This window comes from Acinetobacter sp. YH12251 (assembly GCF_013417465.1).
In the GTDB taxonomy this organism is placed as follows: domain Bacteria; phylum Pseudomonadota; class Gammaproteobacteria; order Pseudomonadales; family Moraxellaceae; genus Acinetobacter; species Acinetobacter amyesii.
Genome location: NZ_VPDZ01000003.1, coordinates 228,107 through 285,777 on the forward strand (window position 1 = coordinate 228,107; position 57,671 = coordinate 285,777).

A 57,671-nucleotide genomic window follows, 5' to 3' on the forward strand; every position below is an offset into this window, starting at 1 on the left:
AGTACATGTATTAAATAATCGTACTTGGAATTTAAATAATCTTGACGGGCTGAGAAGGCATTACGCTGTGCCAGTAGCACATCAACCATGGTTTTCAGGCCTTCTTGGTACTGGGCTTGTGAGGCCAAAGACACTTGCGCGGAAGAATCCATCGCGGCTTTACGTGCCTGTAATTTACTTTGATCCGTTTCGACTTGCATATATGATTTTTTTACATCGGTTTGTGCTTTTCGAATTGCTGCATCCACCTGTGCTTGGCTTTTTTCAACATTGATCGCCGCTTGCTTAATGGATTTCTGTGTCCGTCCACCATTAAACACATTCCAGTTCATTTCAATCCCCACCTGATCAAATTGACCATCTTGCGACATGATGGATTGTGGACTTTGCTTGTTATACCCATAGGTACCTACCGCTTCAATCTGAGGATATAAGGCGGCTTTTTCGACACGTTTACCATCTTCCGCATATCGTTGTTGCATACGCGCTTGTAAAATACCTAGATTCTGCCCCTGAGCCAGTTCTTCCCACGCTTGTACATTGTTTGGAATCGGTTTTTCAAACTGAAAATCTTCACGTAACACCGCCAAATTTTCTCGATATGGCCCAATCAACTGTTGTAATTGTTCTTGTGCCAAAACCAATTGAACATTGGTCGCCATGCGGTTTGCTCGCGCATTTTGATATTGAGCATTGGCTTCACTGACATCACTTTTTGCCACCAAGCCCTCTTTTAATTTGCCATTCATCATACGCAGCTGTTCAGATAACGCCTGTTCTTCTTGTAAGTTGGCAACCGTCAATGCTTGCTGACGTAGGACATTAAAATAAGCTTCAGAGACATTTAAAATATGATCTTGTTTTTGAATCCGCAGATTAATTTCACTTAAGTTAATCGAGGTCTTGACTTGCTTCAGCCCTTCCCATGCATCCCAACGAAAAATGGGCTGACGAGCAGTAAGCGCAATTTGTCTTGTTGTGGTACTGTCCGGCATGATCAGCCCTGCTTGAGCACCGCTTTGGTTGGAATTTTGATTTTTTCGGGTCACATTTCCGGAGATTGTTACCGTTGGAAGTAAGTTCCCATTGGCAATCCCCAAATTCAATTTATCCGCTTCATATTGTAGTTTATTGGCTTGCCAATTGGGGTCTTCTTGTTTTGCACGTTCATAAGCTTGCACAAGATCTAGCGCACACGCCCATTGACTCGTGAAAAGCAAACAAAGACCCACCACAACTTTTTTGTTCATTTTTTTTGTAAATTCCTAATATTCAAATACCCGAGATTGAATATTCAAGCCTAAAACTAAGCAGATACTAATCATATCCTTGCAAATTTCCGTATGATTTTTATTAATTTTTTATATCAAATGCGACAAAACCGGATAATTTCAGTCGTTTTCAGACACTACTCACAACGCTATAACAAAGAACTGTACAATAGTACACATATTGCACGTGTTTCATCTATAAAATAGTCAACATTCCATCGGACAATACCACTTCTATAGCGCATCGAGTTCCTGTGTCAAAATTTTTTCAGCTGCCTGCAAAGTTTAGTGCAATGTTTTTATGTTTCAGTATGTTGAATGGATGCCAACAACAGCCTGAACCTCAACCTGCACCAGAGTTTCCCAACAATAAGACTGTTCAAAAAGAAGCAGTCGATTTGTCTTTGCTGTGCAAAAAACTTGAAAAAAATATGCTGGAAATAGACGATCAACGAACAACTTTCGCTTTAGAACAAATCAACCAAGATCTCAAAGTCTGCTTACCGCTATTAAAAGCGGACGAACAAAAAAAATTACTGCGTTTGTCCAATCAAATGTATCGCAACTTTTTACATGTTGAACGTACAGCTCAACAGCAAATGGCGTTCGAACAATTTGCCTTTGATATGGCTCAGCATCCCACCATTCAACAAAATCATTATGAGCAGCTCACTGCCCGAGATCAGTATTTACTGAAACATAAAGGCCAAGCTTATGTGGAGTTGTTCGATGCAGGTGAAGGACAATTACGCTATCGCCGCAGTCCTGAATATTTAGCCAAAATTTTTGCGCCTTATATGGAAGAATCTGAGCAGGTCTTCATTGAAAAACTGGCTGAACAAAATGCACAACCTGCCTTGCTGCAACAAAGTTTAGCCATTGAGCCACAAGAGATTGCGACACGTGCAATTTTTTGGGAAGACTATCTCAAACAATATCCAGATAGCCCCTACAAAAAAGATGCACAACAATTACTATATCAATATAGCCAGTTGTTATTTATTGGTTCGGCACATAGTCCAGTTTCCAATGACTTTTCAGACCGCCTCAGTATTCAAGCCAGTTCTTTAGAAGAAATTGAACGCTTGGCTCAATTAAAAAACTCCAAATTGGCAGATCAGGCGCGTTTATTTTTAAAATTATTAGATCAAAATACTGCTGCATCTAATCAGCGATCAGAAGCGCAGCTGTTGAATTTAATTGGTGTCCGCAATCCTGATCCGCATTATAAGAAAGACTGTTTTAGTGACGCCATCTGTGTAAATCAGTCCTCTACTTAGCCAATGCAAGTTCAATTGCACACAGGCCTAGCCAAAATTCTGCACTTGAAAATCGATGAAAAATAACACTGTTTAAAAACAGCCTTCATGCTAATATCCGCACAAAGCTTGACGGAGCGCAGGTAATTTCCTGCTGAGATCATCTAAATTTAGTTCGCTAAATTTAAGGATGAGTACCGTTGAACCTGATCAGGTTAATACCTGCGTAGGAATCAAGCCAGCTAAAAACTTAAGCCCTTCTTATCTCTTGGTTTTACGCCTTTATTTTCAGGTGAATCCATCAGATAAACTGCCACGTTTTTGGTCGTGCTTGATTCGTTGATGTCATTCATAAGGATCATTGCAATGAACCAATTAACGAATCTCACCGCTTCAGATCGCGCTGCTCAACATGAACAAGATGCTAAAGATCTCACTCGTATTCTCCCTGCGTCAAAGAAAGTCTATATCCAAGGCTCACGTCCTGATATTCGCGTACCAATGCGTGAGATCAGCCTTACAGATACGCCTACAGGTCTGGGTGGAGAAAAAAATCTACCCATTATGGTCTATGACACCTCTGGTGCTTATACCGACCCCAATATTCAAATTGACCTGAATCAAGGTCTACCTAATGTCCGTGAATCTTGGATTGAGTCTCGAAATGATACGGAAATACTCGATACCTTAACTTCAAAATTTGGACAAGAGCGTCTTCGAGATATTCGTACTGCAGAGATTCGTTTTGCGCATATTTCAAAACCCCGTCGCGCTCGTCGTGGACACAATGTCTCTCAAATGCATTATGCCAAACAAGGCATCATCACCCCTGAAATGGAATACATTGCGATTCGTGAAAATCAGCGCCAGCGTGAAGGTGTTGATATGCGCCAACATGCCAGTCAAAATTTTGGCGCACGCAATTTAACTGAAATCACCCCAGAATTTGTACGTCAAGAAGTGGCTGAAGGTCGTGCCATTATCCCTGCCAACATTAACCACCCTGAATGTGAACCGATGATTATTGGTCGTAACTTCTTGGTGAAAATCAATGCCAACATTGGTAACTCAGCACTTGGTTCAAGCATTGATGAAGAAGTGGCAAAAATGACTTGGGCAACTCGTTGGGGCGCTGACACCATCATGGATTTATCGACAGGTAAAAATATCCATGAAACCCGCGAATGGATTATTCGCAACTCCCCTGTACCGATTGGCACCGTGCCAATTTACCAAGCTTTAGAAAAAGTTGATGGTGTCGCAGAGGACTTAACCTGGGAAATTTTCAAAGACACACTGATTGAACAAGCCGAGCAAGGTGTCGATTACTTTACGATTCACGCAGGCGTGCTGCTTCGTTATGTTCCACTCACCGCCAACCGTTTAACTGGTATTGTGTCACGTGGCGGATCCATCATGGCGCAGTGGTGCTTAGCGCATCATGAAGAAAACTTCCTGTATACGCATTTTGATGAAATCTGCGAAATCATGAAAGCCTATGATGTGTCATTCAGTTTAGGTGATGGTTTACGTCCGGGATGTATTCAAGATGCCAACGATGAAGCCCAATTTAGTGAATTACGCACCTTAGGTGAATTGACTCACCGTGCATGGGAACATGATGTACAAGTCATGATTGAAGGCCCGGGCCATGTCCCAATGCATATGATCAAAGAAAATATGGATCTACAGCTCGAGGTATGCAAAGAAGCGCCTTTCTATACCCTTGGACCACTCACCACCGATATTGCCCCGGGCTATGACCACATTACCTCTGCGATAGGTGCAGCAATGATTGGTTGGTACGGCACCGCGATGCTGTGTTATGTGACCCCGAAAGAGCACCTTGGTCTACCAGATAAAAAAGACGTCAAAGATGGCATTATCACCTACAAAATTGCAGCCCATGCCGCAGACCTTGCCAAAGGTCATCCCGGTGCGCAGGCTCGTGATAATGCATTATCCAAAGCACGCTTTGAATTCCGCTGGGAAGACCAATTTAATCTGAGCTTAGACCCTGATACAGCACGTAGCATGCATGATGAAACTATGCCGAAAGAAGCACATAAATCAGCCCATTTTTGTTCGATGTGTGGACCTAAATTTTGCTCGATGAAAATCACACAAAATGTGAGAGATTATGCAAAAAATCAGCAAGATATGCAGCTTTCTTCAGAATCTAATCCTGAAATTGAGACAGGTTTACAAAGCATGAAAGCGGCCTATCATGAACATGGTCAAAAGTTGTACCATAAAGTGTAAAGCTTAAAAAAAATCTTTTGTATTCAACAAAATCTCGGTTAGGATGAAATGGAAGATTTCATCCTAATTAGCGCTTATGAATATTATTAAACAGGCCACATATAACAAAAAAGATTACTGCATTGAAGGGCGTGAACATCTTTATAAAGGCTTTATTCAAGTTGAAAAAGTTCAGCTTCGACACCGCTTATTCCATCAAGACAGCATGATTCCAACCATTCAGCGTGAATTGATTCATCGTCCTGAAGCAGCAGGTGTGCTGATCTATAGTCATCAACAACAAAAATTTGCCTTAATTGAACAATTCCGCATTGGGGCGATTGATGATGAAACTTCGCCATGGCAACTAGAGATTATTGCCGGCGTGCTCGATGGTGATGAATCTGCTGAAAGCTGCATCCGCCGTGAAAGTTTGGAAGAATCAGGCTGTGAATTAGATGCACTACAGCATTTATTTAGTTTTTATCCCTCTGCGGGTGCCTGCGCGGAATTATTCCACCTTTATAGTGCTGAAGCTGAACTTCCTGAACATGGCGGAGTCTTTGGCATGCCTGATGAAGGAGAAAATATTCAATTGCATATCTTAAACTATGCTGATATTCCTGAATTATTAACCAATGGTCGGCTAAAAAACGCACCTGTCATTATGGCCTTGCAATGGTTACAACAACAAATACATACTACAAGGAATGTCTAAGGGGAAGGACATGACTTTAAGGGATACACCACAATACGACTGGACACTGATCCAGATCTCGGACACACATTTAATGGATCAGGAAGATCTTGAATTTGTCCGCATGAATCCAGAGCAAAGTTTTCACGATGTGATTCAACAAATTCAGTTGAACCATCATCACATCGATACGCTTGTCCATACTGGCGATCTTGCACAAGTGCCGGTAGAGCGTACTTATGCGCGTTATCTCGAATATATGCAACAGCAGCCGTTTCCGTTTTATCAGATTCCGGGGAACCATGACGAAGCGTCTTGCTTCCCATTTCATCAACAGGAAGATCGTGCTCACTGCATCGCATTAGGCAATTGGTGTCTGATTTTACTGAACAGTGCGGTTAAAGGAAAAGTGGATGGTTGGGTATCACAACAGCAGTTGGAACAATTAGATCAGTTACTCACAGCACACCCACAGCAACACATCATTGTGGCATGCCACCACCACCCTTTTGCCATGCAATCGCATTGGATAGATCAGCATAAACTAAAGAACGCTGAACATCTGATGGATGTGCTTTCACGCCATGACAATGTCAAAATTGTACTGTGCGGACACGTACATCAAGACTCGTCTAATCAATGGCGCAATATTCAGTTTTTATCGACGCCTTCGACCAGTGTTCAGTTCAAACCGCATAGTGAAAATTTTGCCTTAGATGAAGCTTTACCAGGGTATCGTGCACTCTATCTGAATGATAATGGTGAATTTAAAACTGAAGTTGTTCGGGTCAAATTAAAACAACCTCAAATTAATGTTGAAATTTCAGGTTATTAACTTTTCAATTTGATTTTTTTGCTTTACTTTATGGCTTCTAAAGGAAAAGTGATAGTTAGAATCCAAACATCAAAGACTATCAATAAGCAGAAAAAGTCTATATGATGACGACCCCCACAGAAGGAAACTCTGTGTTGGGTGGATAAAAAACTTGCATATCACCATATTTTTTGCGTATAGATATATGCATATGATGAGGAATGCCCTACATGGCGAATGACAACCAAAATCAAGTCTTAGACGAACAAACTGATGTAGTAGACGAAAAGTCTACCAAACGCGTGCGCAAATCAAAGCCAAAGGCGACTGAAGGTGGTTCTACTGCAAGCTTATTTGGTATTGAACCTTATCAGCCTAAAAAGAATGAAGAATACATGTCTGAAGGGCAACTTGAGCATTTCCGCCACATCTTATTGGCGTGGAAAGCTGAGTTAATGTCAGAAGTAGACCGTACTTTGAATACCATGCAAGACGAAAATACTGCGCTTCCAGATGTGAACGACCGTGCAACGCAAGAAGAAGAATTTGCGATTGAACTTCGTACACGTGACCGTGAACGTAAACTGATCCGTAAAATTGAACAATCAATTGAAGCGATTAAAAATGATGACTACGGCTTCTGTGAAACGTGTGGTATCGAAATTGGCTTACGTCGCCTAGAAGCACGTCCAACAGCAACTTTATGTATCGACTGCAAAACACTTGCAGAGATCAAAGAGAAGCAAAATAACGGTTAATTCTGTGTTGAGTAATTCCTCTCTAGCCCTCCCTTTAAAAAAGGGGGGAAAAGTTACAGAGCATTACGTGGGTCGGTTTGCGCCATCGCCAACCGGCCCTTTGCATTTTGGCTCTTTAATTACAGCAGTCGCAAGCTACTGCGATGCCCGTGCCCATCAGGGGCAATGGATCGTTCGTATCGAAGATACCGACATTCCACGTATATTTCCCGGCAGCGAAGAACATATCTTACGTTGTATTGATGCATTTCAATTCGAACCAGATACCGAGATCATTTTCCAAAAAGACCGCCTCGAAATCTATGAGCAAGTCATTGCGCATTTGCATGCCCAAGACTTGGTCTATGCTTGTCAATGCACCCGAAAAATGCTCGGTTCGAATCATATCTATCAAGGTACATGTCGTAATCTTGGCCTTCCTCTTCAGGATCAGGCTATTCGAATCAAAGTCGATGCACAGAACATTTGTTTTACCGACCGCTTACAAGGGATGCATTGCTCCAATCTGCAGCAAGATTTAGGTGACTTTGTCTTAAAACGCCGTGATGGCATTATCAATTATCAACTTGCTGTCGTGGTGGATGACTACCTACAAGGGATGACCCATGTTGTACGTGGGGCTGATCTTTTGGACAATACCGAACGTCAAATTTGGCTCGGACAGGTTTTGGGTTATCCACGCCTTGAATACATGCACTTGCCATTGGCAATGAATGATCAGGGACAAAAACTGTCAAAACAGAATATGGCTCAAGCTCTTGATTTAAGCCAAGCGGCACCGTTATTACAACAAGCATTGCAGGCCCTACATCAACCGCCAGTCGACTTAGACACGCCACGTAATATGCTACTACAGGCGATTGCGCAGTGGGATATTCAACATATTCCCCATGGCACAGCATTGCCTCAAATCTATCAATAAACCCAAATGTTGATCTGAGTCAATCACTCGATATTCAATTGAATTATGCTTTAATAAAGTGATCAATCGACCATTGGAGAGCCTAATGTTTTTTATTTTTGGAGTTGGTCCGAAAACCAAAGTCATTGAAAAGAGCCAATTTACTTGCCCTGTCTGCCGCAGCAGAACTCAGTATGAGTTAAAACAGCAACGTAATTATTTTTCTTTATTTTTTATTCCATTAATTCCGCTTTCTAAAGCCAAGGCGAACTTGGTCAAATGTCTCCATTGTGGAACGGAGATGCCGGCCAGTGTACTCCACCACGCATCTCCCGATCCGCAACGAGATACGAATTTAGAAGCTTGACTCTTCTTTACTTGGGTTTACTTCTTTGGTCGTCGCATCGATTTTTAAGATCAGACTCACCATAACCGCACAGATAATCAGAGAAGACCCCCCATAACTAATAAACGGTAAGGTCAAACCCTTGGTTGGAAGCATGCCCATGTTCATGCCTGCATTCACCAAAATTTGCAGCAAGAAGATAATACTGATGCCATAAGCCAAGTAGCCTGCACGTAAGTATTGATGACGTAAAGCACGATGACCAATGCGAATACAGCAGACCAACATCACAAATGACAGTGTCAATACCGTCAAAATCCCAAAGAAGCCAAACTCTTCACCCAATACCGCCAACATGAAGTCGGTATGTGCCTCAGGTAGATAAGACATTTTTTGAATACTATGACCTAAGCCGACACCAAACCATTCACCGCGACCAAAAGCCATTAATGCATTCGACAATTGGTAGCCTGCACCTAGTGGATCATTCCATGGATTTGAGAACGACATCAAACGTTCTAAACGGTAAGGTTCAAATAAAATCAAGAACACAAAGGCCATGATGATCGCACCAAAGGCAATTGCGAACTGAATCAACGGTGCTCCTGCGAGGAAGAATACCCCTAGCATGGTTAAGGCAATCACCACCGTCGCCCCTAAATCGGGCTCTGCCATGACTAAACCGACAGTTGCAGCCATAATCACTGCCAATCGTACCAAGCCCTTAATGTTATTGCGGACTTCTTCAGCACGTCGTACCACATAGTCCGCGGTAAATATCGCCATCATGACTTTGGCTACTTCCGAAGCCTGTAAGGTGAAACCAGCAATACGAATCCAACGTTTAGAACCATTGACCTCTGTCCCGACAGCCAATACAGCAGCCAGTAAGATAATCGTGATAATCCATAAAAAGAAAGTGTTATTAAACCAAACATTTAACGGCACTTTATAGGCGATATAGGCGGCGGCGGCGGCGGCGGCAATCGAAATCCCATGTCGTGAAATGTAATGGAAGGCATTTTCATGCATGCGTTCTGCATAGGGCATAGATGCAGATGCCACCATGATCGAACCAATACACAACAATGCCAAAACACAGAACACCAAAACATTGCGCACGTTGACCTCGGCAGGTAACCGAGGAAGCCAACGCTCTACAACTTCATTTATTCTATTTATGGTCGTCTGAGCCAACCCAGCCATACAACTTTCCTTATCGTTCTTTTAAACGAGTGCATTCACACAATCAACAAATTGGTGTCCACGCTCACTGTAGCCTTTAAACATATCAAAACTTGCGCACGCTGGAGACAATAACACCACATCATTGGCTACCGCATTTTGTTGGCACAGCTCAACCGCTTGTTTCAAACTTTCAGCATGAATCAGCGTGGTTGTCCCTTCAATCGCTTTTTCAATAATTGGACGATCTTCACCAATCAACACCGCAACTTTGGCATATTTTGAAAGTGAATCACGCAGCGCAGTAAAGTCCTGCCCTTTGCCTTGACCACCTAAAATAATCGCCACTTTACCGCCTTTGGCTTCGATCGCGGCACCTAGACCATCAATCGCAGCTAAAGTCGCACCAATATTGGTGCCTTTAGAATCGTTATAATAACGAACACCATGCACTTCTTTGACAAATTCACAGCGGTGCTCTAAACCTTTAAAGGTTTTCAAAGTTTCCAACATGCCTTCGAGTGGCAAACCAATCGCCTCACCCAAAGCCAAACATGCCAAGGCATTTGCCACATTATGGGTCCCTTGGATATACATGTCTGCACTTTTCAGTAAACGCTCACGACCACGTGCCAACCAAATTGTGCCATCAGTATCGCGTAAAATACCGAACTGATTCATATCTGGTGCATTTAAGCCAAAGCTTTGCATTGGAGTAACATCTGGAACCAATGGACGTGTTAATGAGTCATCACGGTTATACACCACTTTTTTCACCGCTTGGAAAATACGATGCTTCGCAGTGTGATAGCCCATCATATCGCCATGTCGGTCCAAATGGTCTTCACTCATGTTCAACACCACAGCCACTTCTGCGGCCAAGTTCGACGTGGTTTCTAATTGGAAACTTGAAAGCTCTAAAACATAAAGCTCTGGATCATCTTTGGTGAGATCCAAAGCTGGACGACCCAAGTTGCCACCCACTGCCACTTTTTTGCCTGCATCTGCTGCCATAAGACCAAATAAAGTCGTTACGGTACTTTTCGCATTCGAACCTGTAATCGCGACAATCGGCTTATCTGTCGCACGACGTAAAATTTGAATTTCTGAAACCACAGGAATGTTGGCTGCAATGGCCGCCTGAATTTGCGGTAATTTTGGATCTAGCCCCGGGCTGATAATAATTTCTTCTGCTTGGAGTAATAAATCTTGGTCCAACTGACCGAAACTGGTTTGTACATCACTTGGAATTTGATCATGACCCGGTGGGACTGCTCGTGAATCGGTGACTGCAACGCGGTAGCCATGGCTATGTAAGAAATTCACTGCGGAAACACCAGAAATCCCTAATCCGGCAACAACCTTCAATCCACCACGCTGTATTAACATTTTCGCCCCATTTTTTGGTCGGTTTTTAAATCTGACAAAATGTTAGCACTTTGCTGTTTTGAATGCTTTTTATGTTTTCACTTTCTCGCAGTTTTTTTGTGTCCGCTCGTAAAAAAACCGCCCATCTCGGGCGGTTTCTTCAAGCAACGGGCGGCGAGCTTATTTCCATTTCACCGCTTGTACTTCAGCTTTTTTTGCAGATGGATTATCCGAAGCTGAACATCCACAACCGCCTGCACAGCCTGCTGCCATTTTTGGCTTTAACCATTTGGCTAGACTGTTCCAACCACGGTTTGCACAATGCTCAGATAAAGTTGTGAAGACTGAGTTCGATGTTTTCGGAAATACCTTCTTAAACACCACGACAGCACTCCAAATCACCAATACCGCAATAATTATTGATTCAAGCATGTCTCTCTCCTTTGTTCAGCTTTTGCCATTCACAATTCACGATCCAAAATAGCGTGTTGCAATTTGATACGTGATGAATGCCATTAAATAAGCCAAGCCAAATAAATAGATGGTCATGAAACTCACCGTTTTCAAGGAACCAGTTTCACGTTTAACAGTTGCCAGTGTCGCCAAGCAATGTGGCGCATAAATAAACCACACCAATAATGATAAACCGGTTGCCAATGACCAACCCAATGACCCATCACTACTAATTAAATTTGCCAGACCTTGAGACATGGCATCGTCATCTGTTGCAGACAAGGCATATACCGTGCCCAATGCCGCCACAACGACTTCACGTGCCGCCATCGCTGGAATTAAGGCAATACAGATCTGCCAGTTAAACCCTAATGGTGCAAAAATCGGTTGTAATACATGCCCAAGCATACCTGCCAATGAATAATCAATATCCGGCAAGGTTGCGCCTTCTGGCGGTTGCGGGAAAGTACACAAGAACCATAACAAAATCGATAAAGCGAAAATGATGCCACCGACACGTTTCAAGAAAATCTTGGCACGGTCCAGTAAACCAATCCAAACACTCTTAATATCTGGGAAACGGTAGCTTGGAAGTTCCATCAATAAGGCATGCTGTGATTTATCTTTTTGGAAGAATTTCAGGACTGTTGCCACAATTAAGGCACTCACAATCCCTGCTGCATATAATGCAAATAGTACCAAGCCTTGTAAGTTAAAGACGCCCCAGACTATTTGCTCTGGAATAAATGCCGAGATCAACAAAGCATAAACCGGTAAACGTGCCGAACACGTCATCAACGGCGCAACTAAAATCGTGACCAGACGATCTCGAGGATCTTGAATACTCCGAGTTGCCATAATGCCCGGTACAGCACAGGCAAAGCTCGATAACAGAGGAATAAAAGCACGACCACTCAGACCCGCTTTAAACATCAGCTTATCTAGTAAGAACGCTGCACGTGGTAAATAACCTGATTCTTCTAAAACCAAAATAAAGAAGAATAAAATTAAAATCTGCGGCAAGAACACCACCACACCACCTGCACCCGCAATGATCCCATCAACCACCAAGCTGTTCAGTAGTGGATGTGAAATGTGTTCACCAACCAATTCACCGAACCAACCGAAGAAGGTTTCAATACCATCCATAAACGGCGCAGCCCATGCAAACACCGCTTGGAAAATAATAAACATCATCACCGCTAAGGTAATTAAACCAAAGACTGGATGTAGAAAAATTTTATCGAGGAAGTCTGAGCGTTTATCTTCATGATCAACAAACACCACCACGTCTTTTAAAATTTGTTCAATTTTTTCGTGGTTAGTCCCAGAAAGATTGGTATCACTTAATGACGCATCAGGTTTTCTGAAACCTTCAGCATCTAACGCGCCCATTAAGTTTTCAATACCCGCATTACGCACAGCAACGGTTTCTACAACAGGCACACCCAAACGCTGAGACAGCTTTTGGGTATTAATTTGCATGCCACGACGGCGTGCTTCATCCATCATGTTGAGGACAAGTAAAATTGGACGACCCAAATCGATCATTTCCATGACCAAACCGAGGTGCAATTTTAAGTTTGTCGCATCAACTACACATAAAAAGACGTCTTGATGGCCTTCTTCTGCAATTTTACCTTGCACGACATCACGCGTAATGGCTTCATCAGGACTCGTCGCTTCTAAGCTATACGTCCCCGGCAAATCCAAAACTCGAACAGATTTACCCGATGGCAAAGTAAATTGACCAACTTTACGCTCAACCGTTACCCCAGCATAGTTCGCAACTTTCTGACGTGTACCCGTTAAATGATTGAATAATGAAGTTTTACCACAGTTTGGATTACCAACGAGGGCAATACGTAACGCATCACTCATGCTGATGCCCCTTCCATTGCTATTTCCACTTTTTCAGCTTCTACTTTTCGCAGTGCGAAACGAGTAAACCCAACTTGAATTAAAATCGGGTCACCACCAAAAATACCTTTGGTAATCACCTGTACTTTTGTTCCGGGAACAAAACCCAAAGTCTCTAAACGGCTAGCGACTAAATCAGCCGGAGCATTGTTGCCATTCTGGTTACGATGTACCTTATGAATGACTGCGCTTTGTTTCACTTTCAAATCAGATAATCGCACGCAACTAACCCTAAAAAATTTTGAACATTATACAAACAAATGAGAATAATTAACAAATCGGATTCGATTTCAATTCTCATTTAACAATCTAGCATCGACACGACTATTTTTTTAAATTACATTGCATTAAACCATTGTGATTTCTTGGTTTAATTTCGAAAATGAGCGGCACATGTTAAATAAAAAACCACGTATTCCAACCCCAGTCCAAATTCCAGAATCACTCAGTTTTTTACACGGATATCGTGATGATTTAATAGCTCAAACCGTCAGTCCACATACACGAAATGCATATTTATCTGATTTAATTCAATGCAGTGAATGTCATACGCATGTCATGACTGATTGGAGCAGTGACGACATTTCAGATGTCTTGCTCAGCCTGACTAAACAAGGAAAAAGCCCTCGCTCGATCGCCCGCTCACTTTCTGCACTGCGTTCATTTTTCAAGTTCTTGCGTGAACAAAAAATACGCAGTGACAATCCTGTTGCAATCCATAAAACACCCAAATTGGGTCGTGCCCTACCAAAGGATTTATCTGAAGCAGATGTTGAAGCCCTGATTAATGCCCCAGACCTCAACACCGCATTGGGTCTACGTGATCGTGCCATGCTCGAAGTGCTGTATGCCTGTGGTTTACGTGTCTCTGAGTTATTAAATTTAAGATTAGAACTGATCAATCTTAAACAAGGCTATTTACGAATTACCGGTAAAGGCAATAAAGAACGCTTAGTCCCTTTAGGACAAATGGCGGTGGAATGGATCGAGAAGTATTTAGCTGAAGCACGTCCCGTTTTATACAAAAGTGCAACCGATGCTTTATTTCTCACTCAACTTGGTGGAATGATGAGTCGCCAAAACTTTTGGTACGCGATTAAACGCTATGCGCTCATTGCAGGCATTCAAGCCGAATTATCACCACATACCTTACGCCACGCCTTTGCCACGCATTTGCTCAACCACGGTGCCGACTTACGTGTCGTGCAGATGCTGCTCGGCCACAGTGACTTATCCACCACACAAATTTATACCCATGTTGCGCAGGTTCGTATGCAAAAATTACATTCAGATTATCATCCGAGAGCTTAACGGCAGGAAATATCAGACCAAGAAGTTCTATTGTGCCCGATATTTTTTGCTATGCTTACTCACCTGTTTGATAAAGCTAAAAGAAAAGGGTTGTTTATGTTATTTACCCGTTCAAAAATTTTTCTCGCATCGACACTTGTTGCCAGTATGGCGTTAGTGGCTTGTTCTAATTCAAATAATGACGAAAAGAAAGATGCGACATTAACGGCAAGTACGCCAGCAACTGGTGAAGCTTCGAATTTATCTGAACGTAATGCTCAGCAGCGTTTAATTGATACTTTGCAATCTAATCTGCAAAAAGCCAATATCAATGCCAAAGTCACTGGGGTGAAAGCGACTGAAGTTCCTAATTTGTTTTGGGTAAGCTTTGAAGGCATGCCTGCGGTCTATGCTACAGCTGATGGTAAATACATTTTCCAAGGCGACGTGGTTCGTTTAGGTGAAAAACAACTCTTTAATGTAGGCGATACCCTACAAGCAGAGGCCAACAAAAAATTATTTGATCAATTAAAAACTGAAGACCTACTGATTTATAAAGCCAAAGGTAAAACCAAACACGTGGTTTATGTGTTTACCGATGTTAGCTGTCCTTATTGCCATAAATTACATGAACAAATGGATGATATTAATGCCCGTGGCATTGAAGTCCGTTATATCGCTTGGCCACGTGGTGAACAACACATGCCAATGATGGAAACTATCTGGTGTAGCAAAGACCGTCGTGCCGCATTTGATAAAGCCATTGCCGGTGAGCAAATCGAGCCAGCATCATGTAAAAACCCAGTGCGCAGCATGTATGAAATGGGTCTAAATATTGGTGTGAATGGTACGCCAGCGATCTATAACGCAGAAGGCAAACACATCGGTGCTTACATGTCGGCTTCCGAACTTGAAAGTGCGCTTAAATAACTAATTTTTATAGGCTAAATGAATGTTTTTTATGGGTGGGAATAAAGTGATTTCTACCCTAGAGTCCGAACGTTTTTTTAGCTATGATCTAAACTCACTTAAAGCAATGATGAAATAAATGGAGTGTGACGTGAAACCAGTTCGTCTGGCAATCCTCGGTCTTGGTACTGTGGGTGGTGGTGCCCTTAAACTACTAAAAGAAAATGCTGCTGAGATTAAACGTCGCACCGGTCGTGAAATTGAAATTACCCATGTGGGTACGCGTCGCCCTCGTCCTGATTTAGAACTGCCTGCTTCAGTGAAGCAAAGTGCTGATTTATTGGATATCGTCCGTCAACCCGATGTAGACGTTGTAGTTGAAGTTATGGGCGGCATTCACCCTGCGTATGAAGTGATTCGTGAAGCAATCGTTCATGGCAAACAAGTGGTCACAGCCAACAAAGCTTTATTAGCTGAACACGGTAATGAATTATTTAAATTGGCCGATGATCATCACGTTCAGATTGCTTATGAAGCAGCTGTCGCAGGTGGTATCCCAATTATTAAAGTCCTCCGTGAGGGTTTGGCAGCCAATAAAATTGACTGGCTTGCAGGTATCATTAACGGTACTGGTAACTTTATCCTGACTGAAATGCGTGAAAAAGGTCGTGCCTTTGCAGACGTTCTCAAAGAAGCGCAAGAACTCGGTTATGCAGAAGCAGATCCAACATTCGACGTCGAAGGAATCGATGCAGCGCACAAGTTAACATTGCTGGCTTCTATTGCTTTTGGTATCCCACTCCAATTTGACAAAGTCTTCACTGAAGGCATCAGCAAAGTTACTGCGCAAGATGTCAAATATGCTGAAGACCTTGGTTTCCGTATTAAACATTTAGGTATTGCACGTCGTGCTGCAACGGGCATTGAACTTCGTGTTCATCCAACGCTGATCCCTGAAGACCAACTGATTGCCAATGTAAATGGCGTTAAAAATGCCGTATTAGTTCAAGCCAATGCCGTTGGTCCAACGCTTTACTATGGCGCAGGTGCAGGTGCAGGCCCGACCGCATCAGCCGTGGTTGCCGACGTTGTCGATATTGTCCGTGACATCTCATATACCGAAGATGGCGCAGGTACAATTCCGCAGCTTGCTTTTGAAGCACTGACCGATTTACCAATTCTTCCGCGTGAAGAAATGACCACTGGATACTACATCCGTATTAATGCCGAAGATCAAACAGGCGTTCTTGCTGATGTCACTACGATTTTAAGCCGTGCAGGAATTAGCATCGATGCGATCATGCAACAGCCGCGCTTAAAAGACCTTATTCCTATCGTGATTCTGACTGATCCAGTCAAAGAATCTAAAATGGATGAAGCCCTTCAACAAATTCAAGCATTGCCTGTCATTCATGGCGAAATTGTACGAATTCGTTTAGAATCGCTTGATAATTAATCGGGTCGAGGGGAATATTTCAGTTCCTCTCGCCAAGCTCTACACACAATTGGAACATCATCATGTCTAATGCCAATCGTTATACTGGTTTAGTTGACCGCTATCGCGACCGTTTACCCGTATCTGCAACTACTCGCGCAATTTCTTTGGGCGAAGGTAATACGCCACTGATTAAGCTTGAGAATATTCCACGCATTATTGGCAAAAATGTTGAAATTTATGTGAAGTACGAGGGCTTAAACCCGACTGGTTCATTTAAAGACCGTGGTATGACCATGGCCGTAACAAAAGCAGTGGAAGCAGGCTCAAAAGCGATTATCTGTGCCTCTACAGGTAACACATCTGCTGCCGCAGCGGCTTATGCTGCACGTGCGGGTATTAAAGCCTTTGTGCTCATCCCAGAAGGCAAAATTGCCATGGGTAAAATGGCACAAGCGATGATGTATGGCGCGGTAACGATGCAAATCCATGGTAACTTCGATGACGGTATGCGTCTTGTAAAAGAAGTTGCGGATCAAGCACCAGTTACGATTGTAAACTCAATCAACCCATACCGTCTGCAAGGTCAAAAAACCATTGCTTACGAAATCGTTGACGAATTAGGTCGTGCACCAGACTACCACTGCCTACCTGTAGGTAATGCGGGTAACATCACAGCACATTGGATGGGTTATACCGAAGCTGTGGCGAATCAGCCTAAAGAAGAATTTGTACAAGTAGTTTATGATCCTGAAACTGATCAATTCACAGGTCCAAAACCTGCGGGTCTACCAACAATGGTGGGTTACCAAGCTGCTGGCGCGGCACCATTCCTACGCGGCGCACCTGTAGAAAACCCTGAAACCGTAGCAACTGCGATCCGTATTGGTAACCCACAAAGCTGGAATCATGCTAAAGCAGTAGTCCGCGACTCAGAAGGCTGGTTCGATGAACTTCAAGATGCTGAAATCTTAGAAGCACAGCGTCTACTGTCTATGTACGAAGGTGTATTCGTAGAACCTGCTTCTGCAGCGTCTATCGGTGGCGCGATTCGTGACATCAAAGCAGGTAAAATTGCTGAAGGTTCTGTGATCGTATGTACTGTAACAGGTAACGGTTTAAAAGATCCTGACACTGCCATCAAGCAATGCCAAGATGCCGTGATGTTGTCGATTGATGCAACTATGGATCAAGTTCGCGATTCAATTCTGTCAAATATGTAATTCATATGCTGACTAAATAAAAAAGCCCTGCTCTTGCAGGGCTTTTTATATCTTGCATTCACTTCAGCATTTAAACGTTGAGTAAATCCAAATACTGAAAGAATGAAAAATCTGAAATCTTATTAAATACGTTTTGGTAACTGGCTCGCCCAATTCATTAAACGAGTCGCATCATTGGTTCGTGCAACTGAAGAATCCGCACCCAATAACACCACCACCGCTGGACGGTTATTCAATGTGGTATGCATCACCACACAGCGTCCTGCTTCATTAATAAATCCAGTTTTTGAAATATTAATATTCCAACCACCATTACGCACTAAAGCATTGGTATTGTTTGATTTCAACACGCGGTAGCCCAAATTAAAATCATAACTTGGTGTGGTTGAAAATTGGCGGATCAAACCATACTGCGAAGCGGTATTCACCAAAATACCTAAGTCACGTGCCGAAGCAACATTGCCTGGATGCAAGCCAGTCGATTCCATATAATGAGTCGAGTTCATTCCTAATGAGCGTGCTTTCGCATTCATCGCTGAAATAAATGCAGAACGACCACCTGGATAAGTACGTGCTAATGCCGAAGCCGCTGGATTTTCAGACTTCATTAAAGCAAACAGCAATGCTTCTGCGCGGTTCATACTGTCGCCAGCACGAAGTGTTGAACTTGAGCTTTTACAACCTGAACATGAGAAATCAGACTGTTGTAAGATAATCTTTTCAGACATGTTTAATCGGGCATCTGAAATCACTACTGCTGTCATGAGTTTGGTAATTGATGCAATCGGTAAAGCGGTATTGCTATTTTTGCTATATAGCACTTCACCAGTTTGACCATCCATAACCAGTGCTGCACGCGCATTTACAGAGGGCTGTCCTGCGTATTGATTGGTATCAATAATACGGACCGTTTTCGATGGTGCTGTCTGTACCACACCGCCTGTACTACGTACAGAAGTAGTCACTTTCGTTGACCCTTGAGGAGATGGCTCTTCAGCGCTATAAGACACGTCACCGTTGAGTAACTGGTTTGCATCTTCAGATGACCAGCTAATATTTGACTGCTGATTTGCAGCACTATTCATCACAATTTCAGCAGAACTGAAACTGCTCATACTGAATAAAATTGACATGCCCAAAACGTGCATGAAGGATTTATTTAATTTTTTCACCATTGCTCACTCAACTCAGGATACTAAACATTTGCGCAAGACCAGCAATATGCCGTACATTGGTCACAACTACGAACATTTTTTGCTCACACATTGTGTATGAAGTTTTTCATTTCATATAAGAATAGGATTGCTAATTTTGTCGTTTCATTGCAAGCTTATTTTGCTTTATGTAACAAAAAAAACAGATTTTGATTTGAGGGAGAGTGTAGGTGATCACAGTTTTGGTGGTAGATGACCATGAATTAGTCCGTACTGGTATTTGCCGTATGCTCGAAGACCATGCAGATATCCAAGTCATTGGACAAGCCGAATCTGGTGAAGATGCGATTACACTTGTTCGCCAACACCATCCAAATGTTGTTTTATTAGATGTCAATATGCCGGGGATCGGGGGGGTAGAAACCACACGTCGCCTACTTCAAACAGCGCCAGATACAAAAGTCCTCGCCGTCAGTGGACTTGCTGAAGAACCCTACCCGTCTTTATTGTTAAAAGCAGGTGCCAAAGGCTATATCACCAAAGGTGCACCAGTTAATGAAATGGTCCGTGCGATTAATAAAGTGATGCAAGGCGGCAAATATTTCAGTGCAGACATTGCAGAACAACTGGCCAGCTCATATTTGTCTGATACACAACAATCACCTTTCGACGCCCTGTCTGAACGTGAAATGCAAGTTGCCATGATGGTGGTCAATTGTATAAGTGCACAAGAAATTTCCGATAAATTATTCGTTAGTGTTAAAACAGTGAATACCTACCGTTACCGCATTTTTGAAAAACTGAATATTGATAGTGATGTCAAACTAACTCACTTGGCAATTCGCTACGGGTTAATCAAACCTTAACACCACGTACATCCAGCTACTTATGACACAGCGTTCAATTCATAGTGAATTGAACCAGTATCATTTGGGCCTTTGGTACAGTGCTTATCGCTTTATCATCAGTGCCTGTCTGTTACTGGTCTTTTTACTGACCTACACTCAATTCACTTCAGATTATGAAAACCCACGTTTATACCTATATGTATTGACGATTTATTTGCTGTTTACCAGCATTCAATTCATGTCACTTGGACGTTTCAAAGTCCGTATTCCAAACCAGTTACTGCTGTTATTCATTGTAGATGTCATTTCGCTGAGCTTACTGACCTTAGCCATCGATGGACCCAATTTACATTTGAGTTTGCTGTTTGTGATTACGATTTTTGCAGCGTCCCTATTATTAGATGCCCAAAAAGCTTTGGTCATTACCCTCATCGCTGTGATCTGTGTGGTATATCAACTGTTTTTAGGTTCAATTCTTGAATTTACCTCACTTAAAAATTTAACCAACAGTGCGATTTTGGCTTTTTTATTTTGTGTAGTGTATGGCAGTGCGCAAATTGCCGTGAAACGTTTCCAGTTATTGGAAAATCTGAATTTTTCGCAATCCTTAGAGCTCCATCGGCTACAAAACATTAATCGCTATATTTTAGAGCAGATTGACACGGGCTATTTAGTATTGGATGAAAACTGTCATGTAGTGCTGAGTAATCCTGCTGCTTGCCATTTACTCGGCATGCCAAATTCTTATCATCATGACCAATATCCGCTGTATACCACGCAGCCCGATTTATTTGAATTACTCAAATTTGAAGATTTAAAAAGTGGTGAAAAATTCCAATTTGAATCCCAACAAAGCCAATACCACATTCAGGTACTGGTACAAAAACTCGTTGTGCCGCATCAAATGCTGACCTTGCTGATTTTACAAGATGCACAAAAACTCAATCAGCAGGTGCAACAACTAAAATTAGCCGCTTTAGGGCAACTCTCCGCCAGTATTGCACATGAAATTCGTAATCCTTTAGCGGCGATTGTGCATGCCAATGATTTATATCCGCAAAGTGATACCGAACAACAGCACATGTTGAATCATATGATTTCACGTCAAGCGGTGCGGATTGACCGAATTATTCAAGACACCCTAAATATGGTGCGTAATAAGGAAACCCATCCGACTCGTCTAAATCTAGAACAATTTTTACCGCTGTTCCTGCAAGAAGATCTGGCAGACATTCAACAGAACATACGGCTCAATGTGCAAGCCAAAACCTTGATCGATTTTGATGAGGCACAGTTCAGACAAATTTTAATCAACCTAATTCGTAATGCGATTCGCCATAACAATCCAGACATGTCGTATATCGAAGTGGTGGCGCGTACAGATCAGAAAAAAGTCCAGATCGATGTCCGAGATTTCGGTCATGGGGTTGCTTTACAAAACCGCGCACAGTTATTTCAACCATTTTTTAGTACCGAAATCACTGGAACTGGTTTAGGATTATATCTTGCTCATAGCTTCTGTGAAGCGAATCAAGCACAGCTTTCCTATGTAGAACAAAAACAGGGAGCTTGCTTTAGGATTGAGTGCTTACAAGCTGTTATTTAATTGTTTTTAGGGGAAAACTGTGGATTCACAACCACTGGTATTGTTAGTTGATGACGAAGAAGACTTATGTATGCTGATGCAAATGTCTTTATCAAGGATGGGGGTTAAAACGCATGTTGCACATCGCCTCGACGAAGCTAAAAAAGCCTTGTCTACCTATAGCTACGATGCCTGCCTAACCGATCTCAACTTACCCGATGGTAATGGTCTACAGCTCTTAGATTGGATGAATGAACACTGTCCTGCCCTTCCAGTTGCTGTGCTAACAGCCTATGGCAACATGGACATTGCCATTGCCGCATTAAAGGCGGGAGCTTTCGACTTTGTCAGCAAACCGATCAATCCAAAACATCTTGAACAACTGCTACAAAAAGCCCTGAATAAGCCTTTGGCTGAAGACATTACTTCGCAAGATGCTTTAGAACATAAAATGTTGATTGGTGAATCGCTCCCAATCCAGCAATTGCGTCGAACTCTAAAGAAAATTGCACGTTCACAAGCACCTGTTTTTATTACGGGTGAATCTGGTACGGGTAAAGAGGTCGTGGCCAATTTGGTTCACCGTTTAAGCAACCGTAATGAAGGACCCTTTATTGCCATTAACTGCGGGGCAATTCCCACAGAGTTAATGGAAAGTGAACTTTTTGGCCATAAAAAAGGCAGCTTTAGTGGTGCCACCCAAGACAAACAAGGTCTGATTCAATCTGCACATGGTGGTAGCTTATTTCTGGATGAAATTGCCGAATTACCTTTAGCCATGCAAGTTAAACTACTACGTGCGGTACAGGAAAAACGTATTCGCCCTGTAGGTTCAGACTGTGAAATTGACGTTGATTTCCGTGTGATCAGTGCCAGTCATCAGGACTTAGAAGCTCTTGTCCAACAAGGTCGATTCCGCCAAGATTTATTTTTCCGCATCCATGTGATGGATTTAGTGTTGCCTGCCTTACGTGAGCGTGGCGACGATATCCTCTTATTGGCGCAACATTTTATTCAAAAAATTAGCCATGAATGGGAAATTGCCACTAAGCCTCTGACTGAACGTGCGAAAAATTTCCTACTCAGCCAATATTATCCGGGTAATGTTCGTGAACTCCGCAATATTATCGAACGTGCTATGACCCTCTGCGATGATGATCAAATTGACCTTCAACATCTGCAAAGTGCGCCATTAAGACAGCCGAGTGCTCAGTTCAATTCCACTCCAACAACGAATGATTCTGCGCAGCTGGGTGCAAACAGCAACGAACAGAGTGTGGTCCCTCGCAAACTGCCTGAAGAAGGTTTAGAGCTCTTTTTAGAAAATATCGAAAAAGAAGTGCTCATGAATGCGTTGAATTTGACTCACTGGAACAGAACCCTTGCCGCAAAAAAATTAGGCATGTCATTCCGTTCATTGCGCTATCGTTTGAAAAAATTCGGTTTAGATACCGAAGACGAAGAGTAAAAGCTTTCCAGCGTATTGCTGTTTATTTTTGATTCAGCAATAACTCTGCAACATGATCGACATAGTGGTCTTCACGTGCATCATGTTGCAGCGGATAGTTATAGTCGGGCTGTACCCCAATTCCTTCAATCATTTTGCCATTCGGTGTCAGATATTGCGACACAGTCATTTGTAAAGCCGCACCATTACTCAATGGAAATAGTTTTTGAACCACACCTTTACCATAACTTTTCTCACCCGCCACCCATGCACGTTTATGCTCTTTTAATGCTGCGGTAAAGACCTCTGCGGCAGAAGCAGAACGATTGTTGATTAAGATGCCGACTTTCATATTTTGAAATTCAAAACTTGGTAAAGCCTGAAATTGTTGGTCACCCTCAGATCGGCTTCGAGTCGACACAATAATGCCCTGATTCAAAAATAAATCGGCAGACTCTACTGCTGCGGACAGTAACCCCCCAGGGTTATTTCTTAAATCAAACAATACCGCTTTGACACGCGAACCATGACTTTCAATCAAACGCTTTATTTCATTGGCTGTATCTTGTTGAAAAACTTTAACGTGTAAAACTAAAACCTGATTATTTAATAATTTAGATTCTATATCTGTTTCAACTTTAGTGTTTCTGACCAAATTGACCGGTTGACTTGCAGTTATCAATTGTAGATTCAGCGTTGAGCCTATACTGCCGGTGAGTAGGTGTCGCACTTGATCTTGATTGAGTTTTTTGAGTTCTTGATCATCAATTTTAAACACCGCCGCGCCATTTTTCAGACCTAGTTTTGCTGAATCGGCATCAGGCTTTAAATTGGTGATGACCCATTGCTGTAAACCTGCATCAAAGCGCAAATTGAAATCGACACTCGCAATATCCCCTTCGGTGTATTGCAAAAGCTGCTTATAGTCTTCAGGTGAAAGATATCGTGAATAACGGTCTAAACCACTGACCATGCCTTTGATGGCTTGTTGGAATAATGCATCGTCATTTTTTTCAACTACATAATTTTCTTTGACAATGCCGTAGATTTGAACAAATTGTTGGATCGATTCGACAGGTACTTCGGCATAACTTTGTTCATAGCTGCCATCAAACTCATCGAAAGCCGACTTTGCTTTGTCGACTCCCCCTGTCGAATGACTAGAACACAGCAGCAAGGCTGTAAGGCTTACAACTGACGTCCAGTGTGCTTTAGTCATTCACGCTTCCTTACATTTTAAGCTTCAAGAGTAATCAAGTTACGACCTTGCATTTCTGTTGGTACAGGAATGTGCATAAGCGTTAACATTGTCGGCGCTACGTCAGCCAAAACACCACCTTCTGCAATTGTTGCATTGGTCGGACCAACATAGATAAACGGCACAAGTTCAGTGGTATGTTGAGTATGCACCTGACCACTTTGGTAATCCTGCATTTGCTCTACGTTACCATGATCGGCGGTCACTAACATGTGACCTTTATTTGCCATCACAGCTTCATATACACGACCTAGGCACGTGTCTACAGCTTCAACTGCTTTGACTGCTGCATCAAATACACCAGTATGTCCGACCATATCACCATTGGCATAGTTCACCACCAGTAAGTCGTACTCACCTGAATTAATTGCGGCAACCAATTCATCAGTGACTTCATAAGCGCTCATTTCTGGTTTTAAATCATAAGTCGCAACGTTTGGTGATGGAATCAAAATACGTTTTTCACCCGGATATTCATCTTCACGTCCACCACTGAAGAAGAAGGTCACGTGTGCATATTTTTCAGTTTCAGCAATACGAAGTTGTGTTTTACCCAAATTAGACAGGTATTCACCAATCGAGTTATGCAACGCTTCTGGCATATAAGCCACAGGTGCATCAATTGTTGCTTGGTAACGTGTCAACATGACAAATTTTGATAAAGCAGGAACCACTTTACGTTCAAAACCTGCAAAATCTTTTTCCACAAAAGCTTTGGTAATTTCACGCGCACGGTCAGCACGGAAGTTCATAAAGACAACGCTATCACCATCTTGGATCGGTGCTAAATCACCAATACGCGTCGCTTTCACAAACTCATCTGATTCTTCAGCAGCATAAGCCTGCTCTAGACCTTCAACAGCAGTCGCTGCTGTACGCACTGCTTCACCTTCAGTTAAAAGACGATAGGCTTGCTCAACACGATCCCAACGGTTGTCACGATCCATTGCAAAGTAACGACCAATCATGGTGGCAATACGACCTTGACCCGGATACTGAGCAAACAGCGCATCTAATTTTTCAAGCGAAGGTTGTGCGCTTTTTGGTGGCGTATCACGACCATCAAGGAATGCATGAAGATAAACTTTTGCACCGCGTTTTAATGCCAATTCAGCCATCGCCACAATGTGATCTTCATGTGAATGCACGCCACCTTCAGACAATAAGCCCATGATGTGCACTGCACCATTGGCAGCTTTGGCTTTTTCAACCGCATCAACTAAAACATCATGTTCAAAGAATGCACCGGTACGAATATCTTTGGTAATACGAGTAAAGTCTTGATACAGCACACGTCCTGCACCAAGGTTCATGTGGCCCACTTCAGAGTTACCCATTTGTCCATCAGGTAAACCAACGTCTTCGCCAGAGCCTGAAATCAATCCATGCGGATGCTTTTCCTGCATTGCAGTCAAGTTTGGTCGTTTTGCTGCTAAAAAGGCATTGTCCTCGACCGCTTCGCGATGACCCACACCATCCATAATTACTAATACGTGTGGGATTTTGCCAGCAGTTGCATCCGTCATAATGAACACTCTTTCGTTTATAAATTAATCATACTATCTTACCGAATTTTCGGTGAAGACTCTATGTGACAACCATGGTTTATCTAGGTCATCAACATTGTTTTACTCAATCTTGCATGCACTTAACGTGCGCGGTGCAGCAGGTAACCACCCGCTACAAACATCAAAATAATCGGTATAAAGACGAACCATGCAGGCGATGGTGCGTACACCAAACTTGCATAACCTAAGAAATCTTGTAAGTAGTAAAAGCCCAGTCCAGCAAATAAGGCAATCACCAAGCGGAAACCCATCGACTGTTGACGTAAAGGTCCAAAAATAAATGAACACGCAATTACCACCAAGGCAATTAAAGCAAAGGGCGAACCAAACTTTTGCCAAAACGCCAATTGGTAAGTTTTCGGGACTTGGCTATATTCATGCATATAGCTCATAAAGCTCACCAATTGACTCGGTGATAAATCTTCAGGGTCAATGGTAACCATATGCACATATTTAGGTTGCAACGCCAATGAAAGCGGCTGTTCAGCATTTTGCTTCGCTACAGCATCACCCGTCGCTAATAGATCCACTTGGGTTGAATTTTGCAGCGACCAAGAACCATTTTGGACAAAATTCCCTTGCTCCGCATCCAAAGTGCCTCGCAAACGATATTTTTCATCAAAATCAACAACCTGAACATCTTTAATTTGACCTTGCGAATTGGCATAGTCAATATAAATAAAGCGCTGACCTTCACGCGACCAATAGCCTTTGACTTCACCCAACTCAGCCGCAGTGCGGTGACTTTTGACGCTTTTGGCTTGTTCATTGGTATAGGGAATGACCCATTCGCTTAATGCAAAGGATAAAACCACCAAAATGAGTGCCGAACGAATCACCCAGCCCACAATCCGCCAAAGGCTGATGCCGACCGAACGCATGACAATCAATTCACTGTTTGAAGCTAGAGTCCCTAAACCCAATACCGCGCCAATCAAGGCTGAAATCGGTAAAATTTCATATAAATAATTCGGTGAACTCCATAACACATACTGCAAAGCATTCCATGCGTTATAACCTTCTTTCAGCGAGCCCAATTCACCTAAATAAGTAAAAAGCACTTGTAAGCCAGCCAATACCGCGGTCGCACCAAGCATGGCTAAAGCAGTAGTTTTGGTCACATGTTTTGCAACTATACGACGTGCCAACATTTTAAGACCTCACTCGCTGAATTTGTTTCTTAATTTTGGGCGCTAATTTTTGTTTACGCGAGAACAATGCTGCTGCAATGCCGTAAATCACTAAGACCAGTGGATAAGCCCAGATACCCATTTCATCTTTACTGATCCGCGTTTTGATCGCCATTAAAGCCACGATTAAACTGGCAAAAATAAGTAAGGCGGGGAACAGTTTTAGGTAACGCCCTTGACGAGGACTGACCTCAGACAAAGCGGTGGCAAGCAATAACGCCACCAAAATAGCGAACGGCACAAAGATTCGCCAACCAAGTTCACTGGCAACCACAGGATCATGACGGTTATCCCATAACTTCGAGGTTGGTAAAGCTTCTACTTCAGTACTTTCAAATTTTGCTTCTTTATCATTTTCTAAACGTAAACGATAACTTTGGAATTCTGCTTGAGAATAACGCGGTTGCCCCGGATAAATTTCGTAACGGCGACCTTCAACTAGGTCAACCACATTGGCATTGTCATCGGGCACTTCAACACGCGTGGCTTCTTTCGCCAAAATAATGACATCGGGTTTACCCTCTTTTTCTGCACGTTGATAGAAGAAAATATCTTTTAAGTTTTTACGGTCTTCTGACAAGTCGCCTGCATAAATAGTATAGGGCCCAGAGGAAATAAACTCTTTTGGTCGAACCAAGTCAAAGCCTGTTCGTACAGCTTGTGAAGTCGTTAATGCTTCAAACTGACGGATGCCCCAAGGCGACGCCCACAGCATCAAAAATGCTTGAACAGCCATAAAAACCACGGTCATCGGCACCAATAAACGTGACAATTGATTGCGACTGACACCACTACCATTGAGCACAGCCATTTCATGATCGACATACAGACGACCAAAGACCAACATCAGACCAATAAAGAAACCGAGTGGAAGAATTAAAGTTAAAAACTCAGGCAAACGGTAGCCAATGATGCTAAATAAAATACTTGCATCTAAACGACCCTGCGCCGCCACACCAAAGTACTTGATCAAACGACCACCCATCATGATCAAGGTCAATAAGGCAATCACAACCAGTGATGTCGACACCACTTGCTTGACCAGATAACGCCGAATAATCAAATTAATTCTTCCAAAAATAGGGCCAATAAAAACTAGCGTTAGTTTACCCGAATGTAGAAAATATAAAACCTATACCCTTGTTGCTCATTGAAACTCTATTCATATAAATGTTTCAATGGTTTAATGGTTTATAAATTTAAAAAGGCATAAATACCGCACATGAAACTTTCTATTAATACGTCATTCCAAGCGAATGCGTCCAGCCAATATTTGTTGATATTAGTAGATTCTGAGCACGTTACAAATGCAGCTACTTCATATCAAATCAATGATTTAGATAATCTAATTGAAGCAACTCAATTTAAAGCAGCACTCAATGAAAGCCTGCCTTTGGTGGCGAACATTGCCGCTTGTCGCAATAGCGCTCTTTTAGGCCTTGGCAAAGTTGCTGAATTACAGGTCAATAAATTTGCAAAAATTGCACAAACCATTATTAAAGCGTCACAAAAAAAATTCAAACAGATCAGTGTCGATATCTCTGCTCTACCACAAGAACAACATTATTTATTTGCACTTAGCCTGACCCAAGCGGCTTATGCATTTGATGAATACAAGTCTAAGAAAAATGAATTTGTTTTGGAGCAGATCCATTTAATCGCTGCTGAAAGTCCATTAACCACTGCACAGCTTGAATTAATTTCTGCAGTGCAATCAGGTCAAAGTTTTACTCGTGACCTAGGTAACCGTCCGGGCAATATCTGCTTCCCTGAATATTTGGCCGAACAAGCTCAAGCGCTTGCAGCTGAATTTCCGGATCAACTCAAAGTGAATGTACTCGATGAACAGCAAATGGCTGATCTCGGTATGGGTGCTTTCCTTGCTGTGAGCAAAGGTTCTGACCGTCCAGGCCGTATTATTACCATCGAATACCTTTCAAATCGTGAAGAAGCACCTGTGGTGCTTGTTGGTAAAGGCGTGACTTTTGATACTGGTGGTATCTCACTTAAACCGGGTGCAGGCATGGACGAAATGAAATTCGACATGTGCGGTTCTGCATCAGTTTTGGGTACCATCCGTGCGCTGTGTGAAGCGAAATTACCGATTCATGTAGTCGGCGCAATTGCTGCTGCAGAAAACATGCCATCTGGTCATGCCACTCGCCCAGGTGATATCGTGACGACCATGAGCGGTCAAACCGTTGAAATTTTAAATACCGATGCCGAAGGTCGTTTGGTGCTGTGCGATACCTTGACCTATGTAAAACGATTTAACCCTGCACTGGTGATTGATATTGCAACCCTCACTGGTGCATGTGTCGTAGCACTGGGTTCAGTCCTCACCGGTATGTTCACTCCGGATGATGAACTTGCGGCTGAATTGACTGCTGCGGGTCAACACAGCTTTGACCGCGTATGGCGCATGCCAGTAATTGAAGATTATCAAGAACAACTTGATTCTCCATTTGCAGATATTGCCAACATTGGTGGTCCAAAAGCAGGCTCTGTGACCGCTGCATGCTTCCTTCAACGCTTTACGCGTGAATACCGTTGGGCGCATTTAGACATTGCTGGGACTGCATGGAACTCTGGTGCAAATAAAGGCGCAACAGGTCGTCCTGTGCCATTATTAATGCAATTCTTAGCGAATCGTGCTCAAGCGAATGGCTAAAGTTAGCTTTTATTTATTTGAAAAAAGTCCTGAACGACAAGTCGAAAGCACTTGTCGTTTATGCCGTAAGATCCTGCGTCAGCCTGTACGTATTTGGCTACATTGTGCTGACCCAGACTTACAGCAACAACTTGATGAACGCCTGTGGAGTTTCGATCACACAGGTTTCATTCCCCATGGTATCGATCAAGCCGAGGCAACGGTCTGTATTTCTGCCCAATTGCCTGAGCAAGCCGACTGGATTGTGTTTAATTTTAACGATCAAGCACTTGAACAGTTCGCAAGTTTTAGTCACATTATCGAAATTATTGAAAATAACGAACCCGCTAAAATTATCGGGCGTGAAAAATATAAACAATATCGACGTTTGGGCGTTCAACCGCAGACCCATAAACTTTAACGTGATATTGGTTTTACCCTATTTGCAAGGAGGTGCACCATGGCATTGAATGTCGGTCCAGACTTTAAACAGCGCTGGTTAAAAGTACCTGAAGCTATTCGTCAGACCTTTATTGATGACCTTGGTCGCGTTTGCGATGTACTCAATCCCAGTACAGACATTCAACACTGGCTGGTCAATGACCAACAGCAACAGCAAGTGTCTTTTGACAAAATTGAGTCTGCTTATGCAGATTTGAAAGCACAGCTGATTGAAGATGCTCGTATTCGCAAACAGTTGGCTTTAGAAAAAGCCTTAGAAGAAAAACGTGAAGCTGAACAAGCCTATGCAGAACAACTGAGACGCGACGAAGAGTTACGCTTTGCTGCACAAACGCAAGCGCTCACCATGATGCAGCATAATCTTGATCGTGAAGTACAACACTATGCCGCTCGCTATCATAAAAACCCTGAAACGGGTTTAGCGGGATTAAGCCAAAGCTTATCGGTGAGCGAAGGACAAATGTTGTCAGAACTTGAAAGTGTACGCGTGCGTTTGGAACTTGAGGCAGAAACGCAAATCGAAATGGCAGTCAGTGATTTTCGTGCAAAATTGAAAGCTGCCGCACAAGAAGAAATTGACTATATCTTAGAAAACTCCAATTTTTCGACAGAATCTACATCTTCCCAAGCATCTTAAGCCGTGCATCGAAATCTGGTCACTGTCATTAAACTGACATGTATTTGCAACATGATGTTCATATGGCTGAAGCATTGTCCCTCAAAACACAATGCTTCAGGCATCCTAAAGATATAATCATGCATCCAGATGGGAATTCAATATGGACATCATTCACCAGATTACCCAGAAAATATCCTCTTTATCTGCTGGAGAACAATGGGACATTCGTGCCAAAGATCTTTGGCTGAGTCATTCAGACTTTCACAGTATTTCGGTGTATCTCAGCCGTGAATCAGAAAAAGGTGGTTTTAGCATTCAGCAACTGCCCCGCAGCTCGATTTTTCAAACCCTTGATGTGGTGACCGTTACAAAACACTAAGTTGTCATCGACTCCATAAAAAAAGCCCACAACAGTGGGCTTTTTCTCAGTCTAAGTTTGGCTTAGACCAAATCTGCAACTGCAGAAACGGTATGTCCTAGGAAATAACCAATACCAAGTAATAATCCAATCCAGATGAAACCACCCAGCACGTTATAAAACATAAATGTACCGAGGCTCATGCGTGCAGATCCAGCAGCAAAAGGCGCAAAAGAACGTACAAAAGGTACAAAGCGTGCGACTAAAATCGTTTTACCACCATGCTTCATAAAATATTTATTGGTTTTCACCATATATTCGGGCTTAAAGTAACGTGTGTGCTTATTAAAGTACTTAATGCCTAGCACGCTGCCCGTGTAGTAATTGACGCAGTAGCCCAAGACCGATGCGACAAATAACATCAGCCCCATGGTGTGTAAATGCACCACTTCCGTCGTTGAGCATAATGCGCCGATGGCAAGCAATAGGCTGTCTCCCGGCAGGAAGAACATAAATACTGAACCCGTTTCTGAAAATATCACCAGAAATAAAATGGCATAAATCCACACACCATAATTTTCCAATAACATGGGTAACCACTGTTCCAGATTCAGTAAGAAATCAATCATTATCACCTGTCTGATTATTCATCATATATGTCATTCCGCGACGCATTATCACCAAAAATAAAAAAACAGTCTAATTTTTCAATCAGACTGTTTGGTTTTCTTCGGTATCAACTTATTTCAAGAAGCCATTTTCAGCGAGAAAATCTAAGCTAATTTTAGATTGCGCTGTGGTCTCAGCGGCTTTATCACCAAGCAATAAACGCTCAATATAACGTGCTAAAACATCCACTTCCAAGTTCACTTTAGCCCCAGCCTTCCACGTACCGATATTGGTTCGTTCAGCCGTGTGCGGAATTAAATTTAAACTCAGCACATTGCCACGTAAATGGTTAATTGTCAGGCTAATACCATCCACGGTCACAGAGCCTTTTTCCGCTAAATAGCGTGCAATTTCTTTCGGTGCGGTCACTTCAAAATAAATAGAACGCGCATCTGAACGAACTTGAGTGATTTCACCTACTGCATCGACATGACCACTGACAATATGTCCACCAAAACGCGTGGTGGGTAACATGGCTTTTTCCACATTCACCGCCTGCCCTGCTTTCCAGTGTTCCAAGGTGGTCCGATTTAAACTTTCACGTGAAACATCGGCTGCATACCAATTACTGCCAAAGTCGATCACGGTTAAGCAAATGCCATTGGTGGCAATAGAATCCCCCAAATGCACATCCGACATGTCTAAATCTGTCTGGATACGCAAGCGGACATCGCCACCCACGTTTTGAATGCTTTCAACTTTACCTAGACTTTCAATAATGCCTGTAAACATGTTCAATCCCTGAAAAATATGGGGCGATGATTTTTACCACAAATCAAGTTGCGTACTCACACCAGAGGTATCGACACCACCTAATTCTGCAAAATGGTGCAATTGACTCAACAACTGACGGATTGGTGGACCTGATTTGGCATGCGTATCCGTGATGACAATAAACTCTAGTACGCGTGCACGTTCAGACTGACGCTGCTTACTCACGCGGTAACGTGGTACATCTTGCGTCAATAAGCTTACTCTGCCACGTTTTAAATTGGCTTGTAACAAATCTGTGGCGCTGATATTACCATCGGTTGAATAGCTCGTCAGGATGTAACGTGCATTGATGGTTTCTAATAATTTTTCATAGGCTTCTTTCGCATGCTTCGAAGAATTATACGGACTTGGACGTTCTTTACGCCATGCACGGTCGATTCCGCTCTTAAAGCCTTTGGTGTCTGGTGTTGGTAAATCCACCTGATCCCATAACGTTAAGGCATTCAACACATGGTAGTTACTGCTGTAAGCGTGCTGGTTATATGGTGGATCGAGATAAGCCACATCTACTTCAAAGCCACTCATTTGATTAGCCAAATGCTGTGCGTCGACACACCACATTTCAGCGGCGGGTTTTTTCGGATCACCAATTTCACAAAAACGACTTGGAGTCAGCCATAACAATGAGCCGATACGATCTAAGGCCGCTTGGGTTTTACCGCCCCAACCATGATGGAAACTTTTAAATACACCGCTGGTATTGCTGACAAAACTTGCTGAATACAATAACGGCGCTAACAAAGCACTCATTTCCACATCATCAATCGCGCCTTGAGCTTGCCAAGTTGCAATTTGCTGACGAATCGCATCGATACGCATACCGTTACGGCGTTTAAAGAATAAACGGTCACGTGCCGGATCGTAGATTTCATCATTACGTGGACACAAGTTATGGGTCACCCAACCTTTAACTTCTGGCAAACGGTTCAGATAATCAATCGCTTTCTGATAGCCACCCAACTCTTTAAACGCTGGTGCTTCAACACAAGAGAGAATCGCGCTGTTCAAGGCATGGCTGTAGGGTTCCCAGTCATTGGCAATAACACGATAGCCGTTTTGACGAGCCAACCGTGATACCACACCCGAACCTGCAAAAAAGTCTGCAAATATCGGCGCACGACCATCTTCGCGTTTTAAGGTTCCCGTTTGCTCAAGTGCTTCTAAAATCAGATGTAATAGACGGCGTTTGTTTCCTAAATAAGGAACCAACTGATGGAAAAGATATTCGTCTGTGGTACGAGCCGCATGACGACGTTTGTGATAAACCGTAGACTCTGAATTCATAGCGTCTCTTGAGAAGGGATTAACCTTAAGCGAATGTCATCACCCAATTGAGTGACATCTTTCAGCTTAAATCGAAGCTGCTCTGCCATGCGGTCAAATTCCGCATTAAACATCGCACGTGCTGACTGACCCAACAAGGTCGGTGCAACATAACTGATCATTTCATCGATCAAATGTTCTTGTAAGAAAGCGGTCGAAAGTGTCGCACCAGCTTCCACAAGGACATCATAAATTTGGAACTGTTGAACGCATGCTGCTAACAGATCGGCCAAAGGCTGAATTTCAAATTGTACCACGCCCAAGTCAGCAAGTTCCTGACGATATGGCCCCATGACCATCACGGTTTCAGGTTGCTGCAATATTTTTGCGCTTAATGGCAAGCGGCCTTGGCGATCTAGCACGATACGTTTCGGCTGAACCACGCTTCGCATATCAACAGCATCATCGAGTTGACGTACGTTGAGTAAGCAATCATCTGCTAATACTGTTTCAATCCCAGTAATCACAGCACCTGATATCGCACGCCAATGCTGTACATCTTGTCGCGCCATTGCACCGGTAATCCATTTAGACTCACCCGAGGCCATGGCAGTACGCCCATCCAGGCTCGATGCGACTTTGAGCCGGACATAAGGCATGCCCGTCGCCATGGCTTTTAAAAAGCCCGAGTTCAATTGATGCGCTTCTGCTTCACAAATACCTGTGATCACTTCAATGCCAGCATCACGTAGGATTTGTACACCTTTACCCGCAACCAATGGATTCGGATCGGGACATGCTACAACGACTTGAGCAACACCTGCTTCTACCAAACCTTTGGCACAAGGTGGCGTACGTCCATAGTGTGCGCAAGGCTCTAAAGTCACATAAGCGGTTGCACCACGTGCGGCCTCACCTGCATCACGCATTGCAAAGACTTCGGCATGCGGCTGACCCGCTTTGGGATGAAAGCCTTCACCAACCAATTGACCGTCTTTGACAATTACACAGCCCACATTGGGATTGGGACGAGTGCTGTATTGCCCCTGCTGTGCCAATGCAATTGCACACCGCATCCACTGTTGATGCTGCTGCAAAGGCACTTGATCTAACTCAGACATGTAATCACTCATGATAAAAATGGAAGCAGATGTGCATTAGTGCTCACGCTGCTGCATTTGTTCAATTTGACGACGAAAAGCTTCTACATCTTGGAAGTCTTGATACACAGAAGCAAAACGTACATAAGCCACATGATCTAAAGCAAACAAAGACTGCATGACAATTTCACCAATGGTGCGTGATTTCACGTCACGTTCACCCAAACGGCGAATTTGCAATTGAATATCACTGAGTACCGTTTCAATTTGCTCTTGCGTTACTGGACGCTTTTGCAAGGCATGCATGAGCGAGCGGCGGAGCTTGGCTTCATCAAAAGGTTCACTCTTTGAATCAGACTTGATGACACGCGGCATCACCACTTCATAGCTTTCAAAAGTTGTAAAACGTTCACCGCAACTAATACATTCACGGCGGCGGCGTATCTGACAGCCTTCAGCAGCAAGACGTGAGTCAATCACTTTACTGTCTTCAGCGTTGCAAAATGGACAATGCATAGCGGTTAAATTGAACAAATCCGAATGGATTTAGAGTGTAGCAAAAATTTTGAAATTTGTAGAGCTTTACGCTAGATATGGAAAAAAAACAGCCCTTTCGGGCTGTTTTACACAATATATTGATTTACTGTGATCTTATTATTCTACACGTTCACCATGTTGACTTAAGTCTAGACCCATACGTTCGTCATCAGCTTCAACACGGATGCCAATCACTAGATCAATCACTTTCAAGATAATGAATGTCATCACTGCTGAGTAAGCAATAGTCGCTAGTACGCCTTCGACTTGAACCCATAATTGATGCATTAAGTTACTCGGTGCATTGTCACCCATGATGAATTCGCTGGCAAAGAATGCTGTAAGGATCGCACCCACGATACCACCGACACCATGTAGACCAAACGCATCCAAAGAGTCATCCGCTTTCAACGCACGTTTCAGCGCAGTAATCCCCCAGAAGCAAACCACACCACCGATCAGACCCATCGCTAAAGCACCACCAACTGTTACGAAACCTGCCGCAGGTGTAATCACCACAAGACCTGCTACTGCACCAGAAGCACCACCCAAAACAGACGCTTTACCACGAACCACTTTTTCAGTAATTAACCATGCCACTGCTGCTGCCGCTGCTGCAACTTGTGTTACCACCAATGCATAACCAGCCGAACCATTTGCACCCAGTGCAGAACCACCGTTGAAACCAAACCAACCTACCCATACAAGGCTTGCACCGATGACGGTTAACGTTAGGTTATGTGGCGCCATAGATTCACGGCCAAGCCCCATACGTTTACCAAGCATGTACGCTGCAACGAGACCCGCAACACCCGAGTTGATGTGAACTACTGTACCACCCGCAAAATCAAGCGCACCGTCGTTACCTAACCAACCACCGCCCCATACCCAGTGAGTAATTGGTGCATAAACCACGACACTCCAAATTGCGATGAACGCAACAAAAGCACCGAATTTCATACGTTCTGCAATCGAACCACTAATAATGGCAACGGTAATAATGGCAAATGTCATTTGGAAAATAACAAAAAGAATCTCTGGAATCGTACCCGTCAACGCTTCTGTAGTGATACCCGACAACATAAATTTGTCTAAGCTACCGATAAAGGCATTGCCTTCACCAAATGCTAAGGTATAACCCACAATCACCCACGTTAAACTCACGACACCCGCAGCAACAAAACTGTGTGCCATAGTGCTGAGTACATTTTTCTTACGGACCATACCGCCGTAAAACAATGCTAAACCGGGAATTGTCATAAGTAGAACAAGTGCAGTGGATACTAAAATCCATGCTGTATCACCTGTATCGAGCTTAGGTTCTTCTTCTGTAGGTGCTGGTTCTGCAGGTGCTGGCGCTGCTTCAACTGGAACTGCAGCTTCTGTTGTATTTAGCGTTGTTGTATTTGCAGTATCAACTACTGTGACTTCTTCTGTAGGTGCTGTTGCGCTTTCTTCAGCCCACGCAACAGAACCACCTAAAAGTGCACTGGACAAGCCGAGTGCAATTAGCATTTTTTTCATTCGTATCCCCCGACCTGATTTTCTGAGTTATTAGCTACTCAGCAAACTTCATGCCAATTTTTTAAACGGCATCTGCACCTGTTTCACCAGTACGGATACGGATGACTTGTTCCAGATTGCTTACAAAAATTTTACCGTCGCCAATTTTTCCTGTGCTTGCAACACGAGTAATTGATTCAATTACGGTATCGACCATTTCATCACTGATTGCGATTTCGATTTTTACTTTTGGTAAGAAATCAACCACATATTCAGCACCACGATAAAGTTCAGTGTGACCTTTCTGGCGACCGAAGCCTTTAACTTCAGTGACAGTGATCCCTTGAACACCATTTTCAGAGAGTGCTTCACGCACGTCATCTAATTTAAAAGGTTTTACAATTGCAGTTACGAGCTTCATGTTTTGTTTTCCTTCGGCTTATTTCACCTGTAAGGTTTTATGTTCAATTTTCATGCCAATATGACTACAGTCGGGGGAAAATAGTCAGCCCAGCATGAGATTTCTTTATAACCTATTTTATACGGATAATCTTGCGTATGCTTATAAAAATAGACGTTTTTACTAGAAGAATTACGATTTTACTGATCGATTAAACGCATATTTAAATAAAAGCACTATGGTCATGAATGTGGCGATGTTAAACTGCTGCCACCAATTCACTGAGGATGGTCAAAACAATGATTGAAACCTTATTACAAGCGATATTAGAACAAATCGATCAGCCGAAAAAAGACGTCGAACATAATCTTCGCAGCTTACTCAATGAAGCTGTGAGCAAAATGGATCTCGTATCTAAAGAAGAAATCGAACGCCAACGTACTGCACTGAATAATGCCAATTTACGTTTAAATGAATTGTTGAAACACGTCGAAGAACTCGAACAAAAAATTCAGAACAAAAAATAAGCACCTTTTTAGTGCAACAAAAGACGCATAACGATTAAAAATAATGCACCATAACGGAACAATAATATGTCTTTTGCCAAAATCTATACTCGGGGTTTGCTCGGCTTAAATGCACCCCAAATTGAAGTTGAAGTTCATGTCAGCCAAGGCCTACCGTCATTGACCATTGTGGGCCTACCTGAGGCCGCCGTCCGTGAAAGTAAAGACCGTGTCCGCTCTGCGATTATTAATAGCGGCTTTCAGTTTCCGACCAAACGTCTGACCATTAATCTAGCACCCGCAGATTTACCCAAAGATGGTTCACGTTTAGATCTCGCCATTGCTTTAGGGATTCTGATCGCGTCGGGACAACTTCCTGAAAATGCAGCAGATGGTTTTGAATTTATTGGAGAATTGGCACTTGATGGTTATTTACGACCTGTCAGTGGCATCTTAAGTATAGCCATTGCCTGTCAGCATATCGGGCATCATCTGATTCTACCGGCACTCAATGCCGATGAAGCGGCGCAACTGCCGGAGTTCCAAGTCTTTCCTGCGCAGCATCTTAAGGATGTATGTGAACATTTGAGTCGTTCAGCCTTAATCAGCAGCCACCCCTCGACATCGTCAGCCAATCAACACAGTTACCCTTTTGATTTATCTGATGTGAAAGGTCAACTGAGACCACGTCGTGCTTTAGAAATTGCGGCGGCTGGCGGTCATTCCCTGCTATTTCGTGGCCCTCCAGGCACAGGTAAAACTCTACTCGCCTCGCGTTTAGCCAGCATTCTTCCGCCCTTAGATATGCAAGAAAATTTGCAAGTCGCGAGTATTTATTCCATTGCAGGTGCAAATCATCATTTTGGGCAGCGTCCATTTCGTGCGCCGCACCATACCGCATCTGCGATTGCCCTCGTCGGAGGCGGATCAAATCCTAAACCGGGCGAAATCACCTTGGCACATTTAGGAGTTTTATTTTTAGATGAGCTGCCTGAATTTGATCGAAAGGTGTTGGAGGTGTTACGGCAACCACTCGAATCCAAGGAAATTGTGATTTCACGGGCTTCTCGTCAAATCACCTTCCCTGCAAATTTTCAACTAATTGCGGCGATGAATCCTTGTCCATGTGGCTATGCCTTTAACCAAGACAGCCGCTGTCAATGTAGTGCTGAAAGTATTAAACGCTATCAAAACCGTATTTCAGGTCCATTATTAGATCGAATTGACTTACATATAGATGTCCCGCCACTGGCAGCGCATGAATTACAAAGTTCGCAAGAGGTTGAAAGTTCAAGTGCGGTTAGGCATCGTGTTATACAGGCTTATGCGTTACAAATAGAACGTCAGCAAAAATCCAATATGGCGCTCACGCCGACGCAATTGGAGCAACAAGCGGTTTTGGATGCTACTGCGCAGAATATTTTACAGTTAGCCCAGCAGAGAATGAATTTATCTGCGCGTGCCTATCATCGGGTGTTACGTGTTGCCAGAACCATTGCCGACTTGGCTCAAAGTGAACACATTAAAGCTCAACACGTTTCTGAAGCGCTGTCCTATCGAAGCCAACTCAATGCTTAAAAAAATGGCGACCTAAGGTCGCCATTTTTAATGCTCTTTAAAATTAGAATTCGTATTTCAAACCAAATACGACTTTATTCTTTTGTTTTTCATCCGCACGGTCATAACCACCAACTGTGTAATTCATGCTTGCGGTAACACCTGTATCTGCTAAAGGCTTGCTTAGACCAATATCAAAGTGACGGAAACCAAAGCTTTCTGTTGTTCCTAAATTATCTTCAAAATCACCTGAATCTTGATATGCATATAAACCAAGCGCGGTATCTAGACTGAAGTCTTTAGGAAGTGCATAGCTATATGATGCTTTGATATAAGTATCACCTGCATTACCCCATGAAACATCTTCAAGCAAAGTTTGCGCTGTTAAGCCAAAATCTTTATAGCTTAGCCCAAGCATTGTTTCTAAACCGTTTGCATCACTTGTATCAATATCATAGTAATAGTAGTAAGTTAGACCTGCTGTGTAACCAAGATCATCATTAATTGAACCGTTATAGCCCGCATAAAAATCATTTTCAAAACCATTCGGTAGGTCATCACCATAGTTTAATGTTGAACCCCACCAACCCGCATAGAAGCCTGATGCATGGCTATAATCCAAACCACCTTGGATTGTCGCATCTTTATTTTCAGGCACATTGGTAATACCACGTAAATTATAGCTAGACAGTACGCCGATATTTCCAGATACAGAATGCTCAGAAGCTGGCGCTTCAGCAAAAGTAAACGTCGATGCTGCTCCTAGTACAGCGATTGATAAAGCTTTAAGTGCAAATTTCATGGTTTGTTCCCCCACATCGTGCGACGACGTATTTTTTGGTTATTTCGTTGAACTCAATGAGGTATTAGCAAGCACTGTGCCATGTTTAAAAATAAGCGCATATTTTTTTTATAAAAGTCACCATTTTGGTTTATCAAAAACCAATATATTACTGTTTTTATTTATTATTTTTTAATTATCCTATTTAGCCTTTTTTCTCTTTAATTTATTTTAGAATGCAGATTTTCATCTATTTAGATTATTTAAATCTTCAGGTTGATAGATGTAACAGGATTTTAAAAATGCGCTTTTTTGAGTATATTTTTTCAACACCGATCTCAAAAATGCATAAAAAAAGTGCACAATCACCATTATGCACTTTCAAGAATATGACCGAATACGATCAACTCGTTAATGTTAGAAAGAATAGGTCAAACCAACGACCACATTATCATCCATCTGTTCGCCTTCTCGATCTTTACCGCCCCATACATAATCAGCAGCAATTTCAAACCCAGTATCCGCAATCGGTTTACTCAAGCCTAAACGTGCTTCAGTGAACACCACATCTTCTGTAGTTGTTAATAGGCTGTCATCACGACTGTCATTAAAAACAGAAACACCAAGCGATGAATTTAATGAAACATCATAAGGTAATGCATAGCTATAAGTAGCATTCAGATATACATCTCCTGCGTTGCCATAATTAACATCAGACAACAATACAGCCATGCTTGCAGTTAAATCTTTATAACTTATGTCCTGAATAAAATCGACACCCGTAGTGCGACGTTTTTCAGAACGATCCTCATTATAAACCGAACCGCCACCTTGATAGACATAGGCCGTAATTTGAGATTTATAACTCCAATTTTCATTCAGTTCACGACCATAACCCACATAGAAATCATGTTCAAAGCCATGTGATTGCGTATCATCTGTCGGGTCATAGTTCAGCATCGAACCCCAGTAACCTGCAAATACGCCACTATTATGCGCATATTCCAAACCGGCTTGAACTGCAGGCTTATCATTTTCTTCACTGCCACGGTAAACATATTTATTCACAACGCCTAAACTGCCTGACCATACGCCAGTGTCCGCAGAGACTTGTTCGGCAAATGCAGGAACAGTTCCTAACGATACTAAAGCAGCTAAAATGGCTTTTGGATAAAATTGACTCATACTTTGTCCCCGCATCAAATCTAGATCAGATTTGGCTTCGTGAAAAAAATTAGCGCCGATTTTAAGCATTTTTACATCGGTGTATAGCTTTTTTAGAATATTTTTAAACTTTTTTGATTTTAATCATATAAAACAACGGCATTTTTATAAAAAATAGTAAAAAATAAGTTTTTGATTTATAAAATATATTTTTTAAATATTTACCCCAAAAGATTGCAGATCATCTTTAAATTAATGTGACTGATCACGTTTTATATAAGTGAATATTATTGGAAATTTAAAGGTTCTATATTTAAAGCTATCCATGGCTAAACCTGAATACATAGATCAAGAAAATGTCCGCTAATCGTGATGAATTGACAATTAATCTCTATGCCAGAGTATGTAGATCTCCAAAAAACTATCTAATTCCATTTCAATCAGCGATTTATTATTGATCGATTTATCAGTTGGTTATGAATTATACAAATACCAATCTTTACTCTTGTTTATACTTTTTTATGATAAGTAAAAACTGAATCCTCTTTAGCTTAAAATATATTCAAAATAAATAAACTATTCTTTATACAACAATCATATAGAGAAAATAAAACTGCCCGCCACATACCGATGGTCGAAAATGGGCATAACTTTAGTGTAATAAGCCCATTAAAACTGATATTTTTTTTAAGAAAAAATATACAATCGCACTACATATTTACCTAACTTTGCATGAGGCTCTCTCCCAATGCTTAAAGCTCAACAACTGACACTTGCAGTCTTAGTAAACGCTGCACTTATTTCTACTGCTTTTGCGAGCGAACAAAGTGAAGCGCAAGGCTTTGTGGAAGGTGCCGAAGGTTCTGTACTTTTCCGTACGGGTTATTTAAATCGTGATAGAAAGGATGGTTTATCAGACTCTAGCTCTGCAGCACAGACTGCAATGTTTAAGCTTGATTCTGGTTTTACCAAAGGTGTAGTCGGTTTTGGTGCTGGTATTATTGGTGATGCCTCTTTCAAACTAGGTGAAAATAAACATACTGGCAATCAAATGATTCCAACCCACAACGACGGTTCTGCCTATGATCATTGGGCGCGTGGTGGTGCATATGTCAAAGCACGTGTTTCAAACACGACAGCAACTTACGGTACTCAAGTATCAGAGCTTCCAGTTCTTGCAAGCAACACAGCACGTCTAGTTCCTGAATACTACACAGGTCTCTATGTTGAAAGTAACGAAATTAAAGATTTAACTTTAGTTGGTGGTAAATTTACTAAAAACCAATGGTCAAACGATATTAACTCAGATGGTCAAGGTCTTGATAGTGCCATCTTCTGGGGTGCGAAATACAAATTCAATGATCAAGTCAATGCTTCATACTATGGTGTAGATGTAGAAGATAAATTAGAACGTCACTATGCTAATGTGAATTATAATTTCGCTGTAGCAAACGATGCAAATGTAACTTTAGATGCTGTTGGTTACAATACTGAATGGGAAAAAGGCGCAGCAACTGGATCTCATACTACTGACAACCCTTCAGATCGTAAAAATACTATTTGGGGTGTTTCAGCAACTTATAATAAAGACGTTCATAATGTAATGTTAGCTTATCAAGATAATGCCGGTAATACGGGTTATGACTATGCTTATAATGCTGACGGTTTACAAAGTATTTATGTACCTAACTCATATTTGTCTGATTTCAATGGTAATGATGAAAAATCTGTAGGTTTACAGTACAACTATAACTTTAAAAATCATGGTTTAGCTGGTTTAAACTGGACCACAGCCTTTGTTTACGGTTGGGATATCGATGTTGCAAAACGTATTAACCCATCTCAAATTATTGATCAAGCTGAAGAGCATGAGTTCTTTAACCAAATTAAATACACTGTTCAGTCTGGTCCAATGAAAGACGCTAGCTTACGCTTACGTCATTCGTACTTACGTGCAAGTAGCTCTTACAATAATCAAGCTGTAAATAACAGTGAAGGTATCGGCTCTACCAATGAATGGCGTATCTGGTTAGATATTCCAGTAAAACTTTTCTAATTTCTAGAAAAAATCAAGCCCATAAAAAAACCTGCACACTGTGCAGGTTTTTTTATGGGCGGAAGCTTTTGATTTAAAGCTTCAGCCTAATTTCAAACAAAATTATTTGTTTGCTTCTTGATAAGCTGCAATTGAGCTAAGTACTTCTTGTTTAGCTACATCAGCACCTTCCCAACCACTTAGTTTTACCCATTTCCCAGGCTCTAAGTCTTTGTAATGTTGGAAGAAATGTTCAATTTGGTTGATCAACAATGGTGGAAGATCAGTATATTCTTGAACATCTTTATAAATTGGAGTCAATTTGTCGTGTGGAACTGCAACCAATTTTGCGTCTACACCACCGTCATCTTCCATGTTTAATTTACCAACAGGACGGCAACGAATGACTGAACCTGGCTCAACTGGATGTGGAGTGACCACAAGTACGTCAAGTGGGTCACCATCCAATGATAATGTATTTGGTACATAACCATAGTTTGCTGGGTAGAACATTGCAGTACCCATGAAACGGTCTACAAATAATGCATCTGAATCTTTATCGATTTCGTATTTGATTGGTGCTGCGTTTGCAGGAATTTCAATAATGACATAGATGTCGTTTGGTGCGTCTTTACCTGCTGGGATATTGCTGTAGCTCATAGCATCACTCTTTAAACAAAGTTAAATCTTTTTAAACCGGCATAATTATAACGGTTTTACAGATTTTTTGTGATTTTACATTGACTGCTGATCATTTAATCAAGCCAGTAGCCAGATTAGCTGAGCTTAATCACCAAGAGTAATAAACAAATAGGACACAACATTGAAAGTGTCCAGATAATGGAGCGCAGTGTTGCCCAATTGGCCAAGTAACACATGCCATAAATCACACGTAGAACCAGATAAGCAATCCCGAAAGTCATAATAAATTGCTGCTGAATCACCATGTATTCCGCCATAAAAATAGCGGCAATAAATAAGGGCAGACTTTCAAAACTGTTTTGCTGAACCGCATTAGCACGACTTGCCAGTCCCGTTGAGCGCGCTAAAACTTCACGTGGATTTTGATTATCACTCGACTTAAAACCTGCAGCTCGCTTCGCAATAAAAGTAAAAGCATAAGGCAGTAAACAAGCGCCCAAAATGAGATAAATGATCCCACTGATGCTTTGCATGTGTTTTTTCTCAGGAAGATTTTTATAGCGGCTATAATAGCATGGTGTTTCGTGAATAAATTTTGTTAAATATAGTGTTTTTGAATCGACAGATGAAAGGATCTCCCCTATGAGCAGTTCTGATCAAGATAAATTGTTTGAGGTACTTGCCGAGCAGAAGCAACATCAGCTTCGGGTTGATCGTGCTTTAAAGATTGTCATTCCAGTAACCGCATTTTTACTCTGTGTGATCTGCGCCAATATGAATGTCTGGTCCACCGTATTCAGTTTTGTGATGATGTGGGTTGCCTTTTATGCGGTTTCAATTAAGCAGCTCCCTCTCTGGCATTGGGTCATTGTGATCGCAATCTATTGTTTAATCGATAATATTTTAAGCTATGGTACTTTCAATCAGTCTGGTTTTAGCCGTCAGTTTGGTGCCATGTTTATTTTCTTAGGGGTCTTTGGTGTCGGTCGTCGTTACTTTGACCGCTGGTCAATGAGCAAAGGGACAAAAATCTAAGTCCAACGATTGATGCTATATGTTCAAATTGAATTGATAAAAAAAGCGCCCGAAGGCGCTTTTTTTTTGACAGCTAAAATTAAGCTGTTTTACGTAAATCTTTACGTAGAATTTTACCTACGTTAGATTTTGGTAGTTCATCCATAAATTCAACATAACGTGGACGTTTATAGCCAGTTAAGTTTTCTTTCGCGAATGCCAATACTTCTTCAGTAGTTAAAGACGGATCTTTTTTCACTACAAACAATTTTGGTACTTCACCTGATTTCTCATCTGGTACACCAATCGCAGCCACTTCCAGCACTTTTGGATGTTTCGCAACGACTTCTTCAATTTCAGAAGGATAAACGTTGAAGCCAGACACCAAAATCATGTCTTTTTTACGGTCTACAATCTTCACATAACCGCGTGGATCCATGACACCAATGTCACCTGTACGGAAGAAACCGTCCGCCGTCATTACTTTGGCAGTTTCATCTGGACGGTTCCAATAGCCTTTCATGACTTGAGGACCACGAATCGAAATTTCACCTTGCTCACCTTGAGCAACTTCATTGCCATCATCATCTAAAATAGCAACTTCAGTCAGTGGCAATGGAATACCAATCGTACCGCTGAATTCCATTGATGCTGGAGGGTTTGCGGTTGCAACAGGTGAAGTTTCTGATAAACCATAACCTTCGATAATATTGGTACCTGTAACTTTCTTCCACGCTTCTGCAGTCGAAGGAAGCACTGCCATACCACCACCCATCGCCATTTTTAGCTTACTGTGGTCAAGTTGCTTGAACTCTTCATTGTTCACCAAAGCATTGAACAATGTGTTCACTGCTGGGAAGAATGAAGGTTGGTATTTACGTAATTCTTTCATTACCGCAGGTAGGTCACGCGGGTTAGGAATCAATACGTTTGCCTGACCTTTGTACATACCGTAAAGTGCACACACCATAAATGCAAAGATGTGATACAGCGGTAATGCACAGAAGATACGATCATCTGGCTGACCATCTTTCTGACCAAATTTACTTTGGAAAATACCATCACACTGCAACATATTTGACACAAGGTTACGATGGGTCAATTCTGCGCCTTTAGATACGCCAGTTGTACCACCGGTATACTGAAGTACAGCAGTATCACTTAAAGTTAAGTTTGGACGTTTGTAATTGTTTGCACTCACTTTAGACATTGCTGCATTAAAGCGAATATGACCTGGAATGTTCCAAGCTGGAATTTGTTTACGTACTGAACGTAATACAAAGTTAACCAATGTACCTTTCAGCGTACCAAGCATGTCACCCACAGATGCCACGATCACGTGTTTTACTGGGGTTTTACCAATAATCGCTTGGTAAACAGATGCAAAGTTTTCAATAATAACAAGAGCTTCTGTTCCAGAGTCATTCAATTGATGCTCAAGTTCACGAGAGGTATACAGTGGATTCACGTTGACCAATACCAGGCCAGCACGGAATACACCCAATGCGACAACAGGATATTGAAGAACGTTCGGCATCATGACTGCAACGCGTGAACCTTTGGCCAAACCTAAACTTTGCAAATAAGTTGCAAATTTACGACTAGCTTCATCAAGTTCTTTAAAAGTTAAGACTTTATCCATAAAGATAAAGGCATCTCTTGAGCCAAACTTCTGGAAATTACGCTCAAAAATATCGACCAATGAGGTATTTTCTGCGGGTAATTCTACAGTTTCTGGAATCCCTGTCTTTTGGTATTCAGCGAACCAAATCTTTTCCATAACGCCCAATTCTCCTGTCGTAATCCTTAATAATCCAACTGTTTTTTTTCAATATTAAGCGGTCATTATTTAACTTGTTTGTGCTTAATATTGCATCCATTTCACGAATAACAGCATATATAACGTATTTCGTTCCATGGATGCTAGTATTATCTTTGAATGAACAGTTTATTTGCTTTTTGATATCCACGTGGTAACAACACACCTTTCGATGCACGTTTGCCCACATATTTTTGCAGATCGTCGCCTTTAAGCTTTAATTGTTGATTTCCTGCAAGCACTTGAATTATTTCATCTAAATTCAAAGTTGTCATGGATACAATTTGATCTTTTGCCTCAAGTTGTATCAATTTATTACCTTTACCCTTATTCAGGACTGGTAATTCATCAAGCTCAACCAACAGCAAACGCCCCGCAGAACTGAGGAGTGCAAGATGTGTTGCATTCTCAATTGCCGTTAAATTCATAACCGCCGCCCCTTCAGACAAGCTAAGGAAGGCTTTACCCGCTTTGGCATTGGTATCGAGATTTTTCGCTTGGGTTTTAAAGCCATAGCCTTTACTGCTCATTGCCAAGACTTCTGTTTCATCTTCAGCAATAAACACTTGTTTAAAGCCAACACCACTTGCAGGTGCAAGCTTAGAACTCAGAGGCTCACCTAAACCACGCGCAGATGGCAAGGTATTGATGCCCAAAGCATAGCTACGACCGGCATCATCTAATACATAAACACGTTGATTCGATTTACCTTGCGCATGGCTGAGATATTGGTCACCTGCACGGAAATTTAAGTTCTCAGCATCGACTTCATGACCTTTCGCCGAGCGAATCCAACCCGCTTCAGACAACACCACAGTCACAGGATCTGCAGGAAGCATATCTTGTTCATTAATCGCATGGGCTTCTGCACGTTTCACAATTGGAGAACGGCGGTCATCACCAAATTTCTTCGCATCTTCTTTAAGTTCATTAATGATCAAGGCTTTTAATGATTCAGGATTCGCCAATTGTTCACGAATAATGGCAGCTTTGGCTTCCAATTCTTCTTGTTCACGGCGCATTTCCATTTCTTCAAGTTTTGCCAAATGACGTAACTTAAGTTCTAAAATCGCTTCGGCTTGAATTTCATCGATATTAAAATGCGTCATCAACACCGGTTTAGGCTGATCTTCTTCACGAATAATTCGAATCACTTCATCAATATTCAGATAGGCAATGATCAAGCCTGCAAGTATGTGTAATCGTTTTTCAATTTTATTCAGATGATAAGTCAAACGACGTGTTACGGTATTTTTACGGATTTCGATCCATTCCAACAAAATACGGCGGATCGATTTCACTTGCGGACGACCGTCAGCGCCAATCATGTTCATATTGACACGATAGCTCGACTCTAAGTCGGTGGTTGCAAATAGATGACTCATCACCGATTCAGCATCAATACGATTCGAGCGCAGGACGATCACTAAACGTGTTGGGTTTTTATGATCTGACTCATCACGTAAGTCCGTGACCAATGGCAACTTCTTCGCCTGCATTTGATCTGCAATCTGCGTGATCACTTTCGAACCTGAAACCTGATACGGTAACTCCGTAATCACGATTTCATTTTTCTCAATACTGTACACAGCACGAGTTCGATAACTACCGCGCCCCGTGGTTTGAATTTTAAGTAATTCTTCTGGAGAACTAATAATTTCCGCACGTGTAGGCAAATCAGGTGCAGGAATATATTCTGCGACTTTCTCATCGGTTAAATTTGGATTGCGAATTAAGGCGATGGTACCCTTCACCACTTCACGTAAGTTGTGCGGTGGAATATCGGTTGCCATACCCACTGCAATACCCGTTGTGCCGTTGAGTAAAATATTTGGAACACGTGCCGGTAAATTCACTGGCTCTTTCATCGAACCATCAAAGTTATCCTGCCAATCACAAGTCCCTTGTCCTAACTCAGACAATAATAAATCACTATAAGCAGACAGTTTTGCTTCGGTATATCGCATCGCTGCGAAGGATTTCGGATCATCTGGTGAGCCCCAGTTTCCCTGACCTTCAATAAATGGATAGCGATAACTAAACGGCTGCGCCATGAGGACCATGGCTTCATAACAAGCTAAGTCACCGTGAGGATGGTATTTACCCAGTACATCACCAACCGTACGTGCAGATTTTTTTGGCTTACCCGTTGGCTTTAACCCGAGTTCACTCATCGCATAGACGATACGACGCTGAACGGGTTTTAGACCATCACTGATATGTGGCAATGCACGATCCATAATCACGTACATGGCGTAGTTGAGATATGCTTGTTCGGTAAATTCTGCTACGGAACGGTTTTCTGTCGCATGATGCGCAAGGCTTGTCATAACAACCTGTAATCCTAAATTGTTCGTTCTTTATTGGGTTCTTATGCTATGTCGCAGGTGTCCCCTATACAAGGGGATGATCTAACACTCTGCGACAAATTGTGTCTTATGGCGTAAAAATATCCATTTTATTCACCATGATCAACTAAAAATTCAACAGTCTCTATAGACCAATGGATTCTAAAGTTTTGCCTTTGGTTTCCTCACCTAAAACCAAAATCACCACTGCAACTGCAATTAAGACTGCTGTAAACATCATAAAGACATAGCTAAAACCATGATCCATATCCATCATATGTGTCACAGCAAAAGGCGCGGCAATGCCCCCGATCCGACCAATGGCACCCGCCCAGCCCGAACCAAAGGCACGAATATTGGCCGGGTATTGTTCTGGTGTATAGGTGTAAAGTACGCCCCAAGCACCGAGATTAAAGAAGGACATTAAACAGCCCCAAATCACAATCTCTGTCACACTGCCAGACTGACCGAAGAAATATGCCGAAATGGCACACATCCCAATGAAGCCCGCCAACGTAGCTTTACGACCTAATTTTTCGACCAACCATGCAGCTGCAATATAACCCGGTAATTGTGCCAAAATCATAACCAAGACATATTCAAAGGATTGAACAATGGTGTAGCCTTCTTTGACCAATAAACTTGGTAACCACGTAAAAATACCGTAATAAGAAAAGACGATACCGAACCAAATGAGCCAGAGCATTAAAGTACGACGTGCAAAAATGCCTGACCACAACTGTGAAAAACTGATGTCATGTTTTTCTGCAACCGGTTTGACCTCAAAAATTTCAACAACTTGCACACCACATTTGGCTTCAATCTTTTTCACCAATGCATGCGCTTCATCAAAACGTCCACGGTTGATTAAATAAGGCACCGATTCGGGCACCATTTTCCAAATCACGATTGCATATAACGCAGGAATACCGCCAATCAGGAAAGCCGCATGCCAACCAAAATCAGGAATAATAAAGCGTGATACTAACGCCGCAACCAACCAGCCCAGTCCCCAAAAACTTTCTAGTAAGACAATAAAACGACCACGCACATGCGCCGGAATATATTCACTGACCAAAGTCACCGCGACAGGGAGTTGCCCCCCTAAACCTAGGCCGACAATAAAACGAAATACCAACAACCAAGTTAGATTAGGTGCAAACGCACATGCAGCGGTGGCTAAGCTATAAATCACCAATGTCCATGCAAAGACTGTTTTTCGGCCGAAGCGATCAGCCAATCCACCAGAAAATACTGCGCCAATCGCCATCCCAACAAAACCAATCGAGACCACCCAACTTTTATCATTTGGCGTCATGGCCCAATCTTCAGCCATTTTCGCTAAGATAAAGGAAATGAGTCCCGTATCCATGGCATCAAACATCCAGCCAAGGCCAATAACCCAAAGTAAAGTGTAGTGAAACTTACCGATGGGTAAGCGTTGTATACGTGAGACTAAGTCCATAACAAGATCTCTGAACTGGTGGAAGGATGAACACTGCTTTCCCAACAGGATGTATGATTTTGCGTTTTTTAGTATAGATCCATGCAAAAGACCGACCATTGATCCGTCTTTTTAGCATTTTAATGTGATGTTATAGCAACGCGGTTACGACAAATCTTTTGAAGATACCGACTGATCATCATCATCTTTATAAATGAATTTAGGCATTTCTAAGCCAAAGTAAATGGCGATCAGACGTAAGGTGAAACCGAAAATGAGCGTCGCAATGACGGTCAATTCTAGCGATAAGCCAATCTCAATGCAGAGCCAATAACAAATCACGGACACAAAAGAAATACTGGCATAAAGTTCACGACGGAACACCAGCGGGACATCGTTACACAGGATGTCTCGTAAAATACCGCCAGAGACCCCAGTTAACACCCCTGCTACTGCAGAGACGACAAAACCATGGCCCATTTCTAAAGCAATTTGACAGCCAATAATGGTAAAACCTATGAGACCAAGGGCATCGAGAACCAAGAAGATATTACGAAGATGACGCATCCACTTTGCAATCAGGATGGTGACAAATGCAGCAAAGCAAGTCAGCATGAGATATTCAGGATGCTTAACCCACGTCAGTGGATAATGCCCAAGCAGCACATCACGAACCGAACCGCCCCCCAGTGCCGTGACACAGGCAATCAATGTTACCCCAAACCAGTCCATACTCCGCCGACCCGCAGACAATGCGCCTGTCATTGCTTCTGCCGTAATTGCGATAATATAAATAACGGTAAGTAACATCGCCCTTCTTCCACTGAGGGTTGAGATGCGCGCTATTCTAAGCTAAATCTTCTCAAATGTTATAAAAATTGCGCACAACATTGTTTAAATTTTCGTCCAGAACCACAAATACAGGGTTGCTTCATGGTGATTTTCATCTCTGTGGTCGGATCAAGGAAATACCAGCGCTGCTCGAACTTCACAAAGTGTGAAATTTCATGATGTACTTGCGCTTGCTGCCCATCGTGATAATACGCTTTAAATTCAACTTGAGCATGGTTTTTATCGAGCTTTTCTTGGGCTTGAACTACCTCGAGCTTTAACCACTGATTGGCCTGACTCCACGCTGTAATGGCACTCACATCCAAGGCTTGCTGCTGTCCAAGCGCAGTTGTTTGTACAATATAATCAATCTCATGCTGTGCAAAAGCACTATAACGTGAACGCATCAACTGCTCTGCAGTCTGTGCATTTTCACGGCCCGCATGTAAGGGCTGACAACAGTTGGCATACTCACCTTTGCCACATGGACATTGGACTTGTGACATGATTGTTTCCATAAAAAATAGCCTGACAATGCAGGCTATTTTAACGGATCTTTCCATACAATTTTCATCAGCAGTATGTGAATCAATATTGATCTATATAGATTAAGCTGAATGTTCTCTTGACCTCAGCTTAATCTTCAGTTGGGATGGGAATGACATGCACTTTTTCGATCTTGTGGCCATCCATTGTGACCACTTCAAAGATGTGTTCATCCGCTTTGAATTTTTCACCATTGGCTGGTAAACGGCCCAAATGAAATAAGATATATCCGGACAATGTCGAATACTGTTCAGCATCATCCACCAAGTCACGACCTAACAATAAAGACACATGACGAATGTCGGTTGAGCCATCGAGTAACAATGAACCATCATCGAGACTTTCTGCTGCCGTCTCTGGTTCATCTTCATCAGGGAACTCACCTGCAATCGCTTCTAAGACATCGATCGGTGTTGCAATCCCTTCAATTGAACCGTATTCGTTTAACACCAAGGCCATTTGCAACGGCGCTTGACGTAGCTGTTCCATCACCATCAAAACTTGAGCATTTTCATGCACCACCACTGGCTCACGGAGATGTTTTTCGAAATCGAGTACGCCTGTTTCAATATAGTCATTCATGACTTTATGAGTCAGTACCGCACCCGCAATATTATCAAGCTCACCATGTGCCACAATTAAACGTGAATGCGTGGTACTGAGTAATTGAGCACGAATCGCCTCAGGTTCTTCATCTAAATCAATCCATTCCAGTTCAGGACGAGGTGTCATCACGGACTTTACTGGACGCTCAGATAAACCCAGTACCCCTTGTACCATGACACTGTGGTAAACCCCGTTGTCTTCATCAAAGACTTCATCAGCAAAAGCACGTGTTGCAAGCACATCTTCATTTTCATTTTGATTGTCTGCAACATTTTTCCCACCGAGCATACGCATCACTGCTGAGGCTGTGCGATAACGTAAGTCTGTGGTTGTCACCATTTTTTCCTGATTATGACGCATGGTTTGGTTCAAGAACTCAATCATGACAGAGAAACCAATGGCCGCGTATAAGTAACCTTTTGGAATATGGAAACCAAAGCCTTCGACTAAGAGCGAGAAACCGATCATCATTAAGAAGCACAGGCACAGAATCACCACCGTTGGGTGACGGTTCACGAAGTTCATCAGTGGTTTAGATGCCCACAGCATAATGCCGACAGCAATAATGACCGCCATCATCATGACAGAAAGGTGTTTCACCATCCCGACAGCGGTAATCACGCTATCGAGCGAGAACACGGCATCGAGCACCACAATCTGCACAATCACCATCCAAAACGTCGCATGCACAGGATTTTCTTCCTTTAGCATAGGCTTGTTTTCAAGACGTTCACGCAGTTCCATGGTGCCTTTAAATAGCAAGAACACCCCACCAAACAGTAAAATTAGATCTCGACCGGAAAATGGATGGTCGAAAATATGGAACAGTGGGTTGGTTAGAGTCACCACCCATGCAATCGAGGCCAGTAAGATCAATCGCATACACAGTGCAAGCAATAAGCCGACAATCCGTGCAGTATTACGCTGTTCTGGCGGTAATTTTTCCGCAAGAATCGCAATAAATACCAGGTTATCGATACCTAAAACAATCTCAAGCACCACCAGTGTCAATAAACCCACCCATGCAGATGGGTCGGACATCCATTCAAAGATCATAATTGTATCTCCTGAATGTTATTCACACGTAGATCATGCTGATTTGAAGATGAAATGCATTGGACATGCGCAAACGCTTTTAATAGCGTTCTTTCTAATATTTTGATGTGTGCTGAGTGACAACAACCACTACCCATGACGGTTCTTTAGCTTGAAATGAAGTTTTAAGTATAGCAAGTTAAGGTAAAAATTCACCCTTTTTTACCAAAGTACAATCTCTGTATGGAAGAATTTAAACCCAGTGATGACATTAAATTGTCATATTTAGCTGCCAATGTAGTGTCATAAAAAATAACATGCTAAGGTAAAATTAAAACGTAATGAATAGCGGATTAAAAATGACAGAAAAACGTGGTAATCCTTCTCCTGCTACAACACAACCTTTAATCGCACTGTATTGCGGCTCCCGCTCTGGTAACAATCCAATTTATCAAGAAAAAGCCATCGCATTAGCGCAAGGCTTGGCTGAACATGGTTTTGGTCTGGTCTATGGTGGCGCCAGTATTGGCCTGATGGGTCAAGTTGCTGACGCTGTGGTCGAACATGGCGGCGAAGCCGTGGGTGTGATTCCTGAGTTTATGTTGGATTATGAAATTGCACATAATCATTTGACTGAATTACACGTCGTGCGCAGTATGCATGAGCGTAAAGCCATGATGGCAGAACGTGCAAGTGCCTTTGTTGCCCTGCCCGGTGGTCTTGGCACATTTGAAGAAATTTTAGAAATCGCCACTTGGGGACAGTTGAATCAACACCAAAAACCGATGATGCTTTATAACGTCAATGGCTTCTATGATGCACTAATTGCACAATTAGACCATGCGGTCGCTGAAGGTTTCTTGCCGCCGCAGCATCGTGCCAAACTGATCGTATGTAATTCTTCGAAGCAGATCTTTAGCGCACTGAAAAATTTAGATTGCCCGAAAAATTTCGTGGTATAACTGTATTTTAGATGTCAAAAAGGGGAATAAAGTATTCCCCTTTTTTTATTGCTCGATGTTACTTCAAATCAAGATCGTGTCGACTTAACCTGACACCACACGATAGAACCATGGCAAGGTTGTCGCTAAGAAAATACTCATCAGTAAACCAAGCATCAACTTCATCGCATCTTTGCTGACATTTCGTGAAGTTCGATATTTATTCACTTCATGTAAATGCATGGACATAGCAAATTCACGTCCTGCAAGTAAGCCCAAGAATACCCAAGTGGTACTCATTGGAATATTACTCCACTCTTTGAACACCAATAAAATCAAAGCATACATAAAGTCGATAATGGTTGCCGAGCGGATATCAGCCACACCCGTTTTGGTGTCGATAATGCCCTGAATCGCCCCGCCACGTTGGTACAAAATGATCCCAAGCAGTACGATAAACACCACAATTGCAAAAATCAGGAACTCCAGCGGCACCTGACGAGGGACGTAGACAAAAATATTGGCCAAATCCTGAATCAGCCACTGACTCCATAAAAATGCCGTCGAAACCCACTGTAGTCCCACCCAAATATTCGAGGGTGTTTCATCACGTGTTTTACTGAAATAAACCGAGATGCCTTTAATCACAAATCGATAAACAATAATCGCAACAACAAAAGCTACCGCATAACCCATCATCGACTTAGTTAACATCGACCCAAGACTACTCGGAGAGAAAATCGTTAACACTAAGAATGTGGTGCTGACCGGAATTCCGTAGCGAGTCAAAATGATCAGTAAGATCGGTGGCACAATATAGAGCCACGTGACCCCTTCTGCGGGAAATGGAATCGTTTCTAAACGACCATAAGATGCATCCCCCACGCCAGAACTGTACCAACCATAAACCAATACAATAGCTAGAATACTGCTGACATAGATCCACAACAGCCACCAAGGGCGATGCGCATTGGATGAAATAAAGGTTCCCAATGTCTGTGGCACATCATTACCGACAATAGAATAGGCCGCGAGACAGAAGCCTATGACCATCAGAATTTCGATTGTCATGAAAACAAAACACCTTTGCCATAAAGAAAAAGCCCTCCAATAAATGAAGGACTTGAGCGCATTATGACAGTTTATCTGGCTTTCATACAATTTTGTACCGTGTTTTTCTCGACATTAAAATAAAAATCTTATATAAAACAACAACTTAAAATTCAATTATTTCAATTTAATCTGATAAACCGCAGTGCTACCGTTCACTTCATTTCCAACCACCAACAAAGGTTGGGGATTGGGCGAATCTTTGGCCGCAATAAAAATCAGACCTTCAGGTCCCACATGCCTTGTTTAATCACATCAGTACCGAAACTTGTAGTTTCATGTTTTCATTCGTCTTTTATTTAAATATGACCAAGTTATAAATATTAGATTGCATAGAGATTAAACTTTCATTGCATATTTCTTGCAATTTTTTGGCTCAATTATGCAAAGCTTTTACTACATCCAAATGGCAATATTCATTTAAACTGTTTAAAAATCTCAGCTTTATTGACTTATGAATAGCACGCCAACGCATCAGGCTTTACAACCCGAATTTAGACTTCTAGTGCTATTGGTCTCTATTGGCTTTTTTATGCAAGGCCTGGATACGACCATCGTCAATACCGCAATCCCAGCGATGGCAAGAAGTTTGGGCGAAGACCCGCTTCAAATGCATAGTGTGGTCGTGGCCTATGTCTTGTCTGTCGCAGCGTGTATTCCCTTAAGTGGTTGGTTGGCCGATCGTTTTGGTGTACGAAATACCTATTTCACAGCCATTATTATTTTTACATTAGCATCACTAGGCTGCGGTATGGCCAATAGCCTGAATGAGCTATTGGTTTATCGGGTAATTCAAGGCATAGGTGGCGCATTACTGCTACCTGTTGGGCGTTTGGCGATGCTCAAAGTGATTCCTCGGACACAGTTTTTATCGGCCATGAGTCTGATGAGCCTTGCTGGTTTAATGGGGCCCTTAATTGGTCCTACCCTTGGCGGTTGGATGGTGGAAGTCGCAACATGGCATTGGATCTTTTTAATAAACATTCCAATGGGACTGCTAGGGGTACTTATTACCTTTAAAGCCATGCCCAATGTGACCGAACCGAGCGTAAAACGATTCGACTTTATAGGTTTTTTCTTATTGGTCGTCGCCATGGTGGGTTTATCATTAGGCATTGAAAACTTTGCTAGCCCGCATCTTCCGCTATGGTGGAGCCTGCTTTTAGTCGCAGCAGGCATCATCGCTAGTTTGATCTATGCCTTTCATGCACATACCCACGCCAATGCGCTGTTTCGCAGTAAATTATTTCAAAATCGGATCTATGCCATTGGCATTATCGGCAACTTCTTTGCCCGCCTTGGCGGCAATGCCATGCCATTTTTGATTCCCTTAATGCTACAAGTGGCTTTTGGCTTTGAGCCGTTTATCACAGGTTTATTGATGATACCGACGGTACTCGGTTCATTGGCATCAAAACCGATAATTCGTCAAATTATTCAACGCTTTGGCTATCGTAAAGTGTTATTGGTAAATACCTTCTTGGTCGGCGCCTGTATTTGCAGTTTTGCACTCTCTACGGCTGAAACCCCCACGTGGTTACGTGCCTTACACTTTTTTATTTTTGGTATTTTAAACTCGCTGCAATTCGTTTCTATGAATACCTTAACCCTCAAAGATTTACCTCAGCAAGATGCCAGCAGTGGCAACAGTTTCTTGTCGATGATTATGATGGTGTCGATGAGTATCGGTGTGGCTTTGGCAGGGACTTTAGTCAACGTGTTTACGGCCTATTATGGTCCTGCACAAATCGAAATGGCATTCCATAGCACCTTGATTTTACTCGGCTGCATTAACCTGATTACCGCAGCGATTTTTTGGCAGATTCCTAAACATGTG

At 42.3% G+C, this 57,671-nt stretch carries 53 protein-coding genes and 1 riboswitch (2 of these 54 running past the window's edge); of the genes, 24 read left to right on the forward strand and 29 right to left on the reverse strand.

The genetic code is table 11. The annotated features are described in order from the left end of the window. On the reverse strand, positions 1-1,250 hold the 5' portion of the coding sequence (locus FTV27_RS04340) for a TolC family outer membrane protein (protein WP_078189434.1). Its footprint begins 106 nt before the window's first position; 1,250 of the gene's 1,356 nt are visible here — the first part of the coding sequence; it begins with the start codon at positions 1,248-1,250; its stop codon lies beyond the left edge, outside the window. Positions 1,251-1,564: 314 nt separating this feature from the next. Between FTV27_RS04340 and FTV27_RS04345 the strand changes: the two genes are divergently transcribed. From FTV27_RS04345 to FTV27_RS04375, 7 genes are all read left to right on the forward strand, one after another. Further along, complete coding sequence (locus tag FTV27_RS04345; protein WP_180004716.1) at positions 1,565-2,551, forward strand: hypothetical protein; 987 nt, start codon at positions 1,565-1,567, stop codon at positions 2,549-2,551. 102 nt (positions 2,552-2,653) lie between these two features. Next, positions 2,654-2,780, forward strand: a riboswitch (TPP riboswitch). Between the two features lie 116 nt (positions 2,781-2,896). Next, complete coding sequence (gene thiC / locus FTV27_RS04350) at positions 2,897-4,792, forward strand: phosphomethylpyrimidine synthase ThiC (RefSeq protein ID WP_180077165.1); 1,896 nt, start codon at positions 2,897-2,899, stop codon at positions 4,790-4,792. A 76-nt stretch (positions 4,793-4,868) separates the two neighbouring features. Next, positions 4,869-5,489: an NUDIX domain-containing protein gene (locus tag FTV27_RS04355; RefSeq protein ID WP_180077167.1), complete on the forward strand. Its 621-nt coding sequence runs from the start codon at positions 4,869-4,871 to the stop codon at positions 5,487-5,489. A gap of 10 nt (positions 5,490-5,499) precedes the next feature. After that, entirely contained in the window at positions 5,500-6,303 is an 804-nt protein-coding gene (gene cpdA, locus FTV27_RS04360) for a 3',5'-cyclic-AMP phosphodiesterase (RefSeq protein ID WP_180077169.1), read from the forward strand. A 209-nt stretch (positions 6,304-6,512) separates the two neighbouring features. Continuing rightward, entirely contained in the window at positions 6,513-7,040 is a 528-nt protein-coding gene (gene dksA, locus FTV27_RS04365; RefSeq protein WP_078189438.1) for an RNA polymerase-binding protein DksA, read from the forward strand. A 4-nt stretch (positions 7,041-7,044) separates the two neighbouring features. Next, positions 7,045-7,962 (forward strand): tRNA glutamyl-Q(34) synthetase GluQRS, encoded by a 918-nt coding sequence (gene gluQRS, locus FTV27_RS04370; protein ID WP_373687144.1) that lies wholly within the window; start codon positions 7,045-7,047, stop codon positions 7,960-7,962. An 85-nt stretch (positions 7,963-8,047) separates the two neighbouring features. Then, the gene (locus FTV27_RS04375; RefSeq protein WP_180077173.1) at positions 8,048-8,308 is read left to right on the forward strand and encodes a zinc-ribbon domain-containing protein; all 261 of its coding nucleotides are present in this window, start codon (positions 8,048-8,050) and stop codon (positions 8,306-8,308) included. Here FTV27_RS04375 and ftsW read toward each other — a convergent pair. From ftsW to FTV27_RS04400, 5 genes are all read right to left on the reverse strand, one after another. Next, positions 8,297-9,493: a putative lipid II flippase FtsW gene (gene ftsW, locus FTV27_RS04380; protein WP_111884862.1), complete on the reverse strand. Its 1,197-nt coding sequence runs from the start codon at positions 9,491-9,493 to the stop codon at positions 8,297-8,299. The genes FTV27_RS04375 and ftsW overlap by 12 nt on opposite strands. Positions 9,494-9,514: 21 nt before the next feature. Continuing rightward, positions 9,515-10,861, reverse strand: a complete 1,347-nt coding sequence (gene murD, locus FTV27_RS04385) for a UDP-N-acetylmuramoyl-L-alanine--D-glutamate ligase (RefSeq protein ID WP_078192580.1) — start codon at positions 10,859-10,861, stop codon at positions 9,515-9,517. 159 nt (positions 10,862-11,020) lie between these two features. Next, a complete protein-coding gene (locus tag FTV27_RS04390) occupies positions 11,021-11,272 on the reverse strand; it encodes a DUF6587 family protein (RefSeq protein WP_168378221.1) in 252 nt (83 codons plus the stop codon). 36 nt (positions 11,273-11,308) lie between these two features. Beyond that, positions 11,309-13,174 (reverse strand): ferrous iron transport protein B, encoded by a 1,866-nt coding sequence (gene feoB, locus FTV27_RS04395; protein WP_180077174.1) that lies wholly within the window; start codon positions 13,172-13,174, stop codon positions 11,309-11,311. Next, complete coding sequence (locus FTV27_RS04400; RefSeq protein ID WP_078189444.1) at positions 13,171-13,434, reverse strand: FeoA family protein; 264 nt, start codon at positions 13,432-13,434, stop codon at positions 13,171-13,173. The genes feoB and FTV27_RS04400 overlap by 4 nt, the downstream gene beginning before the upstream one ends. A gap of 172 nt (positions 13,435-13,606) precedes the next feature. Between FTV27_RS04400 and xerD the strand changes: the two genes are divergently transcribed. The 4 genes from xerD to thrC all read left to right on the forward strand — a co-directional run bounded on the left by xerD (position 13,607) and on the right by thrC (position 18,070). Next, the gene (gene xerD, locus FTV27_RS04405; protein ID WP_180077175.1) at positions 13,607-14,524 is read left to right on the forward strand and encodes a site-specific tyrosine recombinase XerD; all 918 of its coding nucleotides are present in this window, start codon (positions 13,607-13,609) and stop codon (positions 14,522-14,524) included. Between the two features lie 96 nt (positions 14,525-14,620). Then, positions 14,621-15,433 (forward strand): DsbC family protein, encoded by an 813-nt coding sequence (locus FTV27_RS04410; RefSeq protein WP_078189446.1) that lies wholly within the window; start codon positions 14,621-14,623, stop codon positions 15,431-15,433. Positions 15,434-15,563: 130 nt separating this feature from the next. Beyond that, the gene (locus FTV27_RS04415; RefSeq protein WP_078192857.1) at positions 15,564-16,868 is read left to right on the forward strand and encodes a homoserine dehydrogenase; all 1,305 of its coding nucleotides are present in this window, start codon (positions 15,564-15,566) and stop codon (positions 16,866-16,868) included. 62 nt (positions 16,869-16,930) lie between these two features. After that, a complete protein-coding gene (thrC, locus tag FTV27_RS04420; protein ID WP_078189447.1) occupies positions 16,931-18,070 on the forward strand; it encodes a threonine synthase in 1,140 nt (379 codons plus the stop codon). A gap of 122 nt (positions 18,071-18,192) precedes the next feature. Here the strand turns inward: thrC and FTV27_RS04425 are convergent, their stop codons facing one another. Then, complete coding sequence (locus FTV27_RS04425; protein ID WP_180077229.1) at positions 18,193-19,242, reverse strand: serine hydrolase; 1,050 nt, start codon at positions 19,240-19,242, stop codon at positions 18,193-18,195. A gap of 212 nt (positions 19,243-19,454) precedes the next feature. Between FTV27_RS04425 and FTV27_RS04430 the strand changes: the two genes are divergently transcribed. Genes FTV27_RS04430 through FTV27_RS04440 form a run of 3 tightly spaced genes read left to right on the forward strand, consistent with a single transcriptional unit; the run spans position 19,455 to position 23,125 of the window. Next, the gene (locus FTV27_RS04430) at positions 19,455-20,090 is read left to right on the forward strand and encodes a response regulator (protein ID WP_111884856.1); all 636 of its coding nucleotides are present in this window, start codon (positions 19,455-19,457) and stop codon (positions 20,088-20,090) included. Between the two features lie 22 nt (positions 20,091-20,112). Continuing rightward, positions 20,113-21,678, forward strand: a complete 1,566-nt coding sequence (locus FTV27_RS04435; RefSeq protein WP_180077176.1) for a PAS domain-containing sensor histidine kinase — start codon at positions 20,113-20,115, stop codon at positions 21,676-21,678. Positions 21,679-21,697: 19 nt separating this feature from the next. Next, positions 21,698-23,125: a sigma-54 dependent transcriptional regulator gene (locus FTV27_RS04440; RefSeq protein ID WP_180077177.1), complete on the forward strand. Its 1,428-nt coding sequence runs from the start codon at positions 21,698-21,700 to the stop codon at positions 23,123-23,125. 22 nt (positions 23,126-23,147) lie between these two features. On the opposite strand, the gene FTV27_RS04445 is transcribed toward FTV27_RS04440, so the two are convergent. The 4 genes from FTV27_RS04445 to lptF all read right to left on the reverse strand — a co-directional run bounded on the left by FTV27_RS04445 (position 23,148) and on the right by lptF (position 28,183). Beyond that, positions 23,148-24,323, reverse strand: coding sequence for a S41 family peptidase (locus FTV27_RS04445; protein WP_180077178.1), 1,176 nt, complete (start codon positions 24,321-24,323; stop codon positions 23,148-23,150). A gap of 17 nt (positions 24,324-24,340) precedes the next feature. Beyond that, a complete protein-coding gene (gene gpmI / locus FTV27_RS04450; protein WP_180077179.1) occupies positions 24,341-25,888 on the reverse strand; it encodes a 2,3-bisphosphoglycerate-independent phosphoglycerate mutase in 1,548 nt (515 codons plus the stop codon). A gap of 122 nt (positions 25,889-26,010) precedes the next feature. Beyond that, positions 26,011-27,081 (reverse strand): LPS export ABC transporter permease LptG, encoded by a 1,071-nt coding sequence (lptG, locus tag FTV27_RS04455; RefSeq protein ID WP_180077180.1) that lies wholly within the window; start codon positions 27,079-27,081, stop codon positions 26,011-26,013. 1 nt (position 27,082) lies between these two features. Continuing rightward, positions 27,083-28,183, reverse strand: a complete 1,101-nt coding sequence (gene lptF / locus FTV27_RS04460; RefSeq protein WP_180022073.1) for an LPS export ABC transporter permease LptF — start codon at positions 28,181-28,183, stop codon at positions 27,083-27,085. A 159-nt stretch (positions 28,184-28,342) separates the two neighbouring features. On the opposite strand from lptF, the gene FTV27_RS04465 reads away from it, so the two are divergent. From FTV27_RS04465 to FTV27_RS04480, 4 genes are all read left to right on the forward strand, one after another. Continuing rightward, on the forward strand, positions 28,343-29,791 hold the full coding sequence (locus FTV27_RS04465) for a leucyl aminopeptidase (RefSeq protein ID WP_180077181.1): 1,449 nt from the start codon (positions 28,343-28,345) through the stop codon (positions 29,789-29,791). Further along, entirely contained in the window at positions 29,784-30,191 is a 408-nt protein-coding gene (locus FTV27_RS04470; RefSeq protein WP_078189457.1) for a DNA polymerase III subunit chi, read from the forward strand. The genes FTV27_RS04465 and FTV27_RS04470 overlap by 8 nt, the downstream gene beginning before the upstream one ends. Positions 30,192-30,230: 39 nt before the next feature. Next, complete coding sequence (locus FTV27_RS04475; RefSeq protein WP_180077183.1) at positions 30,231-30,869, forward strand: hypothetical protein; 639 nt, start codon at positions 30,231-30,233, stop codon at positions 30,867-30,869. Between the two features lie 142 nt (positions 30,870-31,011). After that, positions 31,012-31,230, forward strand: a complete 219-nt coding sequence (locus FTV27_RS04480) for a hypothetical protein (RefSeq protein WP_180035948.1) — start codon at positions 31,012-31,014, stop codon at positions 31,228-31,230. A gap of 62 nt (positions 31,231-31,292) precedes the next feature. Here FTV27_RS04480 and FTV27_RS04485 read toward each other — a convergent pair whose 3' ends face one another. From FTV27_RS04485 to glnK, 7 genes are all read right to left on the reverse strand, one after another. Beyond that, positions 31,293-31,838: a VTT domain-containing protein gene (locus tag FTV27_RS04485; RefSeq protein ID WP_078189460.1), complete on the reverse strand. Its 546-nt coding sequence runs from the start codon at positions 31,836-31,838 to the stop codon at positions 31,293-31,295. Between the two features lie 112 nt (positions 31,839-31,950). Next, the gene (locus FTV27_RS04490) at positions 31,951-32,610 is read right to left on the reverse strand and encodes a riboflavin synthase (protein ID WP_078192598.1); all 660 of its coding nucleotides are present in this window, start codon (positions 32,608-32,610) and stop codon (positions 31,951-31,953) included. A gap of 33 nt (positions 32,611-32,643) precedes the next feature. Beyond that, complete coding sequence (locus FTV27_RS04495) at positions 32,644-33,936, reverse strand: DNA adenine methylase (RefSeq protein WP_078189462.1); 1,293 nt, start codon at positions 33,934-33,936, stop codon at positions 32,644-32,646. Further along, positions 33,933-35,036 (reverse strand): bifunctional diaminohydroxyphosphoribosylaminopyrimidine deaminase/5-amino-6-(5-phosphoribosylamino)uracil reductase RibD, encoded by a 1,104-nt coding sequence (gene ribD / locus FTV27_RS04500; protein WP_180077184.1) that lies wholly within the window; start codon positions 35,034-35,036, stop codon positions 33,933-33,935. Before ribD ends, FTV27_RS04495 begins: the two co-directional genes overlap by 4 nt. Positions 35,037-35,072: 36 nt before the next feature. Beyond that, complete coding sequence (nrdR, locus tag FTV27_RS04505) at positions 35,073-35,531, reverse strand: transcriptional regulator NrdR (RefSeq protein WP_067763170.1); 459 nt, start codon at positions 35,529-35,531, stop codon at positions 35,073-35,075. A gap of 138 nt (positions 35,532-35,669) precedes the next feature. After that, positions 35,670-37,076 (reverse strand): ammonium transporter, encoded by a 1,407-nt coding sequence (locus FTV27_RS04510; protein ID WP_180008071.1) that lies wholly within the window; start codon positions 37,074-37,076, stop codon positions 35,670-35,672. Between the two features lie 61 nt (positions 37,077-37,137). Then, on the reverse strand, positions 37,138-37,476 hold the full coding sequence (gene glnK, locus FTV27_RS04515; protein WP_067763174.1) for a P-II family nitrogen regulator: 339 nt from the start codon (positions 37,474-37,476) through the stop codon (positions 37,138-37,140). A 278-nt stretch (positions 37,477-37,754) separates the two neighbouring features. On the opposite strand from glnK, the gene FTV27_RS04520 reads away from it, so the two are divergent. Both FTV27_RS04520 and FTV27_RS04525 read left to right on the forward strand, forming a co-directional pair. Next, positions 37,755-37,982: an accessory factor UbiK family protein gene (locus tag FTV27_RS04520; RefSeq protein ID WP_078189551.1), complete on the forward strand. Its 228-nt coding sequence runs from the start codon at positions 37,755-37,757 to the stop codon at positions 37,980-37,982. A 66-nt stretch (positions 37,983-38,048) separates the two neighbouring features. Then, complete coding sequence (locus tag FTV27_RS04525) at positions 38,049-39,539, forward strand: YifB family Mg chelatase-like AAA ATPase (protein ID WP_180077185.1); 1,491 nt, start codon at positions 38,049-38,051, stop codon at positions 39,537-39,539. Positions 39,540-39,582: 43 nt separating this feature from the next. Here the strand turns inward: FTV27_RS04525 and FTV27_RS04530 are convergent, their stop codons facing one another. Continuing rightward, on the reverse strand, positions 39,583-40,320 hold the full coding sequence (locus FTV27_RS04530; RefSeq protein ID WP_180008086.1) for a TorF family putative porin: 738 nt from the start codon (positions 40,318-40,320) through the stop codon (positions 39,583-39,585). 396 nt (positions 40,321-40,716) lie between these two features. Next, positions 40,717-41,484: a TorF family putative porin gene (locus tag FTV27_RS04535; RefSeq protein WP_180077186.1), complete on the reverse strand. Its 768-nt coding sequence runs from the start codon at positions 41,482-41,484 to the stop codon at positions 40,717-40,719. A gap of 727 nt (positions 41,485-42,211) precedes the next feature. Here FTV27_RS04535 and FTV27_RS04540 point away from each other — a divergent pair. Further along, on the forward strand, positions 42,212-43,519 hold the full coding sequence (locus FTV27_RS04540; protein WP_180077187.1) for an OprD family outer membrane porin: 1,308 nt from the start codon (positions 42,212-42,214) through the stop codon (positions 43,517-43,519). A gap of 102 nt (positions 43,520-43,621) precedes the next feature. Here the strand turns inward: FTV27_RS04540 and ppa are convergent, their stop codons facing one another. After that, positions 43,622-44,158, reverse strand: a complete 537-nt coding sequence (ppa, locus tag FTV27_RS04545; RefSeq protein WP_180008089.1) for an inorganic diphosphatase — start codon at positions 44,156-44,158, stop codon at positions 43,622-43,624. A gap of 116 nt (positions 44,159-44,274) precedes the next feature. Next, complete coding sequence (locus tag FTV27_RS04550) at positions 44,275-44,673, reverse strand: MAPEG family protein (RefSeq protein WP_180077188.1); 399 nt, start codon at positions 44,671-44,673, stop codon at positions 44,275-44,277. Between the two features lie 109 nt (positions 44,674-44,782). On the opposite strand from FTV27_RS04550, the gene FTV27_RS04555 reads away from it, so the two are divergent. Further along, on the forward strand, positions 44,783-45,175 hold the full coding sequence (locus FTV27_RS04555) for a hypothetical protein (RefSeq protein ID WP_180077189.1): 393 nt from the start codon (positions 44,783-44,785) through the stop codon (positions 45,173-45,175). Positions 45,176-45,254: 79 nt separating this feature from the next. On the opposite strand, the gene FTV27_RS04560 is transcribed toward FTV27_RS04555, so the two are convergent. The 6 genes from FTV27_RS04560 to FTV27_RS04585 all read right to left on the reverse strand — a co-directional run bounded on the left by FTV27_RS04560 (position 45,255) and on the right by FTV27_RS04585 (position 53,804). Next, positions 45,255-46,934, reverse strand: a complete 1,680-nt coding sequence (locus tag FTV27_RS04560) for a long-chain-fatty-acid--CoA ligase (RefSeq protein ID WP_168378241.1) — start codon at positions 46,932-46,934, stop codon at positions 45,255-45,257. Between the two features lie 149 nt (positions 46,935-47,083). Beyond that, positions 47,084-49,303, reverse strand: coding sequence for a DNA topoisomerase IV subunit A (gene parC / locus FTV27_RS04565; RefSeq protein ID WP_180024223.1), 2,220 nt, complete (start codon positions 49,301-49,303; stop codon positions 47,084-47,086). A 163-nt stretch (positions 49,304-49,466) separates the two neighbouring features. Next, entirely contained in the window at positions 49,467-50,786 is a 1,320-nt protein-coding gene (locus FTV27_RS04570) for an MFS transporter (protein WP_180077190.1), read from the reverse strand. A gap of 144 nt (positions 50,787-50,930) precedes the next feature. Beyond that, the gene (locus tag FTV27_RS04575; protein ID WP_078189475.1) at positions 50,931-51,575 is read right to left on the reverse strand and encodes a trimeric intracellular cation channel family protein; all 645 of its coding nucleotides are present in this window, start codon (positions 51,573-51,575) and stop codon (positions 50,931-50,933) included. Positions 51,576-51,634: 59 nt separating this feature from the next. Then, positions 51,635-52,102 (reverse strand): YchJ family protein, encoded by a 468-nt coding sequence (locus tag FTV27_RS04580; protein WP_180077191.1) that lies wholly within the window; start codon positions 52,100-52,102, stop codon positions 51,635-51,637. A gap of 130 nt (positions 52,103-52,232) precedes the next feature. Then, positions 52,233-53,804, reverse strand: coding sequence for a TerC family protein (locus FTV27_RS04585; protein WP_180077193.1), 1,572 nt, complete (start codon positions 53,802-53,804; stop codon positions 52,233-52,235). A gap of 320 nt (positions 53,805-54,124) precedes the next feature. On the opposite strand from FTV27_RS04585, the gene FTV27_RS04590 reads away from it, so the two are divergent. After that, positions 54,125-54,745, forward strand: coding sequence for a TIGR00730 family Rossman fold protein (locus FTV27_RS04590; RefSeq protein WP_078189478.1), 621 nt, complete (start codon positions 54,125-54,127; stop codon positions 54,743-54,745). Between the two features lie 84 nt (positions 54,746-54,829). Here the strand turns inward: FTV27_RS04590 and FTV27_RS04595 are convergent, their stop codons facing one another. Further along, on the reverse strand, positions 54,830-55,795 hold the full coding sequence (locus FTV27_RS04595; RefSeq protein WP_078189479.1) for a hypothetical protein: 966 nt from the start codon (positions 55,793-55,795) through the stop codon (positions 54,830-54,832). Between the two features lie 493 nt (positions 55,796-56,288). Between FTV27_RS04595 and mdtD the strand changes: the two genes are divergently transcribed. Then, on the forward strand, positions 56,289-57,671 hold the 5' portion of the coding sequence (mdtD, locus tag FTV27_RS04600) for a multidrug transporter subunit MdtD (protein WP_180077195.1). 9 nt of this gene lie beyond the right edge of the window; only the first 1,383 of its 1,392 coding nucleotides appear in the window; it begins with the start codon at positions 56,289-56,291; the stop codon falls past the right edge of the window.

Bases quoted from the DNA above. Each gene is read 5' to 3' on its own strand.
- FTV27_RS04530 (WP_180008086.1), bottom strand. From the start codon at position 40,320: ATGAAATTTGCACTTAAAGCTTTATCAATCGCTGTACTAGGAGCAGCA.
- FTV27_RS04390 (WP_168378221.1), bottom strand. From the start codon at position 11,272: ATGCTTGAATCAATAATTATTGCGGTATTGGTGATTTGGAGTGCTGTC.
- FTV27_RS04355 (WP_180077167.1), top strand. From the start codon at position 4,869: ATGAATATTATTAAACAGGCCACATATAACAAAAAAGATTACTGCATT.
- FTV27_RS04475 (WP_180077183.1), top strand. From the start codon at position 30,231: ATGGCATTGAATGTCGGTCCAGACTTTAAACAGCGCTGGTTAAAAGTA.
- FTV27_RS04485 (WP_078189460.1), bottom strand. From the start codon at position 31,838: ATGATTGATTTCTTACTGAATCTGGAACAGTGGTTACCCATGTTATTG.
- FTV27_RS04560 (WP_168378241.1), bottom strand. From the start codon at position 46,934: ATGGAAAAGATTTGGTTCGCTGAATACCAAAAGACAGGGATTCCAGAA.
- dksA (WP_078189438.1), top strand. From the start codon at position 6,513: ATGGCGAATGACAACCAAAATCAAGTCTTAGACGAACAAACTGATGTA.
- FTV27_RS04470 (WP_078189457.1), top strand. From the start codon at position 29,784: ATGGCTAAAGTTAGCTTTTATTTATTTGAAAAAAGTCCTGAACGACAA.
- FTV27_RS04575 (WP_078189475.1), bottom strand. From the start codon at position 51,575: ATGTTACTTACCGTTATTTATATTATCGCAATTACGGCAGAAGCAATG.
- FTV27_RS04520 (WP_078189551.1), top strand. From the start codon at position 37,755: ATGATTGAAACCTTATTACAAGCGATATTAGAACAAATCGATCAGCCG.
- feoB (WP_180077174.1), bottom strand. From the start codon at position 13,174: ATGAGTGATGCGTTACGTATTGCCCTCGTTGGTAATCCAAACTGTGGT.
- FTV27_RS04445 (WP_180077178.1), bottom strand. From the start codon at position 24,323: ATGACTAAAGCACACTGGACGTCAGTTGTAAGCCTTACAGCCTTGCTG.
- FTV27_RS04495 (WP_078189462.1), bottom strand. From the start codon at position 33,936: ATGAATTCAGAGTCTACGGTTTATCACAAACGTCGTCATGCGGCTCGT.
- glnK (WP_067763174.1), bottom strand. From the start codon at position 37,476: ATGAAGCTCGTAACTGCAATTGTAAAACCTTTTAAATTAGATGACGTG.
- FTV27_RS04490 (WP_078192598.1), bottom strand. From the start codon at position 32,610: ATGTTTACAGGCATTATTGAAAGTCTAGGTAAAGTTGAAAGCATTCAA.
- thiC (WP_180077165.1), top strand. From the start codon at position 2,897: ATGAACCAATTAACGAATCTCACCGCTTCAGATCGCGCTGCTCAACAT.
- FTV27_RS04375 (WP_180077173.1), top strand. From the start codon at position 8,048: ATGTTTTTTATTTTTGGAGTTGGTCCGAAAACCAAAGTCATTGAAAAG.
- xerD (WP_180077175.1), top strand. From the start codon at position 13,607: ATGTTAAATAAAAAACCACGTATTCCAACCCCAGTCCAAATTCCAGAA.
- FTV27_RS04555 (WP_180077189.1), top strand. From the start codon at position 44,783: ATGAGCAGTTCTGATCAAGATAAATTGTTTGAGGTACTTGCCGAGCAG.
- ppa (WP_180008089.1), bottom strand. From the start codon at position 44,158: ATGAGCTACAGCAATATCCCAGCAGGTAAAGACGCACCAAACGACATC.
- thrC (WP_078189447.1), top strand. From the start codon at position 16,931: ATGTCTAATGCCAATCGTTATACTGGTTTAGTTGACCGCTATCGCGAC.
- FTV27_RS04410 (WP_078189446.1), top strand. From the start codon at position 14,621: ATGTTATTTACCCGTTCAAAAATTTTTCTCGCATCGACACTTGTTGCC.
- FTV27_RS04510 (WP_180008071.1), bottom strand. From the start codon at position 37,076: ATGAAAAAAATGCTAATTGCACTCGGCTTGTCCAGTGCACTTTTAGGT.
- FTV27_RS04550 (WP_180077188.1), bottom strand. From the start codon at position 44,673: ATGCAAAGCATCAGTGGGATCATTTATCTCATTTTGGGCGCTTGTTTA.
- FTV27_RS04585 (WP_180077193.1), bottom strand. From the start codon at position 53,804: ATGATCTTTGAATGGATGTCCGACCCATCTGCATGGGTGGGTTTATTG.
- gpmI (WP_180077179.1), bottom strand. From the start codon at position 25,888: ATGACGGATGCAACTGCTGGCAAAATCCCACACGTATTAGTAATTATG.
- FTV27_RS04595 (WP_078189479.1), bottom strand. From the start codon at position 55,795: ATGACAATCGAAATTCTGATGGTCATAGGCTTCTGTCTCGCGGCCTAT.
- FTV27_RS04570 (WP_180077190.1), bottom strand. From the start codon at position 50,786: ATGGACTTAGTCTCACGTATACAACGCTTACCCATCGGTAAGTTTCAC.
- FTV27_RS04540 (WP_180077187.1), top strand. From the start codon at position 42,212: ATGCTTAAAGCTCAACAACTGACACTTGCAGTCTTAGTAAACGCTGCA.
- murD (WP_078192580.1), bottom strand. From the start codon at position 10,861: ATGTTAATACAGCGTGGTGGATTGAAGGTTGTTGCCGGATTAGGGATT.
- nrdR (WP_067763170.1), bottom strand. From the start codon at position 35,531: ATGCATTGTCCATTTTGCAACGCTGAAGACAGTAAAGTGATTGACTCA.
- lptG (WP_180077180.1), bottom strand. From the start codon at position 27,081: ATGTTGGCACGTCGTATAGTTGCAAAACATGTGACCAAAACTACTGCT.
- FTV27_RS04535 (WP_180077186.1), bottom strand. From the start codon at position 41,484: ATGAGTCAATTTTATCCAAAAGCCATTTTAGCTGCTTTAGTATCGTTA.
- FTV27_RS04590 (WP_078189478.1), top strand. From the start codon at position 54,125: ATGAATAGCGGATTAAAAATGACAGAAAAACGTGGTAATCCTTCTCCT.
- cpdA (WP_180077169.1), top strand. From the start codon at position 5,500: ATGACTTTAAGGGATACACCACAATACGACTGGACACTGATCCAGATC.
- ftsW (WP_111884862.1), bottom strand. From the start codon at position 9,493: ATGGCTGGGTTGGCTCAGACGACCATAAATAGAATAAATGAAGTTGTA.
- FTV27_RS04465 (WP_180077181.1), top strand. From the start codon at position 28,343: ATGAAACTTTCTATTAATACGTCATTCCAAGCGAATGCGTCCAGCCAA.
- FTV27_RS04480 (WP_180035948.1), top strand. From the start codon at position 31,012: ATGGACATCATTCACCAGATTACCCAGAAAATATCCTCTTTATCTGCT.
- FTV27_RS04580 (WP_180077191.1), bottom strand. From the start codon at position 52,102: ATGTCACAAGTCCAATGTCCATGTGGCAAAGGTGAGTATGCCAACTGT.
- FTV27_RS04345 (WP_180004716.1), top strand. From the start codon at position 1,565: ATGTTTTTATGTTTCAGTATGTTGAATGGATGCCAACAACAGCCTGAA.
- FTV27_RS04435 (WP_180077176.1), top strand. From the start codon at position 20,113: ATGACACAGCGTTCAATTCATAGTGAATTGAACCAGTATCATTTGGGC.
- ribD (WP_180077184.1), bottom strand. From the start codon at position 35,036: ATGTCTGAGTTAGATCAAGTGCCTTTGCAGCAGCATCAACAGTGGATG.
- FTV27_RS04525 (WP_180077185.1), top strand. From the start codon at position 38,049: ATGTCTTTTGCCAAAATCTATACTCGGGGTTTGCTCGGCTTAAATGCA.
- parC (WP_180024223.1), bottom strand. From the start codon at position 49,303: ATGACAAGCCTTGCGCATCATGCGACAGAAAACCGTTCCGTAGCAGAA.